General features: G+C 63.8%; 37 protein-coding genes and 1 riboswitch. Of the genes, 24 read left to right on the top strand and 13 right to left on the bottom strand.

Annotated features, from left to right (window positions below):
• Nucleotides 1-175: 175 nt before the first annotated feature.
• Entirely contained in the window at nt 176-469 is a 294-nt protein-coding gene (locus ACVOLR_RS13920; RefSeq protein WP_481536957.1) for a hypothetical protein, read from the bottom strand.
• Nucleotides 470-576: 107 nt separating this feature from the next.
• Here ACVOLR_RS13920 and ACVOLR_RS13915 point away from each other — a divergent pair, with 107 nt between their 5' ends.
• The 3 genes from ACVOLR_RS13915 to ACVOLR_RS13905 all read left to right on the top strand — a co-directional run bounded on the left by ACVOLR_RS13915 (nt 577) and on the right by ACVOLR_RS13905 (nt 2,294).
• Nucleotides 577-903, top strand: a complete 327-nt coding sequence (locus ACVOLR_RS13915) for a hypothetical protein (protein WP_481536956.1) — start codon at nt 577-579, stop codon at nt 901-903.
• 70 nt (nt 904-973) lie between these two features.
• A complete protein-coding gene (locus tag ACVOLR_RS13910; protein ID WP_481536955.1) occupies nt 974-1,906 on the top strand; it encodes a CorA family divalent cation transporter in 933 nt (310 codons plus the stop codon).
• A gap of 79 nt (nt 1,907-1,985) precedes the next feature.
• Nucleotides 1,986-2,294, top strand: a complete 309-nt coding sequence (locus ACVOLR_RS13905) for a DUF3817 domain-containing protein (RefSeq protein WP_481536958.1) — start codon at nt 1,986-1,988, stop codon at nt 2,292-2,294.
• Between the two features lie 129 nt (nt 2,295-2,423).
• Here ACVOLR_RS13905 and ACVOLR_RS13900 read toward each other — a convergent pair whose 3' ends face one another.
• Nucleotides 2,424-2,603, bottom strand: coding sequence for a CsbD family protein (locus tag ACVOLR_RS13900; protein WP_282272641.1), 180 nt, complete (start codon nt 2,601-2,603; stop codon nt 2,424-2,426).
• A gap of 788 nt (nt 2,604-3,391) precedes the next feature.
• Here ACVOLR_RS13900 and mdoH point away from each other — a divergent pair.
• From mdoH to hemC, 4 genes are all read left to right on the top strand, one after another.
• The gene (gene mdoH / locus ACVOLR_RS13895) at nt 3,392-5,311 is read left to right on the top strand and encodes a glucans biosynthesis glucosyltransferase MdoH (RefSeq protein WP_481536954.1); all 1,920 of its coding nucleotides are present in this window, start codon (nt 3,392-3,394) and stop codon (nt 5,309-5,311) included.
• Between the two features lie 82 nt (nt 5,312-5,393).
• Nucleotides 5,394-6,059, top strand: a complete 666-nt coding sequence (locus ACVOLR_RS13890) for an alpha/beta hydrolase (protein ID WP_481536953.1) — start codon at nt 5,394-5,396, stop codon at nt 6,057-6,059.
• Between the two features lie 99 nt (nt 6,060-6,158).
• Complete coding sequence (locus ACVOLR_RS13885) at nt 6,159-6,893, top strand: LytR/AlgR family response regulator transcription factor (protein ID WP_481536952.1); 735 nt, start codon at nt 6,159-6,161, stop codon at nt 6,891-6,893.
• Between the two features lie 30 nt (nt 6,894-6,923).
• Nucleotides 6,924-7,832 carry a hydroxymethylbilane synthase gene (hemC, locus tag ACVOLR_RS13880; protein WP_481536951.1) on the top strand — a complete coding sequence of 303 codons (909 nt, stop codon included), beginning with the start codon at nt 6,924-6,926 and terminating at the stop codon, nt 7,830-7,832.
• Nucleotides 7,833-8,055: 223 nt separating this feature from the next.
• Here the strand turns inward: hemC and ACVOLR_RS13875 are convergent, their stop codons facing one another.
• Nucleotides 8,056-8,841: a DUF481 domain-containing protein gene (locus tag ACVOLR_RS13875; protein ID WP_481536950.1), complete on the bottom strand. Its 786-nt coding sequence runs from the start codon at nt 8,839-8,841 to the stop codon at nt 8,056-8,058.
• A gap of 157 nt (nt 8,842-8,998) precedes the next feature.
• On the opposite strand from ACVOLR_RS13875, the gene ACVOLR_RS13870 reads away from it, so the two are divergent.
• Nucleotides 8,999-9,964: a helix-turn-helix transcriptional regulator gene (locus tag ACVOLR_RS13870; RefSeq protein WP_481536949.1), complete on the top strand. Its 966-nt coding sequence runs from the start codon at nt 8,999-9,001 to the stop codon at nt 9,962-9,964.
• A 502-nt stretch (nt 9,965-10,466) separates the two neighbouring features.
• Here the strand turns inward: ACVOLR_RS13870 and fabB are convergent.
• Nucleotides 10,467-11,675 (bottom strand): beta-ketoacyl-ACP synthase I, encoded by a 1,209-nt coding sequence (fabB, locus tag ACVOLR_RS13865; RefSeq protein WP_481536948.1) that lies wholly within the window; start codon nt 11,673-11,675, stop codon nt 10,467-10,469.
• Nucleotides 11,675-12,190 (bottom strand): 3-hydroxyacyl-[acyl-carrier-protein] dehydratase FabA, encoded by a 516-nt coding sequence (gene fabA / locus ACVOLR_RS13860; protein WP_057627977.1) that lies wholly within the window; start codon nt 12,188-12,190, stop codon nt 11,675-11,677. The genes fabB and fabA overlap by 1 nt, the downstream gene beginning before the upstream one ends.
• Nucleotides 12,191-12,399: 209 nt before the next feature.
• Here fabA and dinB point away from each other — a divergent pair, with 209 nt between their 5' ends.
• The 8 genes from dinB (at nt 12,400) to ACVOLR_RS13820 (ending at nt 22,222) form a co-directional block, all read left to right on the top strand.
• Nucleotides 12,400-13,485, top strand: a complete 1,086-nt coding sequence (gene dinB / locus ACVOLR_RS13855) for a DNA polymerase IV (RefSeq protein WP_481536947.1) — start codon at nt 12,400-12,402, stop codon at nt 13,483-13,485.
• 61 nt (nt 13,486-13,546) lie between these two features.
• Entirely contained in the window at nt 13,547-14,197 is a 651-nt protein-coding gene (gene gph, locus ACVOLR_RS13850; protein WP_481536946.1) for a phosphoglycolate phosphatase, read from the top strand.
• A gap of 277 nt (nt 14,198-14,474) precedes the next feature.
• A complete protein-coding gene (locus ACVOLR_RS13845; RefSeq protein WP_481536945.1) occupies nt 14,475-16,715 on the top strand; it encodes a TonB-dependent siderophore receptor in 2,241 nt (746 codons plus the stop codon).
• Nucleotides 16,716-16,740: 25 nt separating this feature from the next.
• The gene (locus tag ACVOLR_RS13840; protein ID WP_481536944.1) at nt 16,741-17,709 is read left to right on the top strand and encodes an alpha/beta hydrolase; all 969 of its coding nucleotides are present in this window, start codon (nt 16,741-16,743) and stop codon (nt 17,707-17,709) included.
• A gap of 116 nt (nt 17,710-17,825) precedes the next feature.
• Nucleotides 17,826-19,226, top strand: a complete 1,401-nt coding sequence (locus ACVOLR_RS13835) for a YncE family protein (RefSeq protein WP_481536943.1) — start codon at nt 17,826-17,828, stop codon at nt 19,224-19,226.
• 139 nt (nt 19,227-19,365) lie between these two features.
• Entirely contained in the window at nt 19,366-20,418 is a 1,053-nt protein-coding gene (locus ACVOLR_RS13830; protein ID WP_481536942.1) for a heme/hemin ABC transporter substrate-binding protein, read from the top strand.
• Nucleotides 20,415-21,455: a FecCD family ABC transporter permease gene (locus ACVOLR_RS13825; protein ID WP_481536941.1), complete on the top strand. Its 1,041-nt coding sequence runs from the start codon at nt 20,415-20,417 to the stop codon at nt 21,453-21,455. The genes ACVOLR_RS13830 and ACVOLR_RS13825 overlap by 4 nt, the downstream gene beginning before the upstream one ends.
• The gene (locus tag ACVOLR_RS13820; RefSeq protein ID WP_481536940.1) at nt 21,452-22,222 is read left to right on the top strand and encodes a heme ABC transporter ATP-binding protein; all 771 of its coding nucleotides are present in this window, start codon (nt 21,452-21,454) and stop codon (nt 22,220-22,222) included. Before ACVOLR_RS13825 ends, ACVOLR_RS13820 begins: the two co-directional genes overlap by 4 nt.
• Before the next feature lie 66 nt (nt 22,223-22,288).
• Here the strand turns inward: ACVOLR_RS13820 and ACVOLR_RS13815 are convergent, their stop codons facing one another.
• A complete protein-coding gene (locus tag ACVOLR_RS13815; RefSeq protein WP_481536939.1) occupies nt 22,289-22,999 on the bottom strand; it encodes an AraC family transcriptional regulator in 711 nt (236 codons plus the stop codon).
• Between the two features lie 661 nt (nt 23,000-23,660).
• Between ACVOLR_RS13815 and ACVOLR_RS13810 the strand changes: the two genes are divergently transcribed.
• Complete coding sequence (locus ACVOLR_RS13810; protein WP_481536938.1) at nt 23,661-26,639, top strand: TonB-dependent receptor domain-containing protein; 2,979 nt, start codon at nt 23,661-23,663, stop codon at nt 26,637-26,639.
• A 103-nt stretch (nt 26,640-26,742) separates the two neighbouring features.
• On the opposite strand, the gene btuB is transcribed toward ACVOLR_RS13810, so the two are convergent.
• Complete coding sequence (btuB, locus tag ACVOLR_RS13805) at nt 26,743-28,614, bottom strand: TonB-dependent vitamin B12 receptor (protein WP_481536937.1); 1,872 nt, start codon at nt 28,612-28,614, stop codon at nt 26,743-26,745.
• Nucleotides 28,615-28,729: 115 nt separating this feature from the next.
• Nucleotides 28,730-28,966: riboswitch (cobalamin riboswitch) on the bottom strand.
• A gap of 325 nt (nt 28,967-29,291) precedes the next feature.
• On the opposite strand from btuB, the gene cobT reads away from it, so the two are divergent.
• The 3 genes from cobT to cobS are packed head-to-tail and all read left to right on the top strand — an operon-like array spanning nt 29,292 to nt 31,695.
• Nucleotides 29,292-30,362 carry a nicotinate-nucleotide--dimethylbenzimidazole phosphoribosyltransferase gene (cobT, locus tag ACVOLR_RS13800; protein WP_481536936.1) on the top strand — a complete coding sequence of 357 codons (1,071 nt, stop codon included), beginning with the start codon at nt 29,292-29,294 and terminating at the stop codon, nt 30,360-30,362.
• Nucleotides 30,359-30,946 carry a histidine phosphatase family protein gene (locus ACVOLR_RS13795; protein ID WP_481536935.1) on the top strand — a complete coding sequence of 196 codons (588 nt, stop codon included), beginning with the start codon at nt 30,359-30,361 and terminating at the stop codon, nt 30,944-30,946. The genes cobT and ACVOLR_RS13795 overlap by 4 nt, the downstream gene beginning before the upstream one ends.
• The gene (gene cobS, locus ACVOLR_RS13790) at nt 30,943-31,695 is read left to right on the top strand and encodes an adenosylcobinamide-GDP ribazoletransferase (RefSeq protein WP_481536934.1); all 753 of its coding nucleotides are present in this window, start codon (nt 30,943-30,945) and stop codon (nt 31,693-31,695) included. The genes ACVOLR_RS13795 and cobS overlap by 4 nt, the downstream gene beginning before the upstream one ends.
• A gap of 216 nt (nt 31,696-31,911) precedes the next feature.
• Here the strand turns inward: cobS and ACVOLR_RS13785 are convergent, their stop codons facing one another.
• From ACVOLR_RS13785 to queD, 5 genes are all read right to left on the bottom strand, one after another.
• Nucleotides 31,912-32,271 (bottom strand): TfoX/Sxy family protein, encoded by a 360-nt coding sequence (locus tag ACVOLR_RS13785; RefSeq protein WP_481536933.1) that lies wholly within the window; start codon nt 32,269-32,271, stop codon nt 31,912-31,914.
• Entirely contained in the window at nt 32,268-32,750 is a 483-nt protein-coding gene (locus ACVOLR_RS13780) for a GAF domain-containing protein (protein ID WP_481536932.1), read from the bottom strand. Before ACVOLR_RS13780 ends, ACVOLR_RS13785 begins: the two co-directional genes overlap by 4 nt.
• Nucleotides 32,751-32,855: 105 nt before the next feature.
• Nucleotides 32,856-33,509, bottom strand: a complete 654-nt coding sequence (locus tag ACVOLR_RS13775; protein WP_481536931.1) for a carbonic anhydrase family protein — start codon at nt 33,507-33,509, stop codon at nt 32,856-32,858.
• 222 nt (nt 33,510-33,731) lie between these two features.
• Nucleotides 33,732-34,094 carry a phasin family protein gene (locus tag ACVOLR_RS13770; protein WP_481531732.1) on the bottom strand — a complete coding sequence of 121 codons (363 nt, stop codon included), beginning with the start codon at nt 34,092-34,094 and terminating at the stop codon, nt 33,732-33,734.
• Nucleotides 34,095-34,468: 374 nt separating this feature from the next.
• Nucleotides 34,469-34,834 (bottom strand): 6-carboxytetrahydropterin synthase QueD, encoded by a 366-nt coding sequence (gene queD, locus ACVOLR_RS13765; RefSeq protein WP_282272587.1) that lies wholly within the window; start codon nt 34,832-34,834, stop codon nt 34,469-34,471.
• Between the two features lie 183 nt (nt 34,835-35,017).
• Between queD and ACVOLR_RS13760 the strand changes: the two genes are divergently transcribed.
• Together ACVOLR_RS13760 and ACVOLR_RS13755 are read left to right on the top strand one after the other, a co-directional pair.
• On the top strand, nt 35,018-37,648 hold the full coding sequence (locus ACVOLR_RS13760; RefSeq protein WP_481536930.1) for a TonB-dependent receptor: 2,631 nt from the start codon (nt 35,018-35,020) through the stop codon (nt 37,646-37,648).
• A 180-nt stretch (nt 37,649-37,828) separates the two neighbouring features.
• Nucleotides 37,829-40,405: a M14 family zinc carboxypeptidase gene (locus ACVOLR_RS13755; RefSeq protein ID WP_481536929.1), complete on the top strand. Its 2,577-nt coding sequence runs from the start codon at nt 37,829-37,831 to the stop codon at nt 40,403-40,405.
• A gap of 438 nt (nt 40,406-40,843) precedes the next feature.
• On the opposite strand, the gene ACVOLR_RS13750 is transcribed toward ACVOLR_RS13755, so the two are convergent.
• Entirely contained in the window at nt 40,844-42,250 is a 1,407-nt protein-coding gene (locus tag ACVOLR_RS13750) for a DEAD/DEAH box helicase (RefSeq protein ID WP_481536928.1), read from the bottom strand.
• Between the two features lie 372 nt (nt 42,251-42,622).
• On the opposite strand from ACVOLR_RS13750, the gene ACVOLR_RS13745 reads away from it, so the two are divergent.
• Nucleotides 42,623-43,612, top strand: coding sequence for a fumarylacetoacetate hydrolase family protein (locus ACVOLR_RS13745; RefSeq protein ID WP_481536927.1), 990 nt, complete (start codon nt 42,623-42,625; stop codon nt 43,610-43,612).
• A gap of 89 nt (nt 43,613-43,701) precedes the next feature.
• Nucleotides 43,702-44,358: a maleylacetoacetate isomerase gene (maiA, locus tag ACVOLR_RS13740; RefSeq protein WP_481536926.1), complete on the top strand. Its 657-nt coding sequence runs from the start codon at nt 43,702-43,704 to the stop codon at nt 44,356-44,358.
• Nucleotides 44,359-44,466: the final 108 nt, after the last annotated feature.

Genomic DNA, 44,466 nt, shown 5'->3' with positions numbered 1-44,466 from the left:
GGCGGGCCCCCCCCGGCCGGGGCGGGCCCCTGGGCCGGCGGGGGGGGCGCGGGGGGGGGGGGGGCGGGGCGCCCCGCGCCCCGCGCCGGGGGGGGGGGCCGGGGCCGCGCCGCCCCGGCCCCCCCCCCCCCGCTCCTACAAGGTTGGTGCTTGGTGCGAGGTTGGGAGAAGCGGCTTACGCCTCTTCTTCCTCCTCCTCTTCTTCGCCTTCTTCCTCTTCTTCTTCCTCGTCCTCTTCGTCTTCATCCTCTTCTTCGAAGGCGTCGGCTTCTTCGACGCGGACGAAGTTGGGCAGGGTGTCGGCAAAACCAATCTGCTTGCCGTTGGCCAGCATCGGGCGCACGGTGCGCTTGCCGGCTTCTTCCACTACCGCAAAGCACACCAGGCTCTGCGCGCTTTCGTCACCGGCTTCTTCGAATACGGCTACCCAGCCGTCGGCGGGGATGATCTGGATGATGTTGTCTTGCATGGCTGGACTGGTGGTTGAAGGAATGGCGAGCTTGCGTGAAGGCAGGCGCGCTTTGCAACCGTAGGCAGGTGGGATACTGCTGCGCTCCTGACCGATGGAGCTGTGAGATGGCCGAAGCGCCGTTGCGCACGCCCGATGGCCGCTATCTGGTGGTGCGCGGGCGGCTATGGCGGGCCAGCAACCCAGGCTTGCCCGAGCAGGTTCGCGCTACCTTGGTGAACCAGTTGATGGCTGCGCGTCGGGAGGTCGGAGCTGCACGCCGGGCGGGCGACCGGCAACGGCTGGCGCAAGCGAGGGCGGCGGTGGATGCCGCCAAACGTGGTTTGGGCGAGCGTGGCCCGGTTTGGTGGCAGGACGGCGCAGCGGACTTCAATCGGCACTTGGCCAAGAACACGCCCTATGCAAGCTGGTACGCCGCGCAAGCGCAGGCCTGAGCTGCTGACGGCTTTACTCGGCGTGCGCTGGAGACGAGGATGAGCGCTGGTCTCGAAGCGGAATCACGCCATGCTCCAATGCCGCACCCTTGCCACCGCTGCTGGCGGTACGGCGCCCGCGTCGTTGTGGGTGGACCTGTGCCAACCCACGCCGGAGGAGTTGGAGCAGGCCTCGCGGCAGGTGGGTTTCCGCATTCCCGACCGTGCCGGCATCAGCGAGATCGAGTTCAGCAGCCGGGTGCGGGTGGAAGGCGAGGCCTTGGTGCTGAATCTGCCGCGCTTTCAGTATGAGGCTGAACACGTCGTCGGGCCGCTGGGCTTCGTGGTCGCGCCCAATGCGCTGGTAGTACAGCGCGAGCACCGCATCGATGCGCTGGAAGGTGTGGAAGCCGAGTTGGGAAAGCATCCCTGCCACGGTTCGGCCGATCTGTTCCTGCGCATGATCGAGCACATCGTCGATCGCCTGGCCGATCTGCTGGAGTCGCTGGAAAGCACCATGAGCGAGTTCTCGAGGCAGGCCTTCAACAACCCCAAGGGCAAGCGCGCCTCACGCAGGCTGGAGCAGATGCTGCATGAGGTTGGCACGATGGGGCGGCGCATCGGCGCGCTGCATAACACCCTGCACGGCATGCTGCGGATGATGAATTATCTTGATGAAGCCACGCCGGAGTGGTTTGGTGCCGATGCGCCCAAGCGGATCAAGCTGGTGGTCAAGGACCTGGCCTCGCTGAGTGAGTTCGAGCAGCAACTGGGCGACCGCAACGAGTTCCTGCTGGACAGCGTGCTCGGCCTGATCAACATGGACCAGAACGAGGTGATGAAGGTGATGGCCGTGGCCTCGGTGGTTGGCATTCCGCCGACCGTGCTGGTCGGGGTGTGGGGCATGAACTTCGCGTCGATGCCAGAGTTGCATTGGCATTACGGCTACGCCATCGCGCTGGCCGCAGTGGGCCTGAGCATCGTGGTGCCGCTGTTGTGGTTCAAGCGGCGGGGGTGGATCTGAGTGCGCGCGGATGCGACACATTCTCGCCTACAATCGCTGTTCTTTCGAACCCCTGATGGAATCGATGTCTGCCAAACCAATGACCCCCGCCGGCAAGTTGTTTGCCGCCGCTGCACTGATTGAAGGTGTCACCTGGGCCGGATTGCTGATCGGCATGCTGCTCAAATACGGCACCGGCACCACTGAGCTGGGCGTATGGCTGTTCGGTCGCCTGCATGGCCTGGCTTTTGTGTTCTATGTGGTGGTCAGCCTGTACGCCTGGGTGAAGCTGCGTTGGCCGCTGTGGGCCGTGCTGTTGGCGTTGGTAGCGGCAGTGCCGCCGCTGGTGACGGTGCCACTGGAAATCTGGTTCCGCCGCATCGGCCTGTTGTCCAAGCGCGAGCTCTGATTTGACGAAGATGTGATGGCGCGGCCGGCTTCCACACGGTCGCGCCACTGAAGCTTCACAGTGATACCGGGTACTACGGGCTCCGGTTATATGCGTTGCGGAAGCAGTTCTTGCTGGGTGATGCGCTCATCATGAATGTCGATGTTTTACCTCGTCTGCAGCCTTGCCCATTGCCTTCTGTGCTTTTCCAGCATTTTTCTCCATGTTGCCGGCCATCTGCTGGGCTTTGTTGCCTGTCATCTTCCCTGCAGCTTCCTTGATGGCACCTTTGATTTCGTGTTTGGTGCCTTCAACACGGTTGCGGTCCACGAACAGTCTCCGGAGACGTCTGCGTTGCTGCAGACAGGTCCAGACTGCGCATTGCCGGGTTTGCAACAGGTGAGTGCAATGTTGTGATCGCGTTGCGGGTAGCGGCGGATTTAGCCTGCGTTGTGTGTGCGCATGTTGGAGCGCGCGTCAGCGTCGAGTGCGGTGCCCGGATTCAGCGGACCACGTTTGGGTGGCTTCGTTCGTGTTGGGTCTGCCATCAGCGTCGATGACGGGTTTGGATCGAACTCTGTACGCGCTTGGTCGCGTCATCTGTCGATGTTCACGCTTTTCTGCGGTGTCGGTCCGGGGCAGCTGCGCAGGCACACTCGTGCCGCCGCCCAGCTCGCATTGCCGGGCCTGCGCTGACCTTTGCCTGTCTGCTGGAAGACCTGGGGTCGGACAGGTATGGCGTGGCCGCGGTCATGCAGGCGCCACGGCGTGGCAGGCGTGGCCAGTCCGGTCTGCAACGCAGTCAAACTGAATGGCAAAGGTGTGCCTGTCGATTTGATGGTGGATAATTCCCCCATCGCCAATGCCGTCAAGGGGTTGCGGCGATTGGCCCTGGAGTGGCCTGGGCGGTGCTGTTGCCGCCTGCAGCGAGGTGGTTCGAGGGGGCTCCCGCATCGCGATCGGCAGGGTTCGTTTGCCGCAGGTTTAAGTTGGTTCTTCTAGTTTTTCCCGGCTGGTCAGCTTCTCCTTCAAGGAATTCAGGTGCAACACGCAAGCAAACAGCGTTACGGCAAGGTGTGCCGCCAGGACTGCCTGCAGATGGCGCAGCGGGGCAAGCAATGAGCAACAAGGTCACCACCAACAATGGTTTGGACGCCGGTATTGCGGTGTTGCCGGCCGAGCACCCCTTGCCCATGCCCGAACAATCGCTGCGCACGGGCTCGCTGAATGTGCCGCGGCAGAAGACCGCGCCGGCCAATATCGGCTTGCGCAGGCTGTACGTCTTCGGCAGCACCGCGCTGACCACGCTGCTCGCCACCTGGTTGATGGCGCGGGTGCTGTCCAATGGCGGCATCAATGTGCTCGAAGCCTGTCTGCTGGGCCTGTTCGTGCTGCTGTTCGCCTGGATCGCGATGTCCTTCGTCAGCAGCCTGGCTGGCCTGCAGGCGCTGCTGCGTGGCCGTCGCAAGCTCGGCATCTACCCGGATACGCCGCTGCCGCAGCTGCGCAGCCGTACCGCTTTGTTGATGCCGACCTATAACGAAGACCCGCGCCGGATGATGGCCGGGCTGCAGGCGATCTATGAATCGGTGGCCGCTACCGGGCAGTTGGAGCACTTCGACTTCTACGTGCTCAGCGATACCACCCGCGATGCGATTGGCCGTGCCGAGGAGCAGGTATTCGCGCGTCTGGTCGAAGCCACCGGCGGTGCAGGGCGACTGTACTACCGCCGCCGCGCCAGCAATGTCGGGCGCAAGGCCGGCAATATCGCCGATTGGGTGCGGCGCTTCGGTGGTGCCTACCCGCACATGCTGATCCTCGACGCCGACAGTCTGATGACCGGCGATGTGATCGTGCGGCTGGTGTCGGCGATGGAAAATCATCCGACTGTCGGCCTGATCCAGTCACTGCCAGCGGTGGTCGGTGGCCGTACCGCGTTTGCCCGCATGCAGCAGTTTGGTGGCCGCGTGTACGGGCCAGTGATGGCATACGGTGTGGCCTGGTGGCACGGTGCCGAGAGCAATTACTGGGGTCATAACGCGGTGATCCGCACCCAGGCATTCGCCGAAGAAGCTGGTCTGCCGGAACTGCCGGGGCGTAAGCCGTTTGGTGGCCACGTGCTGAGCCACGACTTCGTCGAGGCCGCACTGATACGCCGTGGTGGCTGGGCCGCCCACATGGTGCCCTACCTGCACGGCAGCTACGAAGAAGGCCCGCCGACCCTGACCGATCTGCTGATCCGCGACCGCCGCTGGTGCCAGGGCAACCTGCAGCACTCCAAGGTGGTGGCTACGCCGGGCCTGCACTGGGTCAACCGCGTGCATATGTTGATCGGTATCGGCCATTACTTCACCGCGCCGATGTGGGCGATGTTGATGCTGATTGGTATCGCCATCCCGCTGATCCATGGCGGCATCGATCTGGCCCAGGAGCTGCATCTGGATCTGCGGATGGCACCGGCGAGTTACTGGCGAGGGCTGGACCAGGACGGCGTGTTCTGGGTGTTCGTGGTGACCATGGTCGCGCTGCTGTCGCCCAAGCTGATGGGCTATGTGGCTATGCTGACTTCGCGCAAGGAGCGCATTGGTTGCGGCGGTGCTTTCAGGGCGTTCATTTCGATGTTGCTGGAAACCGTGCTGGCGGCGCTGATGGCGCCGGTGGTGATGTATGTGCAGTCGCGTGGTGTTGCCGAAGTGCTGGCCGGCAAGGATTCGGGCTGGGACGCGCAGCAGCGTGACGACGGCAGCATCTCGGTGCGCGACTTGCTGCGCAGTTATGGTGGCTTGAGCGTGTTCGGCGTGGTGATGGGCGGAGCCGCCTATATGGTGTCGCCGCCGCTGGCGGCGTGGATGGCGCCGGTGGTCATCGGCATGGCGCTGGCGGTACCGGTAGTGGCATGGACCTCATCGCGCAAAGCAGGTGACTGGCTGCGGAAGCATGGCCTGTTGTGCATCCCTGAAGAAAACGCCCCGCCGCCGGTGTTGCTGCGTGCAGCTGAGTTGCGTGCGGCTGCGCTGAAGGAACCGCTGCAGGACTAGCCGCCGCTCCCACAAACTGCTGGCTCAACCGATAGCTACCTATGGCAGGCATAATTCCCGCCTGTCTTTGGGAGTCATACACATGCTGGAAACAGTGGAGCAGGAAACCGGCGCGTCGCCGGAATGGTCGGTGATCTGGCTGCATGGTCTGGGTGCCGATGGCCATGATTTCGCGCCCATCGTGCCCGAGCTGGTGCGCCCGCAGTGGCCGGCGATCCGCTTTGTGTTTCCGCATGCGCCCAAGCGTCCGGTCAGCATCAACAACGGCATGCCGATGCGTGCCTGGTATGACATCGTCAGCATGGATTTCCGCAGCCGCGCCGATGCCAAGGGCGTCGCCGAGTCGGTAGTGCAACTGGAAGAGCTGATCGCCCGTGAACAGGCGCGCGGCATCCCGGCCAGCCGCATCGTGCTGGCCGGCTTCTCGCAGGGTGGGGCGATCATCCTGTCCGCTGGCCTCAAGCGCAGCGAGCCGGTAGCTGGATTGGTGGCCTTGTCGACCTATCTGCCGGAAGTGGACGCCGCCCCGTCGCAGTTGGTGGATGGCGCTACCGTGCAACCGGTGTTCATGGCCCATGGCAGTGCCGATCCGGTGATTCCGCTGCAGATCGCCGAACACAGCGCGCAGGTGCTCAAGACCTTGGGCTTTGGCGTGGAATGGCACCGCTATGCGATGGCCCACCAGGTCTGCGGCGAAGAGATCCACGCGCTGGGTGACTGGTTGCAGGCCCGTTTCGCGCAGGCTTGAGCGGTTTGTGCGCTACGCCGCAGTTGCCGGATTGTTGACGGCGGCGTGCGGCGAACCCGGCTACCATGTCGCCACGACTGGGGAGCCGTGAGCGAGGTAATGGGTGTGAAGGTAGTAATCGCCGATGACGAGCCGTTGGCACGCGAGCGCTTGCGCGCGCTGCTGTCCGAGCTGGCGGAGGTGGATGTGGTTGGCGAGGCCGCCAACGGCAACGATGCCCTGCACGTCTGCGCGCAGACCCAGCCGGATCTGGTGTTGCTGGACATCGCCATGCCCGGCATCGATGGTCTGGAAGTCGCCCGCCACCTGGCCGGGTTCGAACCGCGCCCGGCGGTGGTGTTCTGTACCGCCTACGATGCCCACGCCTTGTCGGCCTTCGAGGCGGCGGCGATCGATTACCTGATGAAGCCGGTGCGCGCAGAACGCCTGGGCGCGGCGCTGGAGCGCGCCCGCACCTTCATCGCTGGCCGTGCCAGCGCGGCGCCGGCAGTAACAACCCAGGCGCGGCGGGTGCTGTGCGCGCGCCTGCGCGGCAGCCTGCGGCTGGTGCCGGTGGAAGATATCCTCTACCTGCAGGCCGAGGAGAAGTACGTGGTGGTGCACCACCTGCGCGGTGAAGACTTGATTGAAGAATCGCTGCGCTCGCTGGAAGACGAGTTTTCCGGACGTTTCATCCGCATCCACCGCAACTGCCTGATCGCCCGCGATCGGCTGCAGGAAGTCCGCCGCACACCGGCCGGGCAGGTGCAGGCGGTGCTGCGTGACGTGCCGCAACCGCTGGAAATCAGCCGCCGCTGCGTCGCTGGACTGAAGATCGAGATGGAACGGCTGTGACCCGGGGCTTGCAGCGGCGATAATGTCCGCATGAGCATCCTGCGTATCGCCACCCGAAAGAGCCCGCTTGCCCTGTGGCAGAGCGAACACGTTGCCGACCGTCTGCGCCAGGCCCACCGGGGCCTGCAGGTGGAGCTTGTGCCGATGAGCACGCGCGGTGACGAAATCCTCGACCGCTCGCTGGCGGCCATTGGCGGCAAGGGCTTGTTCCTGAAGGAGCTGGAGCTGGCGATGCTGCGCGGCGAAGCCGATTGCGCGGTGCATTCGCTCAAGGACGTGCCGATGGAGCTGGAAGCGCCATTCGTGCTGCCGGCGATCCTGACCCGCGCCGATTCGGCCGACGCCTTCGTCTCCAATACCTATCCGTCGCTGGATGCCTTGCCGCAGGGTGCTTGTGTGGGTACCTCGTCGCTGCGCCGACAGGCACAGTTGCGTGCCTTGCGTCCGGACCTCACGTCGCGTGACCTGCGTGGCAACGTCAACACCCGTCTGGCCAAGCTGGACGCGGGCGAATACGACGCCATCATCCTGGCCTGCGCCGGCCTGGAGCGTCTGGAGCTGGGCGCACGTATCCGTGATCGCCTGGTCGCTCCGCAGTGGCTGCCGGCGCCGGCACAGGCGGCGGTGGCGATTGAGTGCCGACAGGACGACGCGGACACGATCGCAGTGCTCAAGGCGCTGGACGATGCCGCCACCCGCACCTGCGTGGAAGCGGAGCGGGCCATGAACCGTGCGCTGGATGGCAGCTGCCATGTGCCAGTGGCCGGCCTGGCGCAGTGGCGTGGTGATGACCTGTGGTTGCAGGGTCTGGTCGGCGGCGTGGCCGATGGCCGCGCTGTTCGTGCGCAGGCACAAGGCCCGGCGACTGATCCGGAAGCGCTGGGGCGTGAAGTGGCGCGTCAGCTACTGGAAGGTGGTGCAGGCGAGTTGTTGCGCTGATTCTGCCGTTGTAGGAGCGGCGTAAGCCGCGAAGCCACGAATGCAGGAGATCGCATGAGCGCCGGCTGCATCGGCGCGCAAGCATGGTCAGCTTCGCGGCTTACGCCGCTCCTGCAAAACTGCAAAATAATGCCGATTTGCCTGGTTTTGCTGGTAAAGCCTCTTGCCGAGCATGGCTCGGCACTACAGGAAGGCAAATGCCGGGCGTGCGCCCGGCACCTGCTTACTTGAAGCTGTAGACCACGTTCATGGTGGACAGCGTATCGGTCTTGCGCTTCTGGTCGGCAACATCGCTGTTGTAGCGCGCCTGCCAACCCGCCTTGAGGGCGAAGTGCTGGTTCATGTTGACCGACACACCGAAGTCGTTCTGCGCGAAGGTGTTGTACGAACCGGATTCCACCAGCAGCGAGTTGACCAGCTCGGTGTTCTCGGTGATGCCGAACTTGAAGTCGAACAGGCCGCGGCCGATCAAGCCGGTGCGGTTTTCACCGGTTTCCGAGTTGTGGGTGCGGCGCACACCAGGGCCGATCTGGGTGTCCAGGGTGACGCGTTCGCCGTCGATCAGGCGGGTACCGTAGCCCAGACCGAAAGTACCAAGGCGGTCGTAGGTGGCGAAGTCGTCACGTTCATAACGCACCGTGGCGGTGAGCTGGCGGTGCTCGCCCAGCTGCAAGGCGCTGCCGGCGCTGCCGGAATAGCGGTTGGCGGTGGTCTGGCGCTTGCGGGTGGTGCTGCCGTCGTCGGCGGTTTCGGTGTATTCGGCGCTGGAGCGCAGACCGAACAGATCCATGCTGTGGATCCAATCGTTATCGGTGTAGCGCAGCTTCAGGCGACCGTTGAAGCTCTCGGTGGTGCTGTTGCCGTGGGCCGAGGCAAAGCCCAGCTCGCCGCCGCTGCCGCTCCACGGCGAGCTCATCGCGGCCAGGTCGGAAGTATCGGTAGCGTCTTCGGCCCAGGCCAGCGGGGCGGCCAGCAGCAACGGCAGCAGGAGGGAAACACGCAGGGACATCAGGGGGATCTCCAAGGGAGAGACGGAATGGGAGGCGTTGCGATGATACCGGATGGTCCCTGACCCTCAGGCGCATGGAGGGGCTGGGGGCTTCATCGGCGGTTACGGCGGCGGCCGGGCTGCCCCATTGCAGCCCCGACTCGGACATAATCCGGGGATGGACCGCTATGAACGCATCAACGCCCTGCATCGTCTGCTCAAGTCCGCCCGCTACCCGGTCACGGTGATGCGGTTGCAGGAGGAATTGGGCTGTTCCCGTGCCACGGTCTACCGTGACCTGGCCTTCCTGCGTGATGCGCTGATGGCGCCGGTGGAGGGCGATGGCGAGGCCGGGTTCCGCTACATGAGCGGGGAGAGCGATCGTTTCGAGCTGCCGGGCTTGTGGCTGAGCTCGGAGGAGCTGCACGCCTTGCTGGCATCGCAGCACCTGTTGTCGCGCACCGGCGGCGGGGTGTTGTCGTCGATGTTGGCGCCGTTGCAGCAGCGCATCGAGGGTTTGCTGGCCGCCCAGGCCGGTGCCTCGCATTGGCCGGTGGAGCGGGTGCGGGTAATTCCGCACCGCGGCCGCAAGCTGGACGAAGCCAGTTTCCGCACGGTGGCTTCCGGCGTGCTGGAGCGCAAGCAGCTGTCCTTTGAATACCGCGCACGATCGACCGATGAGGCTACTCGCCGCACGGTGTCACCGCAGCGCATTACCCATTACCGCGACAACTGGTACCTGGACGCCTGGGACCACAACCGCGAGGCGGTGCGCAGTTTTGCGGTGGATCGCATCCATCAGGCGCGATTGCTGGACCAGCCAGCACGCGATGTCGCCGATGAGGAGTTGAACGAACAGTTGGCGGCCAGCTACGGCATCTTCTCGGGTGCGCCGAAGGGCTGGGCGACGATTGTGTTCAGTGCCAAGGCCGCGCGCTGGGTGGCCGATGAGCATTGGCATTCCAAGCAGCAGGGGCGTTTTCTTGCTGATGGGCGCTATGAATTGAAGCTGCCGTACAGCGTATCCCGCGAGCTGTTGATGGACGTGCTGCATTACGGCTCGGACGCGGAGATCGTGGAGCCACAGTCCCTGCGTGAACAGGCCAAGGCGTTGCTGTCGCTGGCGTTGAGTAATTACGACTGAGGAAGCTCTGTTTGGGTTTGGTTTTGGGCTCGGCTTAGGCTCGCCTCCGCCTCCGCCTCCGCCTCCGCTTTGGCTTTCGCCTCCGCTTTGGTTTGGCCTTGGCTGTGGCCTTGGCTGTGGCTGTGATTTTGGCTGTGGCTGTGGCTTTGGCTTTGCCCAGCTCTGCTCTGCTCATGCTCTGCTTTCCCCTCTCCCGCCTGCGGGAGAGGGGTAGGGGTGAGGGCAGCTCCTGCTTGTTGTTTCTTTTTGCAGTTGCTGTTGCTTTACGGAGAAGCAGAGCAACAGCCAACGCGAAGAGCGAAAGGCCAAAGCTTCCCCTCACCCCAACCCCTCTCCCGTAAACGGGAGAGGGGACAGCAAGAGCGAGAGCGAGAGCCAGAGCCAGAGCCAGAGCCAGAGCCAGAGCCAGAGCAACAGCAAAGCCAAAGCCAAAGCAAAAGCAAAAGCAAAAGCACAAAAAAACAGCCGCTTTCGCGGCTGTTTTTTTCAGATCAATCCGCCATCAAACCCGGCCGAAGATCAACGTCGCATTGGTGCCGCCAAAGCCGAAGCTGTTCGACATCACGGTGTCCAGCTTCGCATCCTGCGTCTTGCGCAGAATCGGGAAGCCTTCCACGCGCTCGTCCAGGGTTTCGATATTGGCCGAGCCAGCCATGAAGCCATCACGCATCATCAGCAGGCAGTAGATCGCTTCGTGCACGCTGGCTGCGCCCAAGGAGTGGCCCGACAGCGCCTTGGTCGACGACAACGGCGGCACCGCATCACCGAACACCTGGCGCACTGCGCCCAGCTCGGTCACGTCGCCCAGCGGAGTCGAGGTGCCGTGGGTGTTCAGATAGTCGATCGGACGGTCCAGGCCTTCCATCGCCATCTTCATGCAACGCACGGCGCCTTCGCCCGACGGGGCAACCATGTCGGCACCATCGGAAGTCACGCCGTAACCAACCAGTTCGGCGTAGATGCGCGCACCACGAGCCACGGCGTGGTCGTAGTCTTCCAGCACCAGCATGCCGGCGCCGCCTGCGATGACGAAGCCGTCGCGGTTGGCGTCATACGGACGCGACGCGGTGGCCGGCGTTTCGTTGAAGCTGGTGGACAGTGCGCCCATGGCGTCGAACATCACGCTCATCGACCAGTGCAGGTCTTCACCGCCGCCGGCAAACATCACGTCCTGGGCGCCGTGGCGGATCAGGTCGGCGGCAGCGCCGATGCAATGTGCCGAGGTGGCGCAGGCGGCCGACAGCGAGTAGCTCAGGCCCTTGATGCTGAAGGCGGTGGCCAGGTTGGCCGACACGGTCGAGCACATCGTGCGCGGCACCATGTACGGGCCTACCTTGCGCACGCCACGGTTACGCAGCAGATCGGCGGCTTCCACCTGCCATTCGCTGGAGCCGCCGCCAGAGCCGGCAATCAGGCCGGTACGCACGTTGCTGACCTGGCTTTCGTCCAGGCCGGCATCGGCGATAGCGTCACGCATGGACACGTAGCTATAGGCCGCTGCATCGCTCATGAAACGCTTGAGCTTGCGGTCTACCTGCGCGTCCAGATCGATATCGACCTTGCCGCCGATCTGGCTGCGCAGGCCGGCTTCGGCGTGGTCGGGCAGGACGACGATGCCGGGACGGCTGTCACGAAGGGCGCTGGACACGGTGTCCAGATCGTTGCCAAGGCAGGACGTGATGCCCATGCCGGTAATGACGACACGACGCATCAGAAGCTCTCGGTTGAGGTGAACAGACCCACGCGCAGGTCCTTGGCGGAATAGATCTCACGGCCGTCGACCAGCATGCGGGCGTCGGTCTGTGCCATCACCAGCTTGCGGTTGATCACGCGCGAGACATCGATTTCGTACTGCACCAGCTTGGCGCTGGGCAGCACCTGGCCGGTGAACTTGACCTCGCCACAGCCCAGCGCACGGCCGCGGCCTTCCGCGCCCAGCCAGGTGAGGTAGAAGCCGGTCAGCTGCCACATGGCATCCAGGCCCAGGCAGCCCGGCATCACCGGGTCGCCGATGAAGTGGCAGCCGAAGAACCACAGGTCAGGACGGATATCCAGCTCGGCCCGGATCATGCCTTTGCCGTGTGCGCCACCGTCCTCGCGGATCTCGGTGATGCGATCGAACATCAGCATCGGGTCGTTGGGCAGGCGGCCTTTGTTGGGGCCGAAAAGTTCGCCACGCGCGCTGGCCAGCAGCTGGTCGCGCGAGAAAGCATGCAGACGGGTCATCCGGGGTAATCCAAAGCCATTGCGAGCCCCGGAGCATGCTGCAGCATCTGCGTTCAATCAAATGTTTTAACTGGACGGTTGCGTATGTTAGCTGCAGATAAGCGCCGTTCGCGGGCTGTTACGGGAGGTATGAATAAGTACATTTGTGAGGACAAGTGTGCATTTAGCGACAACAGCTATCATGTTGACGACCTTTTGAGACTGTTGCCTTGAGCCAACAACGCAAGATCATCCACGTCGACATGGACGCCTTCTATGCGTCCGTGGAGCAGCGTGATGACCCCAGTTTGCGCGGACGGCCGGTGGTGGTGGCCTGGCGCGGGGCGCGTTCGGTGGTGTGCGCGGCCTCCTACGAGGCCCGCAAGTTCGGGGTGCGCTCGGCGATGCCGGCCTTGCGGGCCGAGCGCCTGTGCCCGGATGCGGTATTCGTGCCGCCGGACTTTGCCCGCTACAAGGCGGTGTCGCGACAGATCCGCGAGATCTTCCTGCAGCACACCCCGCTGGTGGAGCCGCTGTCGCTGGACGAGGCCTTTCTGGATGTGACGGAATCGCCGAGCTGCGACGGCATTGCCACCGAGATTGCCCGCACCATCCGTGCGCAGATCCGCGAGACCACCGGGCTGACGGCTTCGGCCGGCATCGCCCCGAACAAGTTCCTGGCCAAGGTCGCCTCTGATTGGCGCAAGCCCGATGGTCAGTTCGTGGTGCGGCCCTCGCGGGTTGAGGAGTTCCTGACGCCCTTGCCGGTCAAGCGGGTGCCGGGCGTGGGCAAGGTGATGGAAGGCAAGCTGTCGGCGCTGGGCATCGTTACCGTCGGTGACCTGCGCGCGCTGCCGCTTGAACAGCTGCAGGCCTTGTTCGGTAGTTTTGGTGCGGGCTTGTACCGGCGTGCACGCGGTATCGACGAGCGGCCGGTGGAACCGGATCAGCCTGTGCAGTCGATTTCTTCCGAGGATACGTTCGCGGAAGACCTGCACATGGGCGAGTTTGATGAAGCCATCACCCAGTTGGCGGAACGTACCTGGCGCGCAACCGGGCGCACTGAGCGCATCGGTCATACCGTCGTGCTGAAGTTGAAGACCGCGCAGTTCCGCATTCTCACCCGCAGCTATACGCCGGATACGCCGCCAAGCTCGGTGGAAGATCTTCGCGACATCGCCATGGCCTTGTGCCAACGCGTGCAGTTACCGGCAGATACGCGCTATCGCTTGGTTGGCGTGGGCTTGTCAGGTTTCCGTGACCGCGAAGAACTGGTGATCCAGGGTGATTTGTTTCGCAGCATCACGTTGGATTGAGTACATCCTTTACGCAGCGCTGCGCCGCTACAATCGATGCTCAATTCAGGGAGTGTGATGCGTGGCGATCAAAGCCTTGGTGTTCGATTTGGATGGCACGCTGGTGGACAGCGCAGGTGATATCGCCGAGGCAGTGAACCTCACATTGGAAGAGCTGGCGTTGCCGCGCGTCTCCGAGGCGACGGTGCGCAGCTGGATAGGCGAGGGTGTACGCAATCTGGTGTCCACCGCATTGGCGAATGCCGGCAGTGCGCTGATGGTGGAAGATGTGATGTCGGCTTTCATGCGGCATTACAAGGCCTGCCTGCTGCGTAGCCCGCGTTTGTATGACGGTGTTGGTGAGGCATTGACCGCTTTGCAGACGCGCGGTCTGCCGATGGCCATCTGCACCAACAAGCCAGCGGCGATGGTTGCGCCCTTGTTGCAGCATCTGGGCATTGCCGGGTTCTTCGCGCACATCATAGGTGGCGATTCGCTGCCGCAGCGTAAGCCCGCAGCGGAGCCCTTGTTGCATGTGGCAGGCTTGTTGCAGCAGCCGGTGGCAGATTGCCTGATGGTCGGTGATTCGGGCACGGATCTGGGTGCAGCCAACAATGCCGGCATGCCGATCGTGCTGGTGCGCTATGGCTATTCGCGTGATCTGGATCTGGATAAGGCTGAAGCAGTGGCAGTGATCGACGATATGCGTGAGTTGGTAGCGATCGTCGCGTAACCATTCTTGAGGATCTTTTGTGGGAGCGGCGTAAGCCGCGAAGCTGGCTGCAACGAAATTGCAGTGATTTCTGCAATCGGGCGATCCAGTTGCTTCGCGGCTTACGCCGCTCCCCCAACCTGATCACCCTTGGTTATCAATAATCATTCTCATTTAGTGTAGAATGCGGGCAATCCGCAGCGTGTCTGGCGTTTGTTTCCGGCAGCTGCATTCGATATCCGTCGTTCCTCAAGCTGTTCGCCAGAGGGGCGCATCCCCACTGTCGAGAGGCTTCCCCATGTCCCGTCGTTCGTCGTCGCGGTTGTCCGCGCGTGTCTTGCTGTCCCGCAATCCCCTTTCCGCTGCGCTGGCTTTGAGCGCGTTGCTCGCCGGCCCAGCATTGGCCGAAGGCGCAGCAGCGGCTACCGACATCGACACCGTGCATGTCACCGCCGAACAGATCGCCAAGCAGGCCTTGGGCAGCTCGGTAATCACCGCGGTCGATCTGGAACGTCTGCCGCCGGCCAATGACTTGTCCGAAGTGATCCGGCGCATGCCTGGCATCAACCTGACCGGCAATACCGCGTCGGGCTCCTACGGCAATTTCCGCCAGATCGACATCCGCGGCATGGGCCCGGAAAACACCTTGATCCTGATTGATGGCCGCCCGGTCAGTTCGCGCGACTCGGTGCGCATGGGCCGCAGCGGTGAGCGCAACAGTCGCGGCGACAGCAACTGGGTGCCGGCTGAAGCGGTCGAGCGCATCGAGGTGCTGCGTGGTCCGGCCGCTGCACGTTACGGTTCGGGTGCTTCCGGCGGTGTGGTCAACATCATCACCAAGAAGCCGACCGGTGACCTGACCGGCTCGCTGACCTTGTACGGCAGCCAGGCCGAGCACAGTGCCGAAGGCGACAGCGAACGCGTGGGCTTCCAGTTGTCCGGCCCGTTGAGCGAGCAGCTGTCGTTCCGCCTGTTCGGCAACGTCAACAAGACCGAACCGGATGCGCTGTCGCTCAACGAGGAGTTCGCCACCGGCGTGACCCCGCCGGCCGGCCGCGAAGGCGTGCGCAACCGCGATATCAGCGGCCTGCTGCGCTATGACATCAACGACAACCATGTGCTGGAGCTGGATGCCAGCGTCAGCCGCCAGGGCAATATCTACTCCGGTGAGCGCGGCGTCAGCGGCGACGGCTTCGAGCGTTTGAACGCGCTGTACGGTGCCGAGACCAACGTGATGCTGCGCCGCTCGTTCGGTCTGACCCATCGCGGCAGCTACGACTGGGGTACCTCGCGCATTACCGCCGCCTACGACGACACCGATAACACCCGCTTGAACGAAGGCTTGGCCGGTGGCCCGGAAGGCTCGATCACCGAAGGGGCGACCTTCTCCACGTCCGAGCTGACCTCCACCCGCGTGGATGGCGAGATCAACGTGCCGCTGAACTGGGGCGGCATCGAGCAGGTGGCGACACTGGGCTTCGAGTACCGCGACATGAAGCTGGATGACCCGTACTCGGTGACGCAGACGTCCAGCAGCGGCGGCGGCATTCCCGGCTACGACGGCGTGCGCACCGGCAAGAGCGACCAGCAGTTCGCGGCCGTGTTCGTCGAGGACAACCTGTATATCGGCGAGCGCTGGACGCTGACCCCGGGCCTGCGCTTCGACCACCATTCGCAGTTCGGCAACAACCTCAGCCCCAGCCTCAACGTGCAGTTCAAGCTGGCGCAGGATTGGACGATCAAGGGCGGCATCGCGCGTGCGTTCAAGGCACCGAATCTGTACCAGGCCAACCCGGACTATCTCTACTACACGCGCGGCAATGGCTGCCCGGTGCTGAACCCGAACCTGGGCTCGGGTTGCTATGTGATGGGTAATGCCAACCTCGATCCGGAAACCAGCATCAACAAGGAAATCGGCATCGAGTGGGCGCCGGACAACGGCTGGCACGCCTCGGTCACCTATTTCCACAACGACTACAAGGACAAGATCGTTGCTGGTCAGGACCGCATCGGCATCACCAACGACACCAAGGGTCAGGTGTTCCAGTGGACCAATGCGCCGGAAGCCATCATCCGCGGCGTCGAAGGCAACGTGAAGGTGCCGCTGATCGGCGGTGGCGATGTGCTGTCGTGGAACACCAATGTCACCTGGATGATCGAGAACGTCGACAAGACCACCGATCAGCCGCTGTCCATCATTCCCGAGTACACGGTCAATACCTTCCTGGATTGGCAGGTCAATGCGCAGTTGTCGTTCATGCTGACCGGCACCTTCTACGGCAAGCAGGAATCGGCCACGCAGGCCAGCACCACCGGTGCTGCGTTGCCGCCGGATACGCGCGCGGCCTATGACCTGTGGAGCCTGGGTGGACAGTACCGGATCACGCCGAAGGTGCGTGTCGGCGGCGGTATCAACAACCTGTTCGACAAGCGCCTGTTCCGCGAAGGCACCACCAGCACCAGCGCCACCGGTGCTGGCGCCGCCACCTACAACGAACCCGGCCGCAGCTACTGGGTGAACCTGACCGTCGGCTTCTGATCCAGGCATAGCGATGACAACTCACATGCGTATCCGCTTTCACTCACTGCTCGCCGTGGCCGCGCTGCTGCTCGGCGTAGTCGCGCCGATGGCAGTGGCCCAGCAACGCAATCCTGCGCAGCTGATGGGCCAGACCGTTGCCGACACCGGCTCGGCGCACTACCGCTTTGAACGTTTCGTGGTACGCAGTGAAGATGGCCAGCGCACGTGGCGGGTCAACCTCGGCATCCCTGCCGGTAAGGCACCGGCGGCGGGTTTCCCGGCGCTGTGGATGCTCGATGGCAATGGCGCGTTGATGGAATTCGACGCGCCGCTGCTGGAGGAACTGGCGCAGAAGCAGCCGACCGTGCTGGTGTTCGTCGGCTACGACAACCAGCAGCGCATCGATTCGCCTGCGCGTACCCGCGACTACACGCCGATTGCTGACCAGCCCGAAGACGGTGGCGCGGCGGTCGGCGGTGGCGCCGATGCGTTCCTGGAAGTGATCGAGCGGCGCATCCGTCCGCAGCTGGCGCAGCACGTGGCAACCGATGCCAGCAAGCAGGCACTGTGGGGCCATTCGCTGGGCGGGCTGTTCGTGCTGCACACGCTGTACACGCGCAGCGGCGCATTCCAGACCTATGTGCCGGCCAGCCCGTCGCTGTGGTGGCAGCAGGGCGCGATGCTGGGCGCTCCCGAACGCCAGTTCATCGGCAACAACGCCAGTCATCCGGCGCGGGTGCTGATGATGCTTGGTGGCGGTGAGCGTGATCGCGATACCAGCAACCGCGACATGAACAACCCGCGTGTGCTCGCACATCTGAAGCGCGTCTCTGGCGCACCGTCCGACGCTGCCGAGCAGTTGTCGGCGCGCCTGCGGCAGGTGCCCGGCTTGGATGTCGAGTACCACCAGTTCGACGGCCTCGGCCATGGCCCGATGTTCCGCGCCTCGTTGATGCGCGCGCTGCATGAAATCACCGGCGTGCGTGACCGCAGCGCGGAGCCGCGCTCCTGATATGACTTCCAAGTCCGGGCCGACGGCACGGCACTCCATTACCCAGGCAGCGTCACCGCCCAGGCAGAAACCCACGATGCGCGCGACGTCGCGCAGCACCCAAGAGGTAATGCCCGATGGCAAACGTTCGTTCCACTACTGCTTCCACCACTGCCCGCGTCGCGCGTCCGCATCTGCTCGGCCTGGCCCTGTTGCTGGCCACCGGCGCTGCCGGCGCCCAGGTATTCGCGCAGCCGGATACCGCATTCAACGGCAGCGTGCGCGCTACCGCACCGGTGGTGCTGCCGGGCAGCGAAACCGGTATTGAAGGCAATGGCTTCACGCCGGGACAGAAGGTGACCTTGCTGCGCGGTGAGACCGTGCTCAACGCGCAGCCTTATGTCGCCAACGGCGAAGGCAAGTTCAGCGGCACGCTGGCCATCCCGGCCGATGCCGTCGCCGGCCCGCAGCCGATCGTGGTGCGGGCCGCTGCGCCGGACGCAGCGGCAGTGTTCTCGCTGAAGGTCTCGCGGGAAGTGCCCCTGTCCGGCCAGGAACGCATCCAGGCCGCCAGCAACCGTCTGGTGCAGGGCTTGTACCAGGTGGCTTACAGCCCGGTCAGCAAGGCCGCGTTCGTGACCAGCGCGGTCGGCCGCCCGCCGGTGAAGCAGTCCGAGCTGCTCAAGGTGGACCCGGAAACCCTGCAGATCATCGCTCGCGTATCGCCGCAGACGGCACCGGGCAATGACGGCAACCTGTTCGCCGTGTACGGCGTGGGCGTGGATGACGCCAACGGCAATGTGTGGGTGACCAATACCCGCCAGGACACGGTGGCGGTCTACCGCCAGTCCGACCTGTCGCTGGTCAAGCAGTTCCCGGTCGGCGCGGTGTCGCACGCGCGTGACGTGGTGGTCGATGCGCAGCGCAACCGCGCCTACGTCTCGGCCACCGGTGCCGACTACATCAGCGTGTTCGACACCCGCACGCTGCAGCAGCTGGACAACATCACTATTGCCTCCGGCAAGCGCGGCGAGACCTTCACCCCGGGCAGCCTGGACATCGATACGGCCACCGGCAAGGTCTATACCGTCAGCCTGGCCGCCGCCGAGGCGGCAATCATCGACGGTGCCAGTGGCAAGGTGGAGAAGGTGTTCCCGCTGGCTGGCGCGCGTGATGCGATCGGTGTTGCATGGAACCCGGTCGCCAAGCGCCTGCTGGTGGTATCGCAGGGCAGCGACAACCTGCTGATCGTCGACCCGGCCACGGCCAAGGTCGAGCACGACGTGTATGTCGGCGCCGGTTCCTTGAATGTGTCCTACAGCCCGAGCACGCGTCTGGCCTATGTCAGCAACCGCGCTGCCGGCACCGTGACGGTGGTCGATGAAGGCGGCAAGATCGTCGCCAACCTCGACGGCGGCACCTACCCGAACCACGTCAGCAAGGGTCCGGATGCGGTGATGTTCGCGATCAACAAGTCCAAGGGCGCGGATGACGCCAAGGGCGATCGCATCACCCGCCTGCTGCCTGTGCAGCGCTGAGTGATCCGTCGCGCCCTGTGCGCGGCAAGGCGATAAACGCGCGGGAGATGCCGGCAACGGCATCTCCCGCACTGCCATCAAAATCTGGCTGGCACGCAGCTCCGATGCGTCGGCCAATCTGGTAACCGAGGAAATGTTGATGAAAGCCACCACCCTTGTTCCGACCAGCCTCGGCCTGCTGCTGGCCGTGCTGATTACCGGCTGTGATCGCAGCCCGGCACCACCGCCGGCCGCAGTCGAAGCCCCTGCAGTTGCGGCGCCTGCTACCGATGCCGCTGATGCGAGCATATTGCCGGCGGGTTGGAAGCGCGTGGCCGGGCAGGACGTGCCGCAGGTGGCTGCAGCAGCGCCGCAGTTGCCGGCCAAGCTACGCTCGGATGATGGCGTGGACGTCGAAGTGACCGACATCAGTCGCATCGTCGCTGGTGGCGATGATGTGATCGCGGTGATTGAAGCGCTGGGCCTGGCCGACAAGGTCTACGCCGCACCGGAGCGCTCGGCAACGGCCGCAGGCAAGGCGGCGCCTAAGCACTTCCTGTTCAACCGCACCACCGGTGTGGAAGGCGTGCTGAGCCTGGAAGGAACCCTGTTCCTCGGCAACAGCCTGCGCCGCCATGCGGTGCTGGCCGAACGCCTGCGCGCGACCGGCCATGCCGCGGTGGTGATCGATGACTTGCAGCCGCCGGCGGACAAGGTGCGCAAGGTGGCTGCTGCTTTGGGTCTGGCCACGCAGGGTGAGGAACTCGCGGCCAAGGTGCAGGCACAGCTCGACCAGGCGGCAGCCATTGCCAAGGACAACGCGAAGCGCCCGCGGGTGATCGCGTTGTCGGCGAGCGGCGCCGGTGGCCTGCCGACCGTGGCCGGTGCTGATAGCGCTGCCAACCAGCTGATCACCATCGCCGGTGGCATCAACATCGGCGAAGAAGCGGGCGTGGCCAACTACTCCCAACTCAGCAACGAGGGCGTTGTTGCGGCAGCGCCAGACGTGATCCTGGTAACGGAGAACGACCTGCGCCTGTTCGGCGGTGAAGCCGGCCTGTGGAAGGCCTATCCAACTCTGAAGCACACGCCGGCCGGTGCGGCCAACCGTGTCTGGGTGATGCCTGATGTCGAACTCAAATCCACCAGCGTGGGCTCGGGTGCCGGTGCGCTGGCCTTGGCGCAGGCGCTGGCGGAGTTGTCGCGCGGATGATGTCGGCGCAGGTCCGGCGGCCGAACGGCGCGCTGCTGCTATGTCTGTTGCTGGCGGTGCTGCTGGCGGCGGTGCTGTTGTCCTTCGGCACCGGCCCGCTGAAGCTGCCTGCGGCCGATGTGCTGCGGGCGATGGCGGCGCAGTTCGGCTTGGCGGATCCGCAATCGATCAGTGCCCGCGATATGGGCGTGGTCTGGCAGCTGCGCATTCCACGCGCATTGCTCGGCGCGCTGGTGGGAGCATCGCTGGCGATGGCTGGCGTCGCCTTGCAGGGCTTGTTCGGCAATCCGCTGGCTGATCCCGGTATCGTCGGTGTCAGTCAGGGCGCGGCGCTGGGCGCGGTGGCGGCCATCGTGCTCGGTGCGGGTGCATTCGCTGTGTGGCTGATTCCACTGGCCGCCTTCATTGGCGGTGCCGGTGCGACGACCTTGATCTATCTGTTGGCCCGGCCGGGGCGCGGTGAAGGCACCGCGACCTTGCTGCTGGTCGGCATCGCGATTGGTGCGGGCTGCTCGGCGGCGGTCGGCTTCCTGACCTACATCGCCAGCGAGAGCGAACTGCAGTCGCTGGTGTTCTGGCAGATGGGCTCGTTGGCGCAGGCCAGTTGGAGCGACGTGGCGGCGGTCACGCCGGTATTCGTGATCGGCCTGCTGGCGTTGCTGCGGCTGGCTACGCCCTTGGACATGCTTGCGCTCGGTGAGCGCCAGGCACGTCACATCGGCCTGGATGTCGCGCGGACGCGGCTGTTGCTGGTTGCGTTCAGTGCGCTGCTGGTGGGTGCAGCGGTGGCATTTGCGGGTAGCGTCAGTTTCGTCGGACTGGTGGTGCCGCATCTGGTGCGGATGCTGGTCGGCCCGGGACACCGTTGGCTATTGCCCTTGTCGGGTGTGGTCGGCGCGCTGTTGATCGTGGTGGCTGATACCGCTGCGCGCACGTTGGATCCTCCCTCGGAGATCCCGCTCGGCTTGTTCTCCGCTGCCTTGGGCGCACCGTTCTTCCTGTGGCTGGTATTGCGCAAGCGTGGAGGGCGAGCATGAGCACGCCGCTGCTTGAGCTGCGCAAGGTCAGCGTGCTGCGTGGCAGCCGTCAGGTGTTGGCGGGTGTTGATCTTTCCCTGCAGACCGGCACGCTGACTGCCTTGGTTGGCCCTAACGGTGCGGGCAAATCCACGTTGTTGGCCTTGCTGGCCGGCGATGCCGAGCCGGATGCTGGGCAGGCACTGCTGCAGGGCCGTGCACTGGCTGAGTGGCCGGTGCGTGAGCTTGCGCTGCAGCGGGCAGTGATGGCGCAGGATCACGCCGTGCACTTTGCCTTCAGCGTGCGTGAAGTGGTGGCGATGGGGCGTCTGCCGCATCCGCCACAACCACGACAGGATGCGGAAATCATCGAAGCGGCGTTGCTCGAAGTCGATGTCGCCGGCCTCGCCGGTCGCGATGTGCAGACGCTGTCCGGTGGCGAGGCTGCGCGCACCTCGCTTGCGCGTGCCTTGGCACAGCAGACGCCGGTACTGCTGCTGGATGAGCCAACCGCCGCACTCGATCTTCGCCATCAGGAGCGCACCTTGCGCAGTGCTCGCGAACTCGCAGCGCAGGGCCGTTGCGTGGTGGTGGTCTTGCACGACCTCAACCTGGCATCGGCCTATGCCGACCGCATCGTGATGCTCTGCGATGGGCGCATTGCCGCCGATGGCTCACCGCGCGAAGTACTGACCCGCGACACCATCGGCAAGGTCTACGGCCAGCCGGTGCAGGTAATCGAGCACCCAACCCGCGGCGTACCGCTGGTGGTTGCCTGCGATGACTGAGTATCTGGCGGTGCGTGGGCGAAGTCGTGCTGTTCGCACGTATCGCTACGCGCATTGGCGGAATGACTACTTCGGTGCTGCCGCCAGCGCCCGATAGTCGCGTGGTGTCATGCCAACGGTGTGTTTGAACTGGCGCGCGAATGCGCTCTGGTCGGAGAAACCGCAGGCCTGGCCAACACTGGCGATGCTGGTTTCGGTGAACAGCATGCGGGTGGCGGCTTCGATGCGGAACTTGGTCAGCAGCTGCTGCGGTGTCAGCTGGAATACCTTCTTGAACAATCGCTCCAGCTGCGCCACCGAGACACCACTCTTGCCGGCCAGCGTGCGCACGCGCAGCGGTTCATGGAAATGTGCCTGCATGTATTCCACTGCAGCATGCAGGCGCTGGAAGGACGAGTCCTCGCGATCCGGCTGGCCGAGATCACGCGAGATGCCGATCAAGCCGACGATACGGTTGTCCTCAACCAGCGGCTGCTTGAGGGTGAGGCACCAGCCCGGGCTGCGGTTTGCATAGAGCTGCAGCTCAAGCATGTCTTCGATCACTTCGCCGGTCAGTACGCGACGGTCCTGCAGGATGTAGCGTGCGGCCAGGTGCGCAGGATAAAGCTGCAATACGCTCCTGCCGACGATCTCCTCGCGGCTCTTCTTCGCCAGCCGTTGCATCAAGGTCTGGTTGACGTGTGTGTACCGACATTCGGTGTCCTTGATGAAGAACACCACGTCGGGAAGTGGATCGAACATGCGCACCAACACCTGCGGTGACAGGGTGACAGCCATGGCGTTGCTCTCCGTTGCAGAGCGCACACCCTGCCATTCCGGCGGCCGTCTCTCAAGCGAAATTAGTATGCTGAAATCCGCATTGTGCAAGTAAAGATACACCTAGCGCACAGCACTGCGACCAGTGGAGTATTGAACCCGAAATGTACGGTCATGAACTTCTTTCGTTCTTACGTACGTATACAAATCAAATGGTTGCACTTGTTACGGGTTGTGTGGCTTTTTTTCGTCCTCCCGGTTGATCAGCGGGAAGGCGCGCGTCGATACCTGTCAGGGGGCTGGTATTAGGCGGATCTGAAAGCCTGGGCCGGTTATGCCAAGGTAGTGCGTTTCTGCCAGAACCGGCGTACGCGATGCCGGGCGCGGTTCGGGTTTGTGTGTGGATTTTTTGCCTTCGGTCCGGTCTCGTTCGTGGCCGTCAGGATCGTGACTGCTCCATTGGCTGTCGACCTTCGCGTTTGCCCGCGCCGAGGTCGGTTGGTGTGTGCGCGGGAAATGGTCGAAGTCTTCGCAAAGCCGTTCAGCGGCGGTGCGCGTCGTAGACCTGCAGCTGTAGCTGAAGCCGCACGTCAATCAAGGCGAGGCGCTGGGCGGGTGGTCAGAAGCAGATGTTGTTGATTGCTGAATTTTCGTTGGACATTTCATATTCGAGGGGAAGTAAATGAAAACGAACGATCCCGCCAAGCGCTTGCCGTGTCGCCGGCGTGGCCAACTGGCAGTCGCTGTTGCTATGGCGCTGTGTGCTACTTCCATGGGCTCGGCCTGGGCGCAGGATGCTGCCGGGGAGGCCGCGAAGGAACAACCTGCTGGCACCGAAGCGAAGAATCTCGATACCGTGATCGTGACCGGCTCGCGCATCCGCCGTGAGCCGGGCTTCGAAGGCCCGGCGCCGGTGACGGCAATCAACGCGGAGAGAATCCAGGCTTCCGGCTACACCCAGATCGCCGATCTGGTGAACCAGCTGCCCAGCTTTGCGGCAACCCAGACCAGCCAGACCGCCAACCAGACCGGCGACGTCGGTGTCAGTGCACTGGATCTGCGCGGCATGGGCGTGCAGCGAACGCTGACGCTGGTGGATGGGCGCCGGCAAGTTGCATCGATCCCCGGCACCGCCGGTGTGGATGTCAGTGCACTGCCTGCAAGCATGATCGAGCGCGTGGATGTGGTCACCGGTGGCGCCTCAGCGCTGTATGGCGCCGATGCGGTCAACGGTGTGGTCAACTTCGTCCTCAAGCGCGACTACGAAGGCTTGGAAGCCAGCGTTCGCTACGGTGATTCCTCGCGTGGCGACATGCCGACCTATACCGGTGACGTTCTGTTCGGCAAGAACTTCGCTGACAACCGCGGCAACTTCACCCTGTACGGCTTCTGGGAAGAGAACTCCGGTACCGTGCGCGGCCAGGACCGTCCCTGGACCGCCAACGGCTACCCGTATTACGCACGCGCCAAGAGCACCGATCCGTACGTGATCCTGGACAACAGCCGCAACGTTTACAACTCGCCCAATGCGACCGTATCGCTGGGCAACTGCACGGTGGCCAATGCCGCCAGCTGCCTGTACACCTTCAATCCGGATGGCTCGTTGCGCCACTCACAACTTGGCCCGGGCGGGCTGACCAACCTCAGCACCGGCTTCAACGTGCTGCAGCAGGGCACCACCGATGGCGGTGAGTTTGGTGGCCGCTACGATTCCTGGTACCTGGTGACGCCGTCGGATCGCCAGACCGTGCGCTCGACGCTGGATTTCGACGTCAACGATGCGCTGCGCCTGGTTGGCACGGTCAACTATTCGCAGAGTCAGTCCGAAGCGTCCTGGCGCTCGCTCAGCACCTATGGTTCGGGCGGCAGTGAAGTGGTGCCGTATTACAGCCCCTTCATCACCCAGGAAATGATCACCGCCAACGGTGGTGCGTTCACCAATGGCATCGCGTTCGGCCGCCACTTCGATGAAGATCTGGGGCATATGCGCCAGCAGACCGACCGCAAGTTGTTGCAGGCCACCGTCGGCGCGGAAGGCTACTTCGACTTCTTCGGCCGCAGCTGGAACTACGAGGCTTATTACTCTTACGGACGCAGCCGCCAGCGCACCCGCGAACTCAACGCAGGCTCCTATGACCGCTTGCTGTCGGGCCTGAATTCCTATGTGGATGGTGCCGGCAACCCGATCTGTTGGGATGGCCCGGCCGGTTGCGTGGCGATCAATCCGTTCAAGCGCCTGACCTCGGAGATGGTCGACTGGTTGACCTACGACACCGACTGGTCGACCACCACGCTTACCCAGAAAGTTGCATCGGCCTATGCCTCCGGCGGCCTGTTCGACCTGCCCGGTGGTGAAGCCAAGATCGTGGTGGGTGCGGAGTACCGCAAGGAACGCAATGAGATCGGCACCATCGCCCAGTACGACCCGACCAACCCGGCCTATGACCCCAGCCTTGGCACCACCCAGAGCAGCCTGACCGGCGAGTTCAGCGTCAAGGAAATCTTCAGCGAGCTGAGCCTGCCCTTGCTGTCGGGCGTGACCGGCGCAGAGCGTCTGTCGCTGGAGCTGGCCGGGCGTGTCTCGGACTACAGCACCGCCGGCCGGACCACGACGACGAAGCTCGGTCTGGAGTGGGCGCCGATCGAAGACATCACTTTGCGCGGCACCTACGGCAAGGCGATCCGCGCACCCAATATCGGTGAGCTGTACACGGCCGGCAGGGTGTCGTCGGCATGGATCTACGATCCCTGCAACGACTATGCGTTGGCCAACCGCACCAGTACCACCAGCTACACGGCGGGCAACTGCGCGGCCATCAGCCCCAGCGATACCAGCGTCGGCAACTACTGGCAGTGGAAGGACATCGTCTATTCGGGCAACGTCAAGCTGAAGCCTGAGACTGCCAAGACCACCACTTTCGGCGTGGTGCTGCGGCCGCGCTTCATCTCCAACCTGACGGTGTCTGCCGATTACTACAAGATCGACCTGCGCGGGGTGATCTCCACCCTGGACCACCAGACCATACTCAACCGCTGCGTCGACCAGGCCAGCCTGAACAATACTTTCTGCGATCTGGTCACCCGTGACTCGGCGGGCGACATCGTAGAAGTCGCCGTGCAACAGTTGAACCTGTCGCAGAGCATCGCCCGTGGCGTGGACATCAATGCCAACTGGTACTACGACCTGGGAGGTGCAGCCAATTCCAATGCGGGCCGCCTCCTGGTGGACCTCAGCTACGGCCGGACCCTGGAACGCAAGTTTGTCGCCGACCCGTTGAATCCAGATGACGAATGGGATTACCTGACGCTGTGGGGCACGCCGAAGTGGAAGGGCACGGTACGTACCGGTTGGTCCAATCCCAAGGCCAGTGTCTACTGGACCCTGCGGCACGTATCGAAGATGCGTGGCAGCAATACCTCTACCGCAAGCTACGAGCGTGAGTGGGCCGGCAATACCTTCTACAGCGACTTCTACGCCAGCTATCAGCTCACGCCGAAGTTCAGTGTGTTCGGTGGCATGAACAATGTGTTTGATCGCGCGCCGCCACGGGTGCCGGGTGCAGAGGCAGGCGGTGCCGGTTTCAATCAGACCGGCTATCAGGCAGCGGTATACGACGTGCTGGGCCGCACCTTCAACATCGGCGTGCGCATGAAGCTGTAAGGCCGCCCGTTGGTTGAAAACAGAACAGGGCCGACGGGATGACCGTCGGCCCTGCTTGTTTTCACGCTGATGGAAACCGCAGCGACGCTGCGGTTTCGCTGACTCAGTTGGCCTTGCTGTTGTAACGCAGGGTCAGCTGGTACTCGCGGCCCGGCTGGTTGTACCAGGCAACGGTTTCGTACTCGCGGTCGAACACGTTGGCGGCCTTGGCCTGCAGGCTCCATGCGTCGTTGATGGCGTATTCAACGCGCACATCCATGGTGCCGTAGCCGGCCAGACGCACGCTGTTGGCAGCGTTGTCGAAGCGGTGGCCGCTGCCTGCAGCGGTCACGCCCAGACGCAGCGGGCCGAAGCGCTTGTCCACGTCCAGACGACCGCTGGTACGCGCGCGGCGGGCCAGCAGGTTGTCATAGGTGGCAGCGCCGGAGGTGTGGTCGCGCGGGTCGGTGAAGCTGGCCTGGGCGTTGATGTCGAAACCGGCCAGCGACAGGTAGCCGGTCAGCTCGGCACCGCGGATGCGGGCTTCGGCGACGTTGACCAGGTCGAAGTTGCTGTCATAGCCGATCAGCTGGTCGACGCGGGTTTCGTAGGCGTTGAAGGTCCAGTTCCAGTTGTCGGCGTACTGCGCGATGCCGAGGTTCAGGCTCTTGGATTCTTCCGGCTTCAGGTTCGGGTTGCTGAAGCCCGGGTAGTACAGGTCGTTGAAGGTCGGTGCCTTGAAGCCGGTGCCGGCGCTGGCGGTCAGGCGGAAGCCGTTACCAAAGGCAAAGCCATAACCCAGGCTGCCGGTGGTGTGGTTGCCGAACTGCTCGTTGTCGTCGTTGCGCACGCTGGCCTGCAGCGAGTGCGCGCCGAACTGGCCCTGGTACTCGGCAAACACGCCAAGGTTGTCGCGCTGGTCGATGTCGAAAGCAGTGGAGCTGGTGACCTTGTCGTTCTGCCAATCGGCACCGGCGGTGATCTGCTGGCCTTCGGCGATGGTGAAGTCACCCTGCACGCTGGCGGTATCGCGGCGGGTATCGAAGGCGCTGGCGAAGCTGCGGGTGCCGGTGCTGGCATCAGCGAAGTAGTTGTCGGCTTCGTCGCGGTTGCGGCCAACCTGTGCGGTCAGGTTGAAGCGCTCCGATGCAGCCCAGGCGAGCTTGGCGCCGAAGACCTGCTGGCGGTTGTCGGCTTCGTTGCCGCCGAAGATGCTGCCGTCGTATTCGTTGAAGCTGTCGGCGTTGAGCACGTGGCCTTCCAGGCTCAGCGTGTCGGTCAGGGCGTAGCCACCGCGCACGTTGATGGAGGTGTTGCGGTAGCCATCGCGGTCCGGTTCATCGGCGAAGCAGCCAGCGCCCCAGCCAGCGGCGGTGCCACGGCAGGCGTTGATGCCGTCGGTTTCCTGGTAGCCGCCCTGGGCCGAGATCCAGCCGCGTTCACCGCGGTTGCTGAAGCCGGCGCTGACCTGGCGCAGGTTGTTGCTGCCGGCGGTGATCGCCAGGTTCTGCTGCAGGCCCTTGCCAGCGTTGCGGGTGAAAATCTGGATCACGCCGCCGATGGCCTCGGAGCCGTACAGGCTCGAACGCGGGCCACGCACGATCTCAACGCGCTCGATCTGGTCGACCGGCAGGTCCTGCAGTGCGGCCATGCCGCTGGTGGCCGAGGCAACGCGCACGCCGTCGACCAGCACCAGCACCTGGTTGGAGTTGCTGCCACGCAGGAACAGCGAGGTGATCTTGCCGTTTCCGCCCTGGTTGGCGAAGTCCAGGCCAGCGCGGCCGCGCAGCAGGTCCTGCAGCGAGTTGGCCTGGCTGTGGTCGATCTGCGCACGGTCGATGACCTGCACCGGCACCACGCTGTTCTGGATGGAGACCGGGGTGCGGGTAGCGGTGACGGTGACGTCGTCCAGCTCGGTCGGTGCGTTCTGCGCGGCGGCAACGCCCGGCAGTGCGAGGGCAAGGGCGAGCGAAAGAGAGTGGTAAGACAGTTTCATGGAAGCTCCTGGGCCTGCACGCTCCCGCGCAGGCGGATGGGGAAGGCTGCCAGAAGAGGGAGAAGACGGAGGCGGCGCACACGGCGCTACAGCCGCCGCCATGCCCTCCGCATCGCAACCAGTCGGCTTTCGGGCCGGTCTCCGGACTCGCAGGCGAGGCGGCGTGTGCCGCTTCCGTCCAGGCGCCTTCCCGTGCGGTGCACAGTGGCGGTATGCCTGGTCTTGTCCTGCTTACCGTTGCGGGGGCAGCGCCGGAATGGCGACATGCTGGAGATCCAGCAATGCGCGGCACCGGCTTCCCGTTTCAACCGACCGGCAATGCCGGGCGGTCACCTGAAAGTGCGCGCATTCTATGCCATTGCCGCCAGCGTTGCCGGAATGGGCGGCAACGGCCACCGTACCGCTGCGTCGTTGGTCGGTGTATGTGGACAGCGTGGGCGACAAGTCTGGTAGCGGCTATCAGGCCCTTGTAGCCCAGATAAGCACACCTGCAACGGGGAAGTGCAGGGCGTTGCGGACCTGCATTGCTGCTGCAATCACATTCCCGGGTGCGCTGCATTTACCCGGGTTATGTGTTGCTCGGGTTGGGTTTGCGCAGTGACTGCCGAAGCAGCTCATGCGCAGCACTGTTGCTGAATGGCTAGAATGCGCGCTGCAAACGCAGTATCGGAAGTGTCGTGACAGAAACATGGTACGGGCAGGCCTGCGGCCAGCCTTCGCAGGAATACCGGCAGCGTGCTCTGCTGCGCCAGCGCCAGCTGACCAAGCCGGAAGGCGCGTTGGGCCGCTTGGAGACCTTGGCCGTTGAGCTGGCCGCGCTGCAAGGCGTGGATCAGCCGGTGGCGCAACGTGTGCCGGTGGTCGTGTTCGCTGGCGATCACGGTGTGACCGCGCAGGGCGTTTCGGCCTACCCAGCGGAAGTGACGGTGCAGATGCTGCACAACTTTGCCGGCGGTGGTGCCGCCATTGCGGTGCTGGCGCGCGAACTGGGCCTGCCGCTGCACGTCTGGGATGTGGGCAGCCGCGCCACCGCGCCGATTGCCGGTGTGGTCAGTGCCAAGACGTTGCACGGCACTGCTGATTTCAGTACTGCCGCTGCGATGTCGGCTGCCGATCTGGACGCTGCCTTCGATGCCGGTCGTCGCGCGGTGGAAGCTGCCTGCGCCGACGGTACCGATCTGTTGGTGTTCGGTGAGATGGGCATCGGCAACACCACCGCTGCCAGTGCGGTAGCCGCCGTGCTTGGCCCGTTGCCGCTGGACGAGTTGGTCGGTGCTGGTACCGGCCTGGATGCGGTGCGCATGGTGCAGAAGAAAAATCTGATCGCACGCGCGCTGAGCCTGCATGGTGAAGCGATCGATACGGCCGAGTCGCCCGCATGCGAAGCATTGCAACGTGTAGGTGGATTGGAGATCGCAGCGATCAGCGCGGCGATGATTGCCGCTGCGCAGCGTCGTATTCCGGTGTTGGTGGATGGCTTCATCGTCTCTGCTGCGGCATTGGCGGCAGTGCGCATCAATCCGAGTCTGCGGCCGTGGCTGCTGTTCTCGCATCAATCGGCCGAGCGCGGTCATATTCGTCTGTTGGAAACGCTGCAGGCACAGCCATTGCTGTCGTTGGACCTGCGTCTTGGCGAAGGCTCCGGCGCCGCGCTCGCGCTGCCGCTGGTACGCATGGCCTGCGCCCTGCACAACAGCATGGCGACGTTTGCTGAAGCCGCTGTTGCCGATCGCGGTGGTGGCCGATGATTCTTGATCTGCTGCGGCATGCTTCCACTGGGCGTGCAGGTCATCTGGACGGTCGTACTGACCCGCCCTTGATCGACGGTGCGATGGATGCGCTGTACCGCTGTCATGCCGGCATCGGCTGGAGCCGCGTGATCAGCTCGCCGCGCCGGCGCGCGCTGGACACCGCGCATGCGCTGGTGGCCGGCAGCAACCAGTTCTGCGAGATCCATCCGGATTGGGCCGAGCTCGACTTCGGCGATTGGGACGGGCTGCATTTCGATGAACTGCCGGCCGAACAATTGGCTGGGTTCTATAGCGAGCCGCACGATGTGGTGCCGCCCAACGGCGAATCCTGGCAGCAGTTCCAGGCGCGTGTTGAAGAGCAGCTGCATCGCTTGGTGGACGAAGACGATGGCGACGGCCAGCCGGTGCTGGTGGTCAGTCATGCCGGCGTGCTGCGGCTGGTGGTGTCGCGGGTCTGCGGCATGAGTTTGTCATCGCTGTGGGCGATGCGCATTGATTACGGCACCCGTGTGCGCCTGCGCGTGGAGCGCGGCGAAGACGGGCAGTTGTGGGGTGAACTGCTGGAGTTGCGACAACCATGATCGGACGCCGCCTGATCCTTGCCATTCAATTCCTGACCCGGTTGCCGACACCACAGGTGCGCGATTTCCGTCAGGAAGATCTGAGCAGGTCGGCGGTGTACTACCCCTTGGTCGGCATCATCATCGGCGTGCTGCTGGCGCTACCGCTGTATGGCTTGGCTGATCGTCCATGGCTGGCCGGCGCATTGACCTTGCTGGTCTGGGTGTGGGTGACCGGCGCATTGCATCTGGATGGTCTGGGCGATGTGGCTGATGCCTTCGGCGCGGCGCACCGCAACCCGCAGCGTTTTCTGGAAGTGCTCAAAGACCCGCATATGGGGGTGTTCGGCGTGGTCACGCTGATCATGCAGCTGCTGCTCAAGTTCGTGCTGCTGACTGAGCTTGCGGTGGGCCCGCTGTGGTTCGGCATCGTGCTGGTGCCGGCGTGGGCGCGTTGGGGCACCTTGTGGTGGAGCCAGCGCATACCGTCGCTGCATGGCGATGGTTTGGGTGAGCGTTTTTCCTGGCAGCTGCGACCGTCGGCGATGTGGTTGTGGGCTGCGTTGTTGGCTGCTATCAGCGTGTTTGTCGCTTGGCCGTTGTTGCTGGCGTTGCTGCTGGTGCCGCTGGTTGCGCTGTGGTGGAAGCGCAAGCTTGGCGGCATCTCCGGCGATGGCCTGGGCGCCAGTGTCGAAGTGGTGGAGACCTTGCTGTTGTTGGCCTTGGTAATCCTCGCACCGCTCGCCACCGGTTTTGTAGGAGCGGCGTAAGCCGCGAAGCCACAGCGGCATCGGCAATCATGCAATGCGCAATCTAAGGAATGGCCAGCTTCACGGCTTACGCCGTTCCCACAAGATCTACCCGGAGGTTGTAGGAGCGGCGTAAGCCGCGAAGCCACAGCTCTGTCCGGAATCGTGCATTACGCAATCTAGAAAAATGGCCAGCTTCGCGGCAGACGCCGCTCCTACAGAAGCAACGCGCGGGCTTCAATCTTCGAAGCGGATCTCGCTGTTATCTTCTTCGTCAGCTTCGGCCTGCATATGTGTCTCATGCACCGGACCGGCCTGTTGCCCTGCGCGTCCAGTAGGCAGCGCACCAGCGGCGATTTCATACTCCGCCACCAGTTGCTGGCGTCGCGCCTCCGGTATTTCCTGCCAATGGCAGCCGACCAACGCGCCCTCCAGCGAATACAGCAGGTTGAGGCTGGGCTTGAAGCCTGCGCGGCGCACTTTCATGAACGCCGCTACCGGGCCGATCGCACTCAAATCCTGCTCGCTGCGCAAACCGACCTGACGCAGCCAGGCTGCACTCTTGGGGCCGATATTGCGCAGCTTGGGCGCGCTCATTGCAGCGCCTCGACAAATACCTGGGCGATGGCTTCCAGCCCCAGTTGATCATCCGCGTCGAAGCGGGCGATCACCGGGCTGTCGATATCGAATACGCCGATTAGCGCGCCGTTGTAAACCAAAGGCACCACCAGCTCTGAGCGCGAGGCCGAGTCGCAGGCGATATGGCCGGGGAAGGCATCCACGTCTTCGATGCGCTGGGTCTGGCGGCTGCTGGCAGCTGCGCCACACACGCCCTTGGACAGGGGAATACGCACGCAGGCCGGCAAGCCCTGGAACGGGCCCACTACCAGCTCCTTGCCGTCGTAGAAGTAGAACCCCACCCAGTTGAGCTGTGGCAGCGCGTGGTAGACCAGCGCCGACAGATTGGCGGCGTTGGCAATACGATCTGGCTCGCCATGGACCAAAGCGCGGGCCTGGGCTAGCAGCTGGGCGTACTGTTCCGGCTTGCTGCCGGTCAGCGTATCGGTGTTGAACATCTCAAGAGTCTCTAACCGCTTGCATAGCCGTTGATTCTGCCAGTTCGGGCGGGTCGCTGCAGGCCAGATAGATGACTGCGCGTTATGAGTTGAACTTCCAGAAGCTCAAAGCACACTGATCCGCGCCGAGCTGATGTCGTACATGCAGCCGATGATCTTGATCCTGCGCTCGTGCTCCAGCTCGCGCAGTACATGGCTGCGCTCGCGGATGACGGTGACCATGCGCTGTACGTGAGTGCGGGCGACGAGGTCGACGAAGGCCGGGTTGGCCGATGTGCGGTCGCCGTCATAGGGCGTTTCCTGCACTGCCTGTTTGATGCTGGCCAGCAGGCCGGTCAGGTTGCCCATCACGATGTCGTCGATGGCGCCCTGGATTGCACCGCAGGCGGTGTGACCCATGACGATGACCAGCCGCGCGCCGGCAACGGCGCAGGCGTATTCCATGCTGCCCAGCACGTCGTCATTGACCACATAGCCGGCGATGCGCGCGTTGAAGGTGTCGCCGATGCCGAGGTCGCAGATGATCTCCACCGGCGTGCGAGAGTCGATGCACGACAGCGAAATCGCAGCCGGGTGCTGGCCGCTGATGGTGCAGCGCTGCTCGGCCAAGGTGTCGCGCGGCAGCTGCGTGCCCATCATGAAGCGGCGGTTGCCATCGAGCATCAGGGCGATGATGTCATCCGGCGACAGGCTGTCACGCTGCTGCTGGGTAAGCGCGCTGTTGAAGTAGGGGGCGGGCAGGTCGATGTCGTCGCTCATGGCGGCGAATCATAGCGGCAGGTGCTGCGGGAAGCAGGTGCGATGTGGCGAGAGAATGCGTGACCAACGGCGGCCATCCAAGTTGGATCGCGCTTGCTGCTGCACGCGCAATGGCGGAGGAAAAACCGGGATTGCAGGCAAAAAAAGACCCGGCAGCGGGAGGGAGCTGCCGGGTCTGGGATTGCGCGGGGGAGGGACCGCGCAAATTCTGTTGTCTGGGTGTCAGTCGGTTTTGCGCTCAGCCTTGGCGGGCTTGGCAGCGAACGGCTGGCGTACCAGTGCGCCCAATGCCTCGCTGGTCTTCAGGCTAAGCCCGACTACTTCCTGGTTGGCGTTGGCCAGCCGTTCGATGTTCTCGCGCGCCAGCTGCATGCCCTTGGGCAGCAGCGCCTGCAGATCCGCCTGCGCACCGGCCTGGGCCAGTTCGCCGAAGAAGCCAGCCGCAGCGGTGGTGTTGCGCTCGAACGCACGCAGTTGCACGCCGAACACGCTTTCAGCATTTTCCAAGGCGAGCCGATTGGCACGGTTGGCGGCAGCGGCGAGCTGCTGGGTGTAGCTGCTGAAGTCGTTGAACTGAGCGGACATCGGTGCAATCCGGCGGGTCTTGTTGCGTTGCAGCATAGCGCGCTTTTGCCGCGATGCAACATGTGCCTATGAACGGTTCAGACGACCGCTTTCTGTAGTGCCGAGCCATGCTGGGCAGCTGCCTTCCCGGTAAAGCCTCTGCCGAGCATGGCTCGGCACTACGTCTGCCCCCTCCCTTTGCCGCAGGCAAGTGGAGGGTTGGGGAGGGGTTGGTTTTTCGCTGGCTGTTGCAGCCGCGGCTTCGCGGCTTACACCGCTCCTACAAATTCCACTGCATGGCGTGTAAAGCCTCTGCCGAGCATGGCTCGGCACTACAGGTGACTCCGGTAAAGCCTCTGCCGAGCATGGCTCGGCACTACCGCCTACCGCTGCGATCAGGCGGCTTTGTCGCCCTTGTAGCTGCAGCCGGAAGTGCAGGTCTCATGCACCACTACTTCGCTGAGCAGCGGCAGCGCGGGTTTCAGCTTTTCCCAGATCCACATCGCCAGGCGCTCGCTGGTGGGGTTTTCAAGACCGGGGATGTCGTTGAGGTAGTTGTGGTCGAGCTGGTCGTAGAGCGGCTGGAAGGCGGCCTTCAGATCGCTGAAGTCCATGATCCAGCCGGTCTCCGGGCCGGGTTCGCCGCTGACCCGCAGTTCCACGCGGAACGAGTGGCCATGCAGGCGGGAGCACTTGTGGCCGACCGGGACGTTGGGCAGCCGGTGTGCGGCTTCGAGGGTGAAAACCTTGAAAATATCCATGGGCGCAATTGTAGGGTGCCGCCGTCTCCTCGCGTATGCGCCTGTGATGCCAGTCATAATTTCATATCCATCCGGATGGAGCGATGTAACGGATGGTTATGTGCGAATGCAACAAAGTGATTGGCCGGACATTTGACTGTTGTGAGGTACTGCTGACGTTGTCATTCACCTCTCCCGGACTCCATGCCTACTCGTTCCTTGCTCGCTTTCGCGGTGGCCGCTGCCATCGCTGCTCCCTCCCTCGCCCTGGCCGAAGCCGCTGCCGACGGCAGCAAGACCCTCGATGCAGTGCGCGTCACCGGCTCCAACATCAAGCGCACCGATACTGAAACCGCAAATCCGGTACAGGTGATCGAACGCCAGCAACTGGAACAGACCGGCAAGGCCAGCGTGGCTGACCTGCTGCGTTCGATCTCCGCCAACACCGGCAACGCCAGCAACGAAACCAGCAATAGCGGCTGGGCCTCCGGCTCGGCCGGCATCGGCCTGCGTGGGCTGTCGCAGAAGAACACGCTGGTGCTGCTCAACGGCCGCCGCCTGGCCAATTACGGCTTCCCGTCCGGTGGTCTGTCGGACACCTTCGTTGATCTCAACGCGCTGCCGCTAGTGGCGGTGGAGCGGATCGAAGTACTGAAGGACGGCGCCTCGGCGGTATACGGCTCCGATGCGGTGGCTGGCGTGGTCAACATCATCACCCGGCAGAATTTTGAAGGTGCTGAAGTCGGCGTCAGTGGCGGCACCTCCGAAGCCGGTGGGCTGGATCAGCAGAACCTCAAGTTTGTCGGCGGCATCGGCGATCTGGACCGCGATGGCTACAACATCCTGGTGTCGCTGGAAGGCTATAACCGCGACCGTCTGGATCAGGATCAGCGCGATCTCACGCGCTCAGGCATCTATACCGACAAGGCCGGTGGTCGCTGGAATGGTTGGTCGGCCAAGGGCGCGCGCTACCTGATCGGCGGCAAGTCGGTGCCGATGCTCGATGCCGCCGGCAACTGCCCGGAAGGCACCGTACTTACCGCCAGTGGCCCGATCGACGGCCTGGCCGGTGACACCTGCGCCTTCAACCAGGCGCCGTACACCACGCTGATCCCGTCGACCAAGCGTTGGCAGGCCTACGTCAATGGCACGCTGCGCATCAACGACTCGGTGGAAGCCTTCGCCGATGTGATCTTCAGCGACATCAAGGGTGTGTCGTGGTTCGGCTCCAGCCCGTTCTTCACCCTGGAAAGCGGCCGCTTCGCGCTCAACGCCGACACCGGTCTGGCCGAGCCGGTGCGCTCGACGCTGCCGGCAGCCAATCCGTACAACCCGTACGGCGTGGACGTGCCGATCGAATACACATTCTTCAACCTTGGCGGCACCATCAAGACCAACCGCTCGCGTTCCTATCGTGGCGTGCTCGGCCTGCGCGGGCAGACTGAGAAGTGGGACTGGGAAGTTGGTGCGTTCCAGGCAGCCAGCAAGCAGCGCGAGACTGTCTCCGGTGGTTTTGCCAATCGTTGGACGCTGTACGACGCGCTGGCCAGTGGCAGCTACAACCTGCTCAATCCGTCGGCAACCGATCCGGCGGTGCTGGCTGCGATCGGCCTGAGCACGTTGCGTCCGGCCGAATCGGTGCTCAAGGGTGTGGACGCCAAGGTGTCCGGTACTTTGGGTGAAACCTGGGCGGGCGAGATTGGCTTTGCCGCCGGTGCCGAATGGCGGCAGGAAAAGCTCGACTCCAACAATCCCTGGCAGATCGATGCCGGCCTGCAGGTGCGTCCGGCAATCGCCGAAGTCCACGGCCAGCGCCAAGTCAGTGCTGCTTACGCGGAAGTAAGCGTGCCGTTGCATAGCACGCTGGAACTGCAGGCTGCCGCGCGTGCCGATCACTACAGTGATTTCGGCAATGCGTTCTCGCCCAAGCTGGGCCTGCGCTGGCAGCCGTTGGATTGGTTGCTGGTGCGTGCTGCGGCCTCGCGCGGTTTCCGCGCGCCGTCGCTGTCGGAGAACTCGGCATCGACCAGCATCGCGTATGGCTCGGTGGTCGATCCGCATGATCCGGACGTCGCCGGTTCGCGCCAGAACCCGACATTCTTCACCGTTGGCAATACCAATCTCGATCCGGAGCGCACGCGCAGCTTCAACGCCGGCTTCGTGCTGTCGCCGTGGCAGAACACGAACCTGAGTGTGGATTACTACCGCATCAAGCTGGACAACCTGATCGGCACCGGCAACACCACCACCTTGGTGCAGGAGAACGATCCGGCCAATGTGTTGCGCGATTCGCGCGGCAAGTTGCTGGCGGTCTACAACCGTTACCAGAACCTGAGCCAGCTGGAGACTTCCGGCATCGACATCGAGCTGCGCCAGCGTTGGCAGACGGCAGCTGCAGGCGACTTCGGCCTGTCCTCAGCGCTGACCTATGTCATCGACTACAAGCGCCCGCAGGTTGTGGGAGGCCCGCTGGTGGATTACGCCGGCTCCAACCTCGGCCCGTCGCTGCCGGATACCAAGGCCACCACCACGTTGGATTGGGCTTTGGGTGATTGGCGCACCGCGCTGACCTGGTATTACACCAGCAGTTATGACCAGGAAGGCAGTGCTGCGGCCAAGGCCGTGCAGAAGCAGGTTGCCAGTTACAGCCAGTTCGATCTGTACCTGGGTTACACCGGCATCGACAAGCTGACCGTCTACGCAAAGGTGCAGAACATCGGCGACCGCCAGCCACCGTACGACGCCACCTTCCCGGGTGTGCGCGCGCCGTATGACTTCAGCCAGTACGACCTGCGTGGACGCTATTACACGCTGGGTTTTGATTACCGCTTCTGATCTGAAGCCCTCTGCGCTTTAGCCCCTCTCCCGTTTACGGGAGAGGGGTTGGGGTGAGGGCAGCTTTGCTGCGCTGGAGCATTTGCGGGAAGGCCTCTGCCGAGCATGGCTCGGCACTACAGGTCGTGCCGCCAGCAATTATTCGCAACAACGTTCATGCAATAGGGGAGTGCTACACCCATGTCGTTCCGTTTTAAACGTCTGCTGCCAGTCTTGTTGCTGGCAACACTTGTCAGCCTGTCGCCGGCCTACGCCCAGAACAGCTATTACTTCCCCACCGCGCAGCAGTTCGATGCGAAGGTGCCATCGCCGCAACAATTCCTCGGCTACGAGATCGGCAGCCATTACACCCGCCACGACCAGCTGGTGGCCTACTTCAACGAACTGGCGCGGGTCTCGGATAAGGTCAAGGTCGAGGTCATCGGCAAGAGTTACGAGCAGCGCCCGTTGTTGCTGGTAACCATCACTTCGGCGCGCAATCATGCGCGCAGCGCCGAGATCGCCGCACAGCGACAGGCGCTGATCGATCCTGCACAACCGCTACCCGGCGCCGATGCTCCGGCGGTGGCCTGGCTGGGTTACAGCGTGCACGGCAACGAAACTTCCAGCGGCGAAGCGGCGATGCTCACCGCCTACTATCTTGCCGCCAACCAGGACGCGGAAACCGCGCGCTGGCTGGACCATGCGGTGGTGGTGATCGATCCGGCACAGAATCCGGATGGGCGTGATCGCGCCGCCAACTGGCATAACGGCTGGGGCTCGCGCCCGGCATCGGCAGATCCGGCCGACAAGGAACACGTCGAGCCCTTCCCGAGTGGCCGCGTCAATCACTACTTCACCGATCTCAACCGTGATTGGCTGGCGCTGGCGCAGGCCGATAGTTGGCCGAAGGTCGCGCAATTCCATCGTTGGTATCCGAACATCCAGATCGATTTCCACGAGATGGGCAAGGACAGCACCTATTACTTCGAGCCGTCGCCGAAGAGCATGGAAAGCCCGCTGCTGCCGAAGTCCTCGTATGAGGCGAACAAGTGGTTGGCACGCTTCCATGCCAAGGCCTTGGATGATCTGGGCTCGCTGTATTACACCGGTGAGAACTTCGACAATTTCTCGCCGATATATGGCTCGACCTATCCGGATTTCCACGGTGCGGTGGGCGTAACCGTGGAGCAGGCCAGCTCGCGTGGCTTGGTGCAGGAATCGGTGAATGGCCCGCTGCACTTCAACTTCACCGTTCGCAACCAGGTGGCTACCGGCTTGGCCAGCGTGCGTGGCGTGGTTGAAGATCGCGACCGTTTGTTCGCGCTGCAGAAGGAGTTCTTCCGCAGCGCCTTGAAGCAGGCGGCGGCCTATCCGGTGCACGACTGGGTGTTTGGCGATGCAGCTGATGCCACGCTGACCCGCAAGCTGCTGGCGGTACTGTTGCAGCATCGCATCGAGGTGCATGCGCTGGCGCGCGATGTGGAAGTGGATGGCAAACGCTTCCAGGCCGGTTCGGCCTACGTGGTGCCGGCGCGGCAGCCGCAGTTCCGCCTCGCCCATTCGATCTTCGAGTTCACGCCGGCGGTGAAGGGCGATGTGTTCTACAGCGGCACCTCGTATGCAGTGGCACCTGCCTATGGCCTGCGTTATGCAGGCAGCCGTGGTGCCTTGCCGAGCGGTGCGGTGGTGGACGCGGTGCCGGTGGCACAGGGTGGCATCAGCGGCGGCCGTGCTGGCTTCGCCTATGTGGCCGACGCGCGCGACTTTGGCAGCTTCCGTCTATTGGGTGGCCTGCTGCGTGACAACGTGCGAGTGCGCACTGCACATCAGCCATTTACTGCGGCTACCGCGAACGGCGATGTGGCGTTCGGTCATGGCGCGGTGGTGATTCCGGTTGTGGGCCAGACCGTGGATGCCGAGTCGTTGCAGGCCAAGGTGTTGGCGCGTGCGCAGGAGGCTGGCGTTACGGTCTACGCGTTGGCCAGTGGCCGCGCTGCCAGCGGCATCGATCTGGGTAGCGACAATGTGCGGGTACTGCGCACGCCGAGCGTCGCCTTGGTGATGGGCGAGGGCGTGTCCGCAACCGAGATTGGCTCAACCTGGTTCTCGCTGGATACCTCGCTGGGCTTGCCGTCCAGCAAGCTGGATCCATCGCAGTTGGCCAGCGTTGATCTGGCGCGTTATACCTCGATCGTGCTGTCTGGCGGTACCTATACCAAGGTCAGCGATGCCGGTGTGGCTGCGCTCAAACGCTGGATCGCCGCTGGTGGTTCCTTGGTGGTGTATGGCAGCGGCGCGCGCTGGGCCATCGACAAGGGCCTGGCCGAAGCCAAGCTGCGCGAAGGCGACAAGAAGGATGAGGCTGAGCGTCTGGATTTCGGCACCGTGCGTGATGTGTTCGCGCTGGGCAGGGTCAGCGGCAACATCCTCAGCGCCGATATCGACCCGACCCATCCGCTGGGTTTTGGTGTGCAGCAGCGCCGCATCTGGGTCAACAAGGAAGGCGGGCTGGTGTTCGAGCCGGTCAAGAATGCTTTCCTCAATGTGGTGAACATTGATCGCGAGCCGGTGGTGAATGGCTATCTGTCCGATGCCAATCGTGCACGTGTATCGGGTTCCAGCTATTTGCAGGTGGTGCCGACTGGCAACGGCAACGTGGTTTTGTTTGCCGATGACCCGGCGCACCGCAAGTATTGGCATGGCACCGAGCGCTTGCTGCTCAATGCCTTGCTGCAGGCGAACCATCTGAGCACGCCGCGCCAGCGCGGGGAGTAAGGCTTTAGCCCCGCAGCGCTCATAGCCCCTCTCCGGCGGGGGGGGGGGGGGTGGGGGTGCGGGGGCGGTGCGCAGCGCCGTGCTGTTCTACTTCGTCTATGTATGCAGCGGGTATCGCAAAGGCGAAAGCTGCCCTCATCCGCTCCTGCGGAGCACCTTCTCCCGTAAACGGGAGAAGGGACAAGCCAAAGCCAAAGCCAAAGCCAAAGCCAAGGCGCTCGGCCACCATCAGTAGGCGCGAGCGCGGTGCTCGATTCTCGACGTGGCAATGACGGGCCTTCCCTTCTCCCGCATGCGGGAGAAGGTGCCCCGCAGGGGCGGATGAGGGGCGCTGTTGCTACTGATTTGGCTGTTTTACAAAAAAAACACACAGAAACCAGAAAGGCCGACGCAATGCGTCGGCCTTTCTTTGCAACTCATCCCAACAAAAAGTTGGAATCAGGCGCTGGTACGGCTCTGACCGCGGCCACCACCACCACCGCCACGACGCTGACCACCACCCGGGTGCGCATCACGACGCTGCTGGCCATTGCCGGCATTACGCTGGCCGCCCGGCTTCTGCGGCTGGCCGCCACGGCCGCCGCGCGGAGCATCGCCGGTCGGGCGACGTGCGGCATGGCCGCCGTTGCCGCGACGCGGTGCCTTGTGGCCACCCGGATGCTCAGCCTTGCCCGGCGCGCTGTTGCCCCAACGAATCGGGGTGTGCGGCTCAAAGCCCGGCACGTCACGGATGTCCATGTCGCGGTCGAGCAGACGCACGATCTGGCGCAGCAGCTTGGCTTCATCCTGGGCAACCAGCGAGACAGCCTCACCGGTCGAACCGTTACGGCCGGTACGGCCGATACGATGCACGTAATCTTCCGGCACCATCGGCAGGTCGTAGTTGATGACCTTCGGCAGCTCGTTGATGTCGATGCCGCGGGCAGCGATATCGGTGGCCACCAGCACGGTCACGCGGCCGGCCTTGAAGTCAGCCAGTGCGCGCAGGCGCTGGCCCTGGCTCTTGTTGCCGTGGATGGCGGCGGTCTTGATGCCGGACTTCTCAAGGAAGTCGGCCAGCTTGTCGCAGCCATGCTTGGTGCGGCCGAACACCAGCGTCTGCACGCGGGAGTCTTCAGCCAGCAGGTGCAGCAGCAGCTCACGCTTGCGCGCGCCGTCTACCGGGTGCACGCGGTGGGTGATGGTCTCGGCAACGGTGTTCTTCGGCGTGACCTGGATCTGCTCCGGGTTATGCATGAACTCCAGTGCCAGCTGCTTGATGCTCTCTTCAAACGTTGCAGAGAACAGCAGGGTCTGACGGTTCTGGCGCGGCAGCTTGGCCAGGATGCGCTTGATCGAGGGCAGGAAGCCCATGTCGAGCATGCGGTCGGCTTCGTCCAGCACCAGGATTTCGACGCCGGACAGGTCGACGCTGCGACGCTCCAGGTGGTCGATCAGGCGGCCCGGGCAGGCGACCAGCAGGTCAACGCCACGGCGCAGGATGTCCAGCTGGTTGCCCATGCCGACGCCGCCGTAGATGCAGGCGCTGGGGATGCGCAGGTACTTGCTGTAGCTACGCAGGCTGTCATGCACCTGGGTAGCCAGTTCGCGGGTCGGTGCCAGCACCAGGGCGCGCGGGCGGCGCGGGCCATTGCCCACGCTCTGCGGCGAGGTGGCCAGGTGCTGCAGCAGCGGCAGGCCGAACGCGGCGGTCTTGCCGGTACCGGTCTGGGCGCCGGCCAGCAGATCGCGGCCGTCCAGCGCAAGCGGAATGGCCTGCTGCTGGATCGGGGTCGGGTTTTCATAGCCCTGCTCGGCGAGCGCGCGCAGCAGGAAGGGCGCAAGGCCCAGGTTTTCAAACGACATGGAGTACTCCGAAACATGAAGAACGCGCGCCCAAAGGGGCTTGCGTTGCTGATCATTGAAGACCAGCTGATCTCGGAGCGTTCCCGTAAACCGCGCTGCAAGATCTGGATGCAACCAACGCGGTGCGCTGGCTGGAATGCGTGACGATAGGCGTCGGAGTGGGGGCGGGCGGGCGGATGGGCCAGATGGCCGCTGATCCTGCACCGCCGGCGATCCCTGAGGGAAACGGACGGCCGCTGGCAGACCGCGCTAGTCTAAGGGATTGTTTCGGCCGGCACAAAAACGCCCGTTCAGCATTCGGCTGGTGAGGCTGGTGGTAGCTGGCTTATTCATTACAATTGAAACTTATTTCTCCGCAGACTGGACACTCCCATGAAGCTTGGTTCCCTGAAGGATGGCGGCCGCGACGGCACTCTGATCGTGGTTTCGCGTGACCTGACCCGTGCGGTACGGGCCGCTGGCATTGCCACCACCCTGCAGCAGGCGCTGGAAGACTGGTCCAATCTGGCGCCGCGCCTGAACGCGCTGTCCGAGCAGCTCAATGCCGACGCCGTTGAAGGTGAGTTCGCCGTGGACATGCAGGCGCTGGCCGCGCCGCTGCCGCGCGCCTACGAGTTTGTTGATGGCAGTGCCTACCTGCCGCACGTTGCGCGGGTGCGCAAGGCGCGCGGCGCCGAAGTGCCGGAGAGCTTCTACACCGATCCGCTGATGTACCAGGCCACCAGCGCCGGCTTCTATGGCCCGCGCGATGCGGTGAAGGTGATCAGCGAGGACTACGGCATCGATCTGGAAGCCGAAATCGTGGTCATCACCGACGACGTGCCGATGGCGGTAACGCCGGAGCAGGCTGCTGGCCACATCCAGCTGGTCGGCCTGGTCAACGACGTCAGCCTGCGCAACCTGATCCCGGGCGAACTCGCCAAGGGCTTCGGCTTCCTGCAGTCCAAGCCGCGCTCGGCTTTGAGCCCGGTGTTTGTGACGCCGGACGAGCTGGGCGCTGCCTGGCAGGACAGCAAGCTGCACCTGCCGCTGGTGACCCACATCAACGGCAAGTGGTTCGGTGCGCCGGAAGCCGGCGTCGACATGCAGTTCAACTTCGCCCAGCTGGTTGCACATGCGGCCAAGACCCGTCCGCTGTCGGCCGGTGCGATTGTCGGCTCGGGTACGATTGCCAATGAAGACACCGCACTGGGCGCATCCTGCTTCGCCGAACAGCGCACCGTCGAAACCCTGCGCGATGGCAAGCCGTCGACGCCGTTCATGAGTTTTGGTGACGTGGTGCACATTGAGATGCTGGACCGTGACGGCGTCAGCATTTTTGGTGCGATTGAACAGCGCATCGAGCAGGCTTCGCGTCCCTGATAGAACAGTTCGCGCGTTGACTGTGCTGGTGGTGAAGGAATCCTCACCGCCAGCCGCTATTGTGGTGGCAGGTGATGGGGGAATCTGACATGGAAGCAGGGCTGTCGCTCTATAGCTATTGGCGCTCAAGTGCCGCGTATCGCGTGCGCATCGGTTTGAACCTGAAGGGTCTGCAGTACGCGCTCACACCGGTGCATCTGGTGCGCGACGGTGGTCAGCAGCATGCGCCGGATTACGCCGCATTGAACCCGCAGGAGCTGGTGCCGACGCTGCGCCATGGCGAGCGTGTACTGACCCAGTCGATGGCGATTCTTGAGTACCTGGACGAGGTTTTCCCCGAGCCAGCCCTGTTGCCGGCGGATGCAGGTGGCCGTGCGCGCGTGCGTGCGTTGGCACAGCAGGTGGCCTGCGATATTCACCCCTTGAACAATCTGCGGGTGATGCAGTTCTTTGATCGCGAATGGAATGTGCCGCAGCCCGAACGCGACGAATGGACGCTGCATTGGATGCGGGTTGGTTTTGCCTCGCTGGAGGCCATGTTGGCGGGCTCGTTCGATACCGGCCGTTATTGCCATGGCGCCGAGCCCGGCCTGGCCGACTGCTGCCTGGTGCCGCAGCTGTACAACGCCCGTCGCTTCCATCTGGACCTGACCCCGTATCCGACCCTGCAGCGGATCGAGGAAGCCTGCCTGGCGCTGCCGGCATTTGATGCAGCCCGCCCGGAAAACCAGATCGACGCGGTTTAGTCCGGCTGGGTAGTTGTGGGAGCGGCGTCAGCCGCGAAGCTACTGATGGATCCGGGCTCTAGCTTCGTCGGGCATTGGGTGATCTGCCGTTTCGGATGGAACACCGGC

Source organism: Stenotrophomonas sp. STEN030 (genome assembly GCF_056759995.1).
Note: the sequence above shows the minus strand (reverse complement) of the source record. Positions and strands in the feature narration are given on the sequence as shown.

Coding starts and splice junctions, on each gene's coding strand:
- ACVOLR_RS13875 (WP_481536950.1), bottom strand. CDS start 8,841: ATGTCCCTGCGTGTTTCCCTCCTGCTGCCGTTGCTGCTGGCCGCCCCG.
- ACVOLR_RS13840 (WP_481536944.1), top strand. CDS start 16,741: ATGCGTATCCGCTTTCACTCACTGCTCGCCGTGGCCGCGCTGCTGCTC.
- ACVOLR_RS13830 (WP_481536942.1), top strand. CDS start 19,366: ATGAAAGCCACCACCCTTGTTCCGACCAGCCTCGGCCTGCTGCTGGCC.
- mdoH (WP_481536954.1), top strand. CDS start 3,392: ATGAGCAACAAGGTCACCACCAACAATGGTTTGGACGCCGGTATTGCG.
- ACVOLR_RS13845 (WP_481536945.1), top strand. CDS start 14,475: ATGTCCCGTCGTTCGTCGTCGCGGTTGTCCGCGCGTGTCTTGCTGTCC.
- hemC (WP_481536951.1), top strand. CDS start 6,924: ATGAGCATCCTGCGTATCGCCACCCGAAAGAGCCCGCTTGCCCTGTGG.
- ACVOLR_RS13755 (WP_481536929.1), top strand. CDS start 37,829: ATGTCGTTCCGTTTTAAACGTCTGCTGCCAGTCTTGTTGCTGGCAACA.
- ACVOLR_RS13910 (WP_481536955.1), top strand. CDS start 974: ATGCTCCAATGCCGCACCCTTGCCACCGCTGCTGGCGGTACGGCGCCC.
- ACVOLR_RS13745 (WP_481536927.1), top strand. CDS start 42,623: ATGAAGCTTGGTTCCCTGAAGGATGGCGGCCGCGACGGCACTCTGATC.
- ACVOLR_RS13870 (WP_481536949.1), top strand. CDS start 8,999: ATGGACCGCTATGAACGCATCAACGCCCTGCATCGTCTGCTCAAGTCC.
- ACVOLR_RS13815 (WP_481536939.1), bottom strand. CDS start 22,999: ATGGCTGTCACCCTGTCACCGCAGGTGTTGGTGCGCATGTTCGATCCA.
- ACVOLR_RS13785 (WP_481536933.1), bottom strand. CDS start 32,271: ATGAGCGCGCCCAAGCTGCGCAATATCGGCCCCAAGAGTGCAGCCTGG.
- fabB (WP_481536948.1), bottom strand. CDS start 11,675: ATGCGTCGTGTCGTCATTACCGGCATGGGCATCACGTCCTGCCTTGGC.
- ACVOLR_RS13915 (WP_481536956.1), top strand. CDS start 577: ATGGCCGAAGCGCCGTTGCGCACGCCCGATGGCCGCTATCTGGTGGTG.
- ACVOLR_RS13920 (WP_481536957.1), bottom strand. CDS start 469: ATGCAAGACAACATCATCCAGATCATCCCCGCCGACGGCTGGGTAGCC.
- queD (WP_282272587.1), bottom strand. CDS start 34,834: ATGGATATTTTCAAGGTTTTCACCCTCGAAGCCGCACACCGGCTGCCC.
- ACVOLR_RS13795 (WP_481536935.1), top strand. CDS start 30,359: ATGATTCTTGATCTGCTGCGGCATGCTTCCACTGGGCGTGCAGGTCAT.
- ACVOLR_RS13760 (WP_481536930.1), top strand. CDS start 35,018: ATGCCTACTCGTTCCTTGCTCGCTTTCGCGGTGGCCGCTGCCATCGCT.
- ACVOLR_RS13820 (WP_481536940.1), top strand. CDS start 21,452: ATGAGCACGCCGCTGCTTGAGCTGCGCAAGGTCAGCGTGCTGCGTGGC.
- ACVOLR_RS13810 (WP_481536938.1), top strand. CDS start 23,661: ATGAAAACGAACGATCCCGCCAAGCGCTTGCCGTGTCGCCGGCGTGGC.
- ACVOLR_RS13825 (WP_481536941.1), top strand. CDS start 20,415: ATGATGTCGGCGCAGGTCCGGCGGCCGAACGGCGCGCTGCTGCTATGT.
- ACVOLR_RS13775 (WP_481536931.1), bottom strand. CDS start 33,509: ATGAGCGACGACATCGACCTGCCCGCCCCCTACTTCAACAGCGCGCTT.
- maiA (WP_481536926.1), top strand. CDS start 43,702: ATGGAAGCAGGGCTGTCGCTCTATAGCTATTGGCGCTCAAGTGCCGCG.
- btuB (WP_481536937.1), bottom strand. CDS start 28,614: ATGAAACTGTCTTACCACTCTCTTTCGCTCGCCCTTGCCCTCGCACTG.
- ACVOLR_RS13885 (WP_481536952.1), top strand. CDS start 6,159: ATGGGTGTGAAGGTAGTAATCGCCGATGACGAGCCGTTGGCACGCGAG.
- ACVOLR_RS13770 (WP_481531732.1), bottom strand. CDS start 34,094: ATGTCCGCTCAGTTCAACGACTTCAGCAGCTACACCCAGCAGCTCGCC.
- ACVOLR_RS13835 (WP_481536943.1), top strand. CDS start 17,826: ATGGCAAACGTTCGTTCCACTACTGCTTCCACCACTGCCCGCGTCGCG.
- ACVOLR_RS13750 (WP_481536928.1), bottom strand. CDS start 42,250: ATGTCGTTTGAAAACCTGGGCCTTGCGCCCTTCCTGCTGCGCGCGCTC.
- ACVOLR_RS13780 (WP_481536932.1), bottom strand. CDS start 32,750: ATGTTCAACACCGATACGCTGACCGGCAGCAAGCCGGAACAGTACGCC.
- fabA (WP_057627977.1), bottom strand. CDS start 12,190: ATGACCCGTCTGCATGCTTTCTCGCGCGACCAGCTGCTGGCCAGCGCG.
- ACVOLR_RS13890 (WP_481536953.1), top strand. CDS start 5,394: ATGCTGGAAACAGTGGAGCAGGAAACCGGCGCGTCGCCGGAATGGTCG.
- ACVOLR_RS13905 (WP_481536958.1), top strand. CDS start 1,986: ATGACCCCCGCCGGCAAGTTGTTTGCCGCCGCTGCACTGATTGAAGGT.
- cobS (WP_481536934.1), top strand. CDS start 30,943: ATGATCGGACGCCGCCTGATCCTTGCCATTCAATTCCTGACCCGGTTG.